The organism is Paenibacillus solani (assembly GCF_050475945.1).
Lineage (GTDB): Bacteria > Bacillota > Bacilli > Paenibacillales > Paenibacillaceae > Paenibacillus_AQ > Paenibacillus_AQ solani_A.
The window spans coordinates 173,015-218,094 of record NZ_JBCMXJ010000006.1 but is presented as its reverse complement, the minus strand read 5'-3'; the positions used below and the strand labels follow the sequence as shown (position 1 = coordinate 218,094).

Annotated in this window: 39 protein-coding genes (1 of these 39 cut by a window edge); 9 read left to right on the top strand and 30 right to left on the bottom strand. The window is 49.3% G+C overall.

Features of this window, described 5'->3' with window-relative positions:
* Window positions 1-81: 81 nt before the first annotated feature.
* Complete coding sequence (locus ABEQ74_RS08170; protein ID WP_430121306.1) at window positions 82-1,401, bottom strand: sulfatase-like hydrolase/transferase; 1,320 nt, start codon at window positions 1,399-1,401, stop codon at window positions 82-84.
* A gap of 154 nt (window positions 1,402-1,555) precedes the next feature.
* On the opposite strand from ABEQ74_RS08170, the gene ABEQ74_RS08165 reads away from it, so the two are divergent.
* Entirely contained in the window at window positions 1,556-2,425 is an 870-nt protein-coding gene (locus ABEQ74_RS08165) for a helix-turn-helix domain-containing protein (RefSeq protein ID WP_430121304.1), read from the top strand.
* 205 nt (window positions 2,426-2,630) lie between these two features.
* On the opposite strand, the gene ABEQ74_RS08160 is transcribed toward ABEQ74_RS08165, so the two are convergent.
* From ABEQ74_RS08160 to ABEQ74_RS08075, 18 genes are all read right to left on the bottom strand, one after another.
* Window positions 2,631-3,614: a hypothetical protein gene (locus tag ABEQ74_RS08160; RefSeq protein WP_430121302.1), complete on the bottom strand. Its 984-nt coding sequence runs from the start codon at window positions 3,612-3,614 to the stop codon at window positions 2,631-2,633.
* Window positions 3,614-4,102, bottom strand: a complete 489-nt coding sequence (locus ABEQ74_RS08155; RefSeq protein WP_430121300.1) for an RNA polymerase sigma factor — start codon at window positions 4,100-4,102, stop codon at window positions 3,614-3,616. Before ABEQ74_RS08155 ends, ABEQ74_RS08160 begins: the two co-directional genes overlap by 1 nt.
* Window positions 4,103-4,380: 278 nt before the next feature.
* On the bottom strand, window positions 4,381-5,331 hold the full coding sequence (locus ABEQ74_RS08150; RefSeq protein WP_430121298.1) for an ABC transporter permease: 951 nt from the start codon (window positions 5,329-5,331) through the stop codon (window positions 4,381-4,383).
* Between the two features lie 6 nt (window positions 5,332-5,337).
* Window positions 5,338-6,393: an ABC transporter permease gene (locus ABEQ74_RS08145; RefSeq protein ID WP_430121296.1), complete on the bottom strand. Its 1,056-nt coding sequence runs from the start codon at window positions 6,391-6,393 to the stop codon at window positions 5,338-5,340.
* Window positions 6,386-7,918: an ABC transporter ATP-binding protein gene (locus ABEQ74_RS08140; protein WP_430121294.1), complete on the bottom strand. Its 1,533-nt coding sequence runs from the start codon at window positions 7,916-7,918 to the stop codon at window positions 6,386-6,388. Before ABEQ74_RS08140 ends, ABEQ74_RS08145 begins: the two co-directional genes overlap by 8 nt.
* Before the next feature lie 257 nt (window positions 7,919-8,175).
* Window positions 8,176-9,291, bottom strand: a complete 1,116-nt coding sequence (locus ABEQ74_RS08135; protein ID WP_430121292.1) for a BMP family lipoprotein — start codon at window positions 9,289-9,291, stop codon at window positions 8,176-8,178.
* A 248-nt stretch (window positions 9,292-9,539) separates the two neighbouring features.
* Window positions 9,540-9,728: a hypothetical protein gene (locus tag ABEQ74_RS08130; RefSeq protein WP_053490358.1), complete on the bottom strand. Its 189-nt coding sequence runs from the start codon at window positions 9,726-9,728 to the stop codon at window positions 9,540-9,542.
* 392 nt (window positions 9,729-10,120) lie between these two features.
* The gene (locus tag ABEQ74_RS08125; RefSeq protein ID WP_430121289.1) at window positions 10,121-13,021 is read right to left on the bottom strand and encodes a DUF4855 domain-containing protein; all 2,901 of its coding nucleotides are present in this window, start codon (window positions 13,019-13,021) and stop codon (window positions 10,121-10,123) included.
* A gap of 305 nt (window positions 13,022-13,326) precedes the next feature.
* On the bottom strand, window positions 13,327-14,871 hold the full coding sequence (locus ABEQ74_RS08120; RefSeq protein ID WP_430121287.1) for an extracellular solute-binding protein: 1,545 nt from the start codon (window positions 14,869-14,871) through the stop codon (window positions 13,327-13,329).
* Between the two features lie 107 nt (window positions 14,872-14,978).
* Complete coding sequence (locus ABEQ74_RS08115; protein ID WP_430121284.1) at window positions 14,979-15,845, bottom strand: carbohydrate ABC transporter permease; 867 nt, start codon at window positions 15,843-15,845, stop codon at window positions 14,979-14,981.
* Window positions 15,846-15,917: 72 nt separating this feature from the next.
* Window positions 15,918-16,853, bottom strand: coding sequence for an ABC transporter permease (locus tag ABEQ74_RS08110; protein WP_430121281.1), 936 nt, complete (start codon window positions 16,851-16,853; stop codon window positions 15,918-15,920).
* Between the two features lie 177 nt (window positions 16,854-17,030).
* Window positions 17,031-19,253 (bottom strand): AraC family transcriptional regulator, encoded by a 2,223-nt coding sequence (locus ABEQ74_RS08105; protein WP_430121279.1) that lies wholly within the window; start codon window positions 19,251-19,253, stop codon window positions 17,031-17,033.
* 173 nt (window positions 19,254-19,426) lie between these two features.
* Window positions 19,427-19,630 (bottom strand): hypothetical protein, encoded by a 204-nt coding sequence (locus ABEQ74_RS08100; protein ID WP_430121277.1) that lies wholly within the window; start codon window positions 19,628-19,630, stop codon window positions 19,427-19,429.
* A gap of 217 nt (window positions 19,631-19,847) precedes the next feature.
* Window positions 19,848-20,873: an SPFH domain-containing protein gene (locus ABEQ74_RS08095; protein ID WP_430121275.1), complete on the bottom strand. Its 1,026-nt coding sequence runs from the start codon at window positions 20,871-20,873 to the stop codon at window positions 19,848-19,850.
* 20 nt (window positions 20,874-20,893) lie between these two features.
* A complete protein-coding gene (locus ABEQ74_RS08090) occupies window positions 20,894-21,694 on the bottom strand; it encodes a TPM domain-containing protein (RefSeq protein WP_430121273.1) in 801 nt (266 codons plus the stop codon).
* The gene (locus ABEQ74_RS08085; RefSeq protein ID WP_430121271.1) at window positions 21,691-22,722 is read right to left on the bottom strand and encodes a TFIIB-type zinc ribbon-containing protein; all 1,032 of its coding nucleotides are present in this window, start codon (window positions 22,720-22,722) and stop codon (window positions 21,691-21,693) included. Before ABEQ74_RS08085 ends, ABEQ74_RS08090 begins: the two co-directional genes overlap by 4 nt.
* A 36-nt stretch (window positions 22,723-22,758) precedes the next feature.
* A complete protein-coding gene (locus ABEQ74_RS08080; RefSeq protein ID WP_430121322.1) occupies window positions 22,759-23,463 on the bottom strand; it encodes a PspA/IM30 family protein in 705 nt (234 codons plus the stop codon).
* 161 nt (window positions 23,464-23,624) lie between these two features.
* Window positions 23,625-24,071 carry an Hsp20/alpha crystallin family protein gene (locus ABEQ74_RS08075; RefSeq protein WP_430121269.1) on the bottom strand — a complete coding sequence of 149 codons (447 nt, stop codon included), beginning with the start codon at window positions 24,069-24,071 and terminating at the stop codon, window positions 23,625-23,627.
* Window positions 24,072-24,576: 505 nt separating this feature from the next.
* Between ABEQ74_RS08075 and ABEQ74_RS08070 the strand changes: the two genes are divergently transcribed.
* The 8 genes from ABEQ74_RS08070 (at window position 24,577) to ABEQ74_RS08035 (ending at window position 35,490) form a co-directional block, all read left to right on the top strand.
* On the top strand, window positions 24,577-25,458 hold the full coding sequence (locus ABEQ74_RS08070) for an ABC transporter permease (protein WP_430121320.1): 882 nt from the start codon (window positions 24,577-24,579) through the stop codon (window positions 25,456-25,458).
* Between the two features lie 43 nt (window positions 25,459-25,501).
* Window positions 25,502-26,380, top strand: a complete 879-nt coding sequence (locus ABEQ74_RS08065; protein ID WP_430121267.1) for a carbohydrate ABC transporter permease — start codon at window positions 25,502-25,504, stop codon at window positions 26,378-26,380.
* 63 nt (window positions 26,381-26,443) lie between these two features.
* A complete protein-coding gene (locus ABEQ74_RS08060; RefSeq protein ID WP_430121265.1) occupies window positions 26,444-28,045 on the top strand; it encodes an extracellular solute-binding protein in 1,602 nt (533 codons plus the stop codon).
* An 87-nt stretch (window positions 28,046-28,132) separates the two neighbouring features.
* Complete coding sequence (locus ABEQ74_RS08055) at window positions 28,133-29,824, top strand: hypothetical protein (RefSeq protein ID WP_430121263.1); 1,692 nt, start codon at window positions 28,133-28,135, stop codon at window positions 29,822-29,824.
* 27 nt (window positions 29,825-29,851) lie between these two features.
* Complete coding sequence (locus ABEQ74_RS08050) at window positions 29,852-31,090, top strand: DegT/DnrJ/EryC1/StrS family aminotransferase (protein WP_430121261.1); 1,239 nt, start codon at window positions 29,852-29,854, stop codon at window positions 31,088-31,090.
* 28 nt (window positions 31,091-31,118) lie between these two features.
* The gene (locus ABEQ74_RS08045; RefSeq protein WP_430121259.1) at window positions 31,119-32,960 is read left to right on the top strand and encodes a hypothetical protein; all 1,842 of its coding nucleotides are present in this window, start codon (window positions 31,119-31,121) and stop codon (window positions 32,958-32,960) included.
* Window positions 32,961-32,967: 7 nt separating this feature from the next.
* Complete coding sequence (locus ABEQ74_RS08040) at window positions 32,968-34,011, top strand: alpha/beta hydrolase family protein (RefSeq protein ID WP_430121257.1); 1,044 nt, start codon at window positions 32,968-32,970, stop codon at window positions 34,009-34,011.
* Window positions 34,012-34,068: 57 nt separating this feature from the next.
* Window positions 34,069-35,490, top strand: coding sequence for an extracellular solute-binding protein (locus ABEQ74_RS08035; RefSeq protein ID WP_430121255.1), 1,422 nt, complete (start codon window positions 34,069-34,071; stop codon window positions 35,488-35,490).
* A gap of 200 nt (window positions 35,491-35,690) precedes the next feature.
* Here the strand turns inward: ABEQ74_RS08035 and ABEQ74_RS08030 are convergent, their stop codons facing one another.
* From ABEQ74_RS08030 to ABEQ74_RS07980, 11 genes are all read right to left on the bottom strand, one after another.
* The gene (locus tag ABEQ74_RS08030) at window positions 35,691-35,918 is read right to left on the bottom strand and encodes a DNA-binding protein (RefSeq protein ID WP_430121253.1); all 228 of its coding nucleotides are present in this window, start codon (window positions 35,916-35,918) and stop codon (window positions 35,691-35,693) included.
* A 68-nt stretch (window positions 35,919-35,986) separates the two neighbouring features.
* Window positions 35,987-36,229, bottom strand: coding sequence for a cold-shock protein (locus ABEQ74_RS08025; protein WP_430121251.1), 243 nt, complete (start codon window positions 36,227-36,229; stop codon window positions 35,987-35,989).
* A 228-nt stretch (window positions 36,230-36,457) separates the two neighbouring features.
* Window positions 36,458-36,658, bottom strand: coding sequence for a cold-shock protein (locus ABEQ74_RS08020; RefSeq protein ID WP_006207692.1), 201 nt, complete (start codon window positions 36,656-36,658; stop codon window positions 36,458-36,460).
* Between the two features lie 252 nt (window positions 36,659-36,910).
* Complete coding sequence (locus ABEQ74_RS08015) at window positions 36,911-38,716, bottom strand: ABC transporter ATP-binding protein (protein WP_430121249.1); 1,806 nt, start codon at window positions 38,714-38,716, stop codon at window positions 36,911-36,913.
* A 27-nt stretch (window positions 38,717-38,743) separates the two neighbouring features.
* Window positions 38,744-39,217, bottom strand: a complete 474-nt coding sequence (locus ABEQ74_RS08010) for a lasso peptide biosynthesis B2 protein (protein ID WP_430121247.1) — start codon at window positions 39,215-39,217, stop codon at window positions 38,744-38,746.
* A complete protein-coding gene (locus tag ABEQ74_RS08005; protein WP_430121245.1) occupies window positions 39,217-39,510 on the bottom strand; it encodes a lasso peptide biosynthesis PqqD family chaperone in 294 nt (97 codons plus the stop codon). The genes ABEQ74_RS08010 and ABEQ74_RS08005 overlap by 1 nt, the downstream gene beginning before the upstream one ends.
* Window positions 39,511-39,543: 33 nt before the next feature.
* A complete protein-coding gene (gene rfbB, locus ABEQ74_RS08000) occupies window positions 39,544-40,548 on the bottom strand; it encodes a dTDP-glucose 4,6-dehydratase (protein WP_430121243.1) in 1,005 nt (334 codons plus the stop codon).
* Between the two features lie 37 nt (window positions 40,549-40,585).
* A complete protein-coding gene (locus ABEQ74_RS07995; RefSeq protein WP_430121241.1) occupies window positions 40,586-41,755 on the bottom strand; it encodes a nucleotidyltransferase domain-containing protein in 1,170 nt (389 codons plus the stop codon).
* Between the two features lie 30 nt (window positions 41,756-41,785).
* A complete protein-coding gene (locus ABEQ74_RS07990) occupies window positions 41,786-43,123 on the bottom strand; it encodes a UDP-glucose dehydrogenase family protein (protein ID WP_430121239.1) in 1,338 nt (445 codons plus the stop codon).
* A 46-nt stretch (window positions 43,124-43,169) separates the two neighbouring features.
* Window positions 43,170-44,546 carry a sugar phosphate nucleotidyltransferase gene (locus ABEQ74_RS07985; RefSeq protein WP_430121237.1) on the bottom strand — a complete coding sequence of 459 codons (1,377 nt, stop codon included), beginning with the start codon at window positions 44,544-44,546 and terminating at the stop codon, window positions 43,170-43,172.
* Between the two features lie 2 nt (window positions 44,547-44,548).
* Window positions 44,549-45,080, bottom strand: the 3' end of a protein-coding gene (locus ABEQ74_RS07980; protein WP_430121235.1) for a glycosyltransferase. The gene runs 608 nt beyond the window's last position; only the last 532 of its 1,140 coding nucleotides appear in the window; its start codon lies off the right edge, out of view — the gene reads right to left on this strand; it ends in the stop codon at window positions 44,549-44,551.

Here is a 45,080-nt window from a genome sequence, read left to right as displayed (position 1 = left end):
TACTTGACAGGGGTATGACCAGTATCGGGGCTTTTCTTAATATAACTACAAAAGCTTAACTTGATATGCTCTGATCCACACTCAGTATCCATGATGTTGCACTTCTTCGTACCAGTCTCGCACATCCCGGCTAAGCCGCTCCACGATTTCGGGGTAATGTTCCGCCAGGTTGGTCCGTTCTCCCGGATCCATCAACAGATCGGACAGATGTACTTCATCGGGAACTATGCGTTCAAAATCGAGTTTCCCGTTCAGTACCAGCTTCCAATTTCCTTCCCGGACAGCCAATTGGCCGTGATACTCCCAGAACAATTGCTTATGCGGTGACGGCTCGCCCATGATGAGCATCTCCTTCAAGCTGCTTCCATCGATCGCTACATCTTGAAGCGGACCCGCTGCCGGGTCAACACCTGCCAGATCGAGAAAAGTTGGTACGATATCCATCATAGCTGCCACCTCATCGCGTACTTGTCCGCCTTCAAATCCTTTCGGCCAGCTCAGTATAGCAGGTTCACGGATTCCACCTTCAAACAGACTTGCTTTATGCCCACGGAAGATGCCTGCACTCCCGCCGTAATATATGTCCTCCGTCCCGTCCAGCCAGTTTCGGCTCTCGGAAGACGGCCCGTTATCGCTGGAGAAGAAGATGACCGTATCCTCGTAACAGTCGGCTTCCTTCAGTGCCTTCACGATCTCACCGACGCCGTCATCCACCGCCGCAATCATGGCCGCCATGACCTGCCGATCCCAGGGCAAATGCGCAAACCGGTCCATATATTCCTTCGGTGCATGCATCGGGTAGTGCGGCGCGTTATACGATGCAAATAAGAAGAACGGAGCGTCCTGCTCCCGGGATCGTTTAATGAAATCAACCGATCGTTCCGTGATCAGCTCGGTCATATACCGTCCGTTCTCCCAAACCTCCGTCTCATTTTCCCACAGATCATGCAGCGGATTGACGCCATGGCCTTGCCCCCAGTAAAAAATATGCGAGTAAAAATCGACGCAGCCTGCCTTAAATCCGAAAAACTCGTCGAATCCATGTGCATTTGGACTGGTCTCTTCGGATATGCCCAGATGCCATTTTCCATACAACGCCGTTCTGTACCCGGCAGGCTTGAGCGCCTTCGCCAACGTCACCTCGTCAGCAGGCAGTCCATGCGAACCGCGCTTTGCCCCCAGAATCTCACTGACTCCCGCTCGGGCCGGATACTTGCCAGTTAATAATGAAGCACGCGAAGGAGAGCAGACCGGGGAATTGGAATACCAATTCGTAAAACGAATACCTTTCTCAGCCAGCTCGTCCAGATGCGGGGTTTTCACGGTGTCCGAACCGTAACAACCAAGGTCTCCATAGCCCAGGTCATCACAATAAATCACGATGAAATTCGGTTGTTTCATAACTTTTTTCACCTCTCCCTGCTCGACTTGTTCCATCCTCATCGTAACCCTTAGATGGACGAATATGGAATGCTCAATTCTTGCAATCATTAAACAATATGTTGCATGATGTCCATAGCAGGAAAAATGCCAGGTATAGCTAGGAGGAGGAAGTATGACAGTACATCAAAAGCTATCCAGAGAAGAGCACTTTAACAACCCAGCTATATTTGAGACTCAACTGGGATTGTGGATATTCAAATCTGGTACACACCCCTTCTTCACCGAAAAAGTAGGCCCCCGGTCCGTCGAATTTTATAGTATACATTTCGTTGCTAGCGGCAAGGTGCGATTTGAATGGGATGGCAGCAGTACCACTCTCTCGGAAGGCGATCTGTTCTGTCTTTTTCCCGGCTCGGTCTATACCTATGTCAAGGACGGCGACCAAACGTTTACTACGATTACCTGGACGGCCTTAATGGGGGAGCAAGTGCCCTCCATATTGAAGCATGTCGGTTTATGTCCGGAGCGTCCCTATCGGCAGCATGCCTTTGGAGAAGATACCCTTGCTGTTATTAAGCACATTCAGAGATTACTCCAGCAGCCACAGTTGGACTCTAGCCTTCAGCTGATGTCACTGGGATTCCAGTTGATTCACAGCATCGATCCGAATCGGGATCAGCACCTCCCCGCTGTTTCGGCTGCTTCCGACTGGCTCGAATCTGTTCTAGGGTATATGAAGCTTCATTGCACGGAGAACCTGTCTGTGGAGGAGCTTGCCTCCTGGGCTGGCGTGCATCGCAGCCACTTCACCCGCGTGTTTACCCGCCGATACGGCATCTCTCCGTCCCGCTACATGCAGCAGTTAATTATGGAGAAGGCGACCCGTCTGTTATCCACTGAAGGAACCAGCATCACGCAGGCTGCTTTATCCCTGGGCTATTCGGATTTGTTTACTTTTTCCCGCGCCTTTACCCGGTATTTCGGCATGACGCCTAGTGCATATGTGAGAGCGAACCGCTCATCATCGATGGGGAGCGAGTAACAGGGAACCACTAAACGATAAACGATATAGGGATCGCCATGAGTTGGCCGACCAGCCATCCAAGCATGACCCGAACCACGCATCGTAGGCACGGGAGCAGTGCGCACGATTTACAGATCCTGCATTAATAATAGAGGCCATCCGATTAGGAATGGCCTCTTGTCTTTTTTGCATTATCTTTTTTCGTTGCTATAAAGAGGACGACCTACTCCACCATCAGATCCCACAGAGTGGTGAACGCGTCCGCTTCCAATTGGAAGAATACAGGCGCATTCGCATATCGCACATATTGACCGCCTTTAAACAATCTTAACTGGACTTCCGTACCATCCTGCAGCTGGATGTACAGAAACCTCTGCTCGCCCGATCCGGTCTCGTAGATCCCTTGATCAAGCAAAACATCCTCAGCAACCGGCTTCGCCTCATATAACGCCTCAACGAAGGATTGCACCGCCGCATCGTCAGCAAGCTCGCGCAGCTTGTTCTCGCCCATATTCCAGCTGTCGAAATCCTGCCATTTGACCGAAGTCATGTTCCCCATCAGATTCAGCTTGCCGATGATATCCTCGCCCTTGGTAACCGTAATCCCGTTCAAATGCTCATACAATTCGGCATAGACCTCACCCTCATGTTCCATATAGGACATGATTCTAAAATCGGCGTCATACCCTTTAACCGAGAAAATGTCCATTTCGCCGATCGTCGAAGCAAGCTCTGTATAATCATCAGCGGTGCTCCATTCGGTAATCCCCGATTTCGATCGTCCGAGCTTGTCACCCCGCAGCTGCTTGGCGATTTCCGGCTTGATTTGTGTACCGGTTTGGGTGTAGATATTGCCTTGATATACAACTAAACCGATCATTTTTGCTTGGACGCCGCTTTCTTTAGGAAGCTCGACCTTTGGAATGATTACCGGATCATGCTCGACCTTGGCTGTCGGTGGCGTATTTTCCTCAATCCCTTGCATTTGCGGATTATAGGTGACAACGGGAGTCTCATCACGGTCCAATATGATCGAAATGACCAAGGCTAGCCCTAGCATGACCGCCATACTCACGCCAACCATCCCCCATCGATTCTTTCTCTTCGTCTGACGCTGATGTTGTTTCATTCCTCTCATGATCCGCTCCCCCAGTCCTTTGTCAGGTTCTATTCGATCTATCAATGATTTATAGTCCTTCCGATTCATCAATCGTCCTCTCCTTCCAAGTCCATACGCAGCAGCTTCCTGCCGCGCTGAAGACGCATCTTGACCGCAGACTCGTTAATCTGCAAAATCCCGGCGATTTCTTTAACGGAATAATCCTCGTAATAAAATAAATGGATGACTGACTTATATTTGAATGGCAGCCGCATGACGTTTTCTATCAGCATCTGTTCAGACGGCTCGTCAAAATAATCATTCATATGCTCCATCTTGGTTACCCGCTTGCACCATAGGCTCCCTCGCATGTTCTTGCACTGGTTCGTAATCACCCGAATGAGCCAAGCCTTCTTATGCTCCTGATCGCTGAATTCAGGCGCTTTATATATCAGCTTCATGAACGTCTCCTGAATGGCTTCTTCGACATCCTGTTTATTTCCAAGGTACACCATCGCTATTTTAAAAAGCATATCGCCATATAATTCATAGGTTTCCGTAATATCTCCGCCCGGCCGGAGCGAATCAATCTGCATCGGTTGTGACCTCCTTTTACCCTTAACACAGTTATGGACGTGGATCGGTCACATTTTGTTTACGGATTTTTTCAAACAACCATAGGTGGCCGCTCCCTCTTGTGATTTGAAGACGCTCCGTGTACGAATCGTTCCTCCCATCGCTGTTGTTCCCAAATTTCTTGGAATGATATAAAGTTTATCGTACGATAAACCAAAAAAACCTCCAATACGCCTATCCTAAAGCTGGATAAACATATCAGAGGTTCTATGTGTACTGCATGAATTGGCAAGTTACATCATCGTTTGCCTGAATCGAACGGCTCCCCTACGGCCTTCGGCGCATTCGAGGATTTGGAGAAAATCACGAGTGCGATCAGCGTAACAATATAAGGGAAGATCTTAAGAACGACGGGCGGGATCACCGCCAGCGACGGGATGACCTGCGACACGTTAGCTACGGTCGTAGCAAACCCGAAGAACAAAGTAGCCAGCAGAATACCGAGCGGCTTCCATTGTCCGAAGATCAAGGAGGCCAGCGCAAGGAAACCGAGACCTGCGACGTTACCCGTAAATTCTCCAGAATATGTCAACAGAATAATCGCTCCCCCAAGCCCGGAAAAAGCACCTGAGATCATGACACCGACATACCGCATGGATTGTACTTTGATACCGGCTGCTTCCGCCGCATGGGGATGCTCACCGCAGGAGCGGAGACGTAAACCAAACGGTGTACGGTACAATATAAAACCACTAGCCAAGAGCAAGAGCAGTACAAGCCATGTGGTGATATACGTTTTGGTGAAGAATAAATCCCCAATAACCGGAATGTCCGACAGCCACGGAATATTAAACGGTCTAAATCCGTTGATGCTGATTTTGCCACTACCCGTAATATTGCGGGCAAGGAAAATCGTCAGCGCTCCTGCGATCATATTAATCGCCGTACCGCTTATAATCTGGTTTGCACTGAGGTTAATGCTCGCAAAGGCATGAAGTAACGAGAATAACGCACTCGCCACAGCTGCAGCCAGCAGACCTACCCATAATACCCACGTTTGGTCGGGATAATGCGCTCGCATCGTGAAGATAACAAAAGCACCGATGAAAGAACCGACAATCATTAAGCCGTCAAGGCCGATATTCACGACCCCGCTTCGTTCACTAAATAACGCACCTAACGCAGTAATCAAAAGCGGGATCGTGTAGGCGATGGCATACGGAAAAATCTGTTCAATCGTTGTCCACATATGTCCTTACTCCCCCTGCTTTTTATTCGCCGCGCGGCGCAGCTTTAATTTTTGGTAGAGACGTTCAATCAAGATGCTCGTTGCCGCGAAATAGATAATAATCGCGATAATCGAATCGGCAATTTCCGGTGGAATCTCTGTCATGGCATTCATAAATCCTCTGCCGGAATAGAGAATCCCGAAGAACAAGGCCGATACGAATACGCCGACAGGGGCATTGATGCCAAGCAAGGCGACGGCAATCCCGTCAAACCCCTGGGTTGGCAGAATGCCAATCTGTATGCTGGAGGCATTCCCCGTATACTGCGCCACACCTGCAAGGCCCGCAAGACCACCCGAGATGAACATCGACAGCACAATGCTGCGGTTAACGGCAATGCCTGCATACTCGGAGGCATGCCGGTTGAAGCCCACGGCCTTCAGCTCATATCCCAGAGTCGTTTTATTAATCAGGAAAGCTACAACCAGAACAGCGATGACCGCAATGAAAAAGCCTAAATTGATATAAGAGCCTTGGAACATATCGCTGAGCCATTGCTGATGCAGCATCGCATTCTCTGGCAGCTGGCGTGATTCGGTCTCCAGGCTGGTCCCTTTGAAATATGCCGGAACGACATAATAAACGGTCCAATAGGCTGTCCAGTTCATCATAATCGTAGACACGACCTCGTGCACATTGTACTTGGCTTTCAAGAAGCCTGGAACCACCGCCCAGAGTGCACCACCGATAAATCCGATAAGGATCATGACCAACAGGAGCAGCGGGCGCGGCAATTCCAGTGACAGGCCGATGGCCGTTGCACAGAAGCCGCCAAACAGCATCTGACCGGCTGCACCGATATTAAACAGGCCGGTACGGAAGGCAAAAGCTACCGACAAGCCGGTAAGAATCAGTGGAGTAGCCGTAGCCAGCGTATTTCCGATCCGCTCCGGGTTCTTAAGCCCACCCTGAATGAGATACTTATACCCTTCTATCGGATTGTGACCGGTCACGGCCATAAGCAAAGCCCCCGCAATGAGTCCAAACAGGACCGCAAGCAACGATTTTACGCTGTTATTCATGTGGAGCCTCCTCCTTCTGATACCCGGCCATCATTAAACCAAGCTCTCTTTCGTTCGTTTCGGAGGTGTTTACAATTCCCACCAATTCGCCATTATTAATAACAGCGATGCGGTCTGACAGGTTCAGCACTTCATCAAGCTCCAGAGAAATTAGCAGCACAGCTTTTCCCTTGTCGCGCTGTTCAATCAGCCGGCGGTGAATGTATTCAATTGAGCCGACATCAAGACCCCGCGTCGGCTGGACAGCGATAAGAAGATCCGGATCGCGTTCAACCTCGCGACCGATAATCGCCTTCTGCTGATTACCGCCCGACATGGAACGCACGATCGACCGGGCGCCTGTGCCGGACCGCACATCAAAGCTCTGGATGATATGCTCTGCGTGCTTGCGGATCGCCTCGGGCTGAAGCAGCCCGTTCTTCGAATAAGGAGGGCGATTATACACCTCAAGAATCAAATTCTCCTCGATAGTATAATCCAGAACCAGTCCTCTTTTTTGGCGGTCTTCAGGAATATGACTGATGCCGCTCTCATTTCGCTTCCGCACAGACAAACCATTTAGCGCCTTACCATTCAGGCTCACGGTTCCACTCTCTATAGGACGAAGACCCGTAATAGCTTCCACCAATTCGGATTGCCCATTTCCGTCGACACCCGCAATGCCCACAATCTCGCCGGCATGCAGATTCAGATTGAACGATTTGACCGCGTCGACTTTTTTACTGTTCTTGACTGTAAGAGACTGGATCTCAAGCACAGCTTTGCCCGGACGGCTCTCCTGCTTATCTACCTTAAAGGAGACGCTGCGGCCTACCATCATTTCGGCCATGGCCTCGCGACTCGTGTCAGCTACCTCTACGGTACCGATCGTCTTTCCGCGGCGGATCACGGTGCAGCGGTTCGCAACCGCTTTAATTTCTTTCAATTTATGGGTGATTAGAATGATGGATTTGCCTTCGTTAACCAGATTCCTCATAATACCCTGCAAATCTTCAATTTCCTGCGGTGTCAGTACCGCGGTGGGCTCGTCAAATATGAGAACTTCCGCATCGCGGTATAACATTTTGAGAATTTCCACCCGCTGCTGCATGCCTACCGAAATATCTTCGATTTTGGCATAGGGATCCACATTCAGGCCGTATTGTTTAGACAACTCCTCGACCCGTTTGGCAGCCGATTTTACATCTATACCAAAGTAAAATTTGCGCGTCTCACTGCCAAGAATAATATTTTCGGTCACGGTAAACGGTTCCACCAATTTAAAGTGCTGGTGCACCATTCCGATGCCGAGCTTATTCGCTACATTCGGATTCGTGATGCGTACTTCCTTGCCGTGAACCTTGATCACGCCACGGTCGGGCTGGTACATGCCGAACAGGATGCTCATCAGGGTGGACTTGCCTGCCCCGTTCTCGCCGAGCAGCGCGTGAATCTCGCCTTTTTTCAGCTTGATTGTAATATCATCATTGGCCACAATCCCCGGAAATTCTTTGCGGATGCCCACCATCTCGACAACATAGTCCATGGTTTAGGGTCCTCTCCTTCTTTTTTGTTGAATATCTACCCTTATTGCATAAATCGAAACCAATATTTGTATAAAGTAACATGAGTGCAATCGCTTGCGCCTATGATACCGTTCAGTACCCGCAGCTTTTTAGCGAAATGCATCCTCACCTTAAAAAAAAGACGGAGGAAATCCGTCTTTTTCTTATTGGTATCGCCGCTTGTCAAAAGCAGGTCTGTTCACGTTATTGCTATCACTCTTTAGAGCGCCAGCTGCTATTACTTGATCAAGTCCTCGCCTTGCTCTGCGGCTACTTTGATTTCGCCACCTTTGATCTTGTTAAACACTTCATCCACTTGCTTAAGAACGTCATCACTCAGATTCGGGTTGTTCTCAGGCAAGCCAACACCGTCATTCGTTGCATCCAGCGTGAGTGTCTGTCCGCCTGGGAATTTGCCTTCAGTTTCAGCTTTGATCATATCGTAAGCTGCATGGTCAATCTTCTTAACGGCCGAAGTCAGAATTACAGATTTATCGCCTTCATAAACGCCATCCTGGTATTGGTCAACGTCTACGCCGACGATCCAAACCTCGGATCCGTTCTGTACACGAGTCTTCGCTTCGTTAATCGCACCAACACCAACACCGCCTGCTGCCGCGAAAATAACATTTACACCGCGGTCATACATTTGAGCCGCCAGTTGGCTTCCTGCTGCAACATCATCAAAAGATCCCTGGTATACAACGTTCTCTTTGTTGATAACCAGCTTCGTGCCAAGATTCTCATTAGCGTAAGCTACGCCCTGCTGGAAGCCCCAGTTGAACTTCTGTACAGGTGGAATTTCCATACCGCCGATGAAACCCGCTTGCCCATCCTTCACATGAAGCGCTGTAGCAACGCCTGCCAGGAAACCGGATTCCTGCTCAGCAAAGTAAATGGAAACGGTATTCTCCTTAACTACCGGAGGTGCATCTGGCTCGCCAGAGTTAGGTGTTCCATCAATAATAACGAACTTAGCATCTGTATATTTGTCCTGGGCCTTAAACACAGCTGTTTCAAACTTAAAGCCTGGTGTTACGATGAACTTAAATCCGGCATCGTACAGGTTTGTGATTTCTTTTGAATAATCTGCCTCTGTCGTTCCGGCTGGCTTCAGGTATTTATATTCCATTTTGAAGTCCTCATTGGCCTTAACGATACCTTCATAAGTCCCTTGGTTAAACGACTTGTCATCGATCGTTCCTGCGTCTGTAACCATCCCTACCTTAAAGTTTGCTTTAGGTGCGTCTCCGCCTGCACCACCGCTTGGTTCTGAAGCAGGTTTAGCACCGCAGCCCGCCAGCATAGTGACAGATAATGCCAGACTGATTAAAGATATGACCCCTTTTTTCATTAAGGATAACCCTCCTAGGTATATATGCCCGAATACTAGATTCGCGCTATATTTACAATATATTAATAAAGTAGGCCCTTTTCAACAAAAATTTGGATGATTCTGTCAAACTGCATCTTCGCCGCGGTGAACCGTGTAAGACAGGCCCCTTCTCTTCTAAGAAGATCTCGTATCCTCTTTGCATCATAAAAGATACTAACCCCGCAGCACGTTATGCATGCGTTATCATCCGTACGATGAATAATTATTCACTTGCGGTTAGGTTTCCTCATGCGATTAAACATAATCAATGCGGCAATAACCATCGCGATATACCCCAAACTGCTTGCCGCATCAGGCGACATGCCAAACAAGGTAGCCAGCGTCGTAACCAAATTATTCGTAAGCATGGCCACCGCTACCAATAGAATCGGACGCCAAATATTATACCTTCTCATTCTTGCAACACCTCCAAGTCGGTTTACAATAGCCAGATTATAATCTCATGCGTTCATTAACGATCAGGTGAATTATACCATGAATAAGTATGCGTTTACATTAATCTCAACTTTCACAGTATGAAATTTCCAGATAATCCTTGATGTGGTTTGGGAGACCTGCAATCCTTTGCTGAAGTTGACTCATACGGTCATCAAGACCGATTCGAAAGCAAAAGCCATGGGCCACAGCGTGGAAATCACGTTGCGTCCATGGCTTTATTTTTACGAAACATAAATTATCATGCATTATGCCGCGACAGAATTTATCACGGAATGCCCTCATCCTAAATCAACAGCATGGAAGTCAGGCCGCATGCCATCGGAATCTGAGCTCGTGCCGGAATAACTCATCACTCCTTTTTATTGTATTCGAATGAAATCTTAACGGGATCCGACATTCCATTCATAGACAGATAGGCGTCGCAGGTTCCCTTTAAATTGCCGGTAAGCTTGATCGTGAATTGGAAACTTCCCGTTTCCGTACTGGTCGTCCAGCCTTCGTACCGAACTTTCCCTTTCGAATCGACTATTTTCAAATTCACTTGGGACCGACTACCGTTCACGACCAGACCGTCGATCGTTAATTTCTTCGCAGCGGCATCCACCACGGCTCTTGCGCCGTCGATTGTAGTGCCACCCCCCGCATGGCCGTCAATGCCGAGAACTTCGATTTCATCAAGGAAGACCCAGACGTTGACCGGGAATTCGACTTTAACGTAGCGGGCAGACACTTTATCGGCTCCCGCTTTCCCCGACACACCATCTGTTATTCCGCTCCACCCCACGAACTCGGCCGAGGCAGCATCCTGTGCCGGTGGCGGAGTAACGGTTGCCAGCGTGCTCCAGGACTCGCCGTCAGATGAAACGGAAAAAGTGACGTTCTGAGGAAAATAGATGCCGGGTCCTTTATCCTGAAGAAAATGGGCTCTAATGGCCCCGATCGATTGGTTGCCGCCCAAATCAAATGTGATGGTGCGGCTTCGTTCGTCAGGGTAATCGCTTCCCGCATGGGCCTGCCACTGCTCGGTGCGGTAATCCGTCCCGCCGAATCGGCCGTCCGTAAGTTCGTTCCCGGAATCGGGATAGTTGCTGTTAGGAGGCAGTGAAACCGTGTAATTTTGGCCAAGAACCAGATTGCTGAGTCCCCCTCCGTCAGACCAGGTTTGAATGAGAACTTGGGCGTAGGAATCAAGCACCGTTGCGGCCGGGACCGAAATCAACCCTTGCGCTTGGACGGCCGGGTCGTGAATGTGCGCGAGAAAATCCTGCATATACTTCACGGCTTCCTTCGGCTTGTTATCGTCCAAAAGAAGCTTGATGGTCTGCAATCGATACAACAACTCATTGCCAAAAGCCGAATTGATTTCGTTCGACGCGACATAACGCTGTACAAGCTCCATCATCGTCTCCGGCGCCGGGCTGCTGTCAATGGCGTACGTTCCGTTCAAATACTGATACAGCCAGTCATACATTAAACGCAAACTTGGATCCTTGCTTACCCCTAAGTTGTAGACTGCATTATTGCCTTGATAGTGAGCTCTGAAGCCATTTTGCATCAGACCGGATCTGACGCCGCTGTCCAAGTATTCGATAAAACGCTGGCGAAGTACGGGATCTGTCAGCATTCCGTCATCAAATTCAACTTCGTTCCCCATTCCGTACCGCTTTGCAGTATTCGTAGCATCGTCCAGACGGTCGGAATCCATTCCGCCGAAGAAATAGTTAGGCTGAAGCGCAGCGGCATCGAACCCTACGTCTTTCCACATAAACATTTTGTAAGCATAGGAGTGTGGAATCCAGAAAACCTTCATGTTCATGGCGTGCACTTTATCCGACACCATGCGAGCGATGTCCGGTCCCGATTCGGATATGTCGATTTGTTCCGGCATCCAGTACATGCCGACAAGCTCAAGATTAGAGTAATTAGCTGCCTGCCATCTTTGCCGGGTCTGGTCAAGCCACCACTGCACCGCTTTTCCTCTGTTTTCAGACGCTTTTTCTTTGCCTACGACAGAGTCGTTGAAATTTAAGGAACCGCTACCGTCAATGTCGCCAAAATTGGTTAAGGATTCCCCTGGATTCGGAATCATTAACACAACCTTGATTTGATGATCGGGCTGTTTCAGCTTGGCCCCAACTTCTTTGGCAGCCTCATTCAACTGCTGCATATCGCCCGTGGCTGCAAATGTTTTATCCAAATACCATTTCCAATCGTCCAGGTTCGTTTGTCCCAGACCGAAATCGCGGCCGGCAGGCGAAGCAATCCCGAGATATAGAACGCCGTCATAAAGCCAATCGACCGGCTCGCCGTCTTTATTTACATAGCTGATATTAGGGATAATCCGTTCCTTCTTCCAATCGCCCAAACCATTCGCGTATTGTCCGTTATACAGCAGATTCAGATTCCGGATCCCGGCCGTAGCTTCCCCCGGCTCCAAAAAACGAGGCTGCTCGGCAGGAACCTTTACCGCACCGTCAACCTTGCCGTCCATACCCATAATTTCGATTTCGTCAATGTATTCCCACTGTGTAGGATGCATAAAAAAGGTCACCTTCACATAACGGGCATAAGCCAGCTCGCCATCCGAATTCCCGCCTTTGATTCCATCCCTGCTGCCATCCCATTCAAAAGTCTCATGTCTGGGCGGTCCTTCTCCCCACAGCAGCTGCGTAGCGTTATGGGAAAGCAGCCCCCAATTTTCCTTATCGTCGGAGACATACATCGATACTGACAGCGGCACGAGAATCGAATTCGCAGGAAAATCCTGAAAGAAATTAGCCGTGATCTTTCCAATTGACTTTTCCTCACCGAGATCGAACACGACTTCGCGAGTCTTTCCGCGCAGATGTCCTACCCATGCCGGGTCGTTCATATCCAATGCGCCGTATGTTCCGTCCGTAAGCTTGTATCCGTCATCGGGATGCGAAGCTTCCGGAGCTTCAGACCATTCATACGGAAGGCCCGCCGCGAGATTGCGGAATTGCCTCTCCTGCACAGCCGAAGATTCTGCCGCTTGATTTTCGTCTTTTGCTTGTGGTGCCTGTTCCGCTGCCTTTTCACCAGCATCCGTCAGTTGATCTAGATCGACCAGTGGATTACCTGAATCATTCCCTGCTCCCATCTGGTCTGCACCTGCCGCCTGCAGGACAGTCACATCCGGAACAAGCGATTTCGCCTGAACCGCAGAGAGCGGAGTCAGTAGTAAAACGGCCGCCATTAAACCGGATAACCATTTTTTATTCAAATTCATCAAGGTCAGCTCCTTTTCTTTATTCTCGAGTACAGAAATATCAAAAACTTTAAACCCTTATTTCTGTTCCGGGTGAACGCTAGATTTTAATCCCCCTTTCGCGAATTCCGCCATAAGCAAGCAGCAAAGCGTATAAGATAGGCTTCCTCCGGAAGAGGAAGCCGTCACCGCCGCATCCAGTGCCGCGGCACAAGTTTCCAGTGGGCAACGGCAGGAGTACAGCGCAGCCAAACACTCCGCACTTCGAGCGATTCTTAGGCATGGATAAGCAAACTTCGGTTTATCAGATTTCTAGTGATTCTGTTCTATTTCGCCTTTGCTGCCAGGAACTCGTCAATTTGCTCTTGCAGTTCCTGCTGAATTTTTTTGAGGGCAGGGCCAGCTTCCGCTTCAAATTTCTTCAATGTATCGTCCGGATCGATAACCCCGTTGAACAGCGCCGTGTAGTATTGCCCATCGACTGTATTGTACTGGCTGACCTCGTTCTGCACCGGGGTACTGTCGAATTCAAAGCCGGCCAAAATATCGGTTGTGAACATGTCGGCATCCTTAAGCACAGCGTTCAACTCCTCATTCTCGCCCTTCACATCGCTCCGCTCATCAACGGGATTCCACAGCCAGACATAGCCGAAAGCAGAGTAGCCAGCTGTATCCAGGGTTTTCATTTTGTCGTCGCCTACCGCTTCCCAATGCTTCCCTTCGATTCCGTAAGAAAGCAGGTCATAGTTTTCCTTCTCATTCGCCCAGTTCAGGAACATAATCGCCCGCTCCTTATTCTTGCTTACCTTCGGAACGGCCAGAAAGTTCCACTGTTTGAAGTCGGTGAAGTTCGCGCCCTTCTCCGGATTAAAGAAAGTGACCGTCTCCAGCTCGCTGTCCGGCACATTGTTCTTTAACGTGTTCTTGAGGGAATCGCCGATGCCGAACGCGCCGTTCGTGACGATTGCCACTTTGCCTGCCGAAATTGGCTGGTGAAAATCTTTCGTCGTCAAAATGTCCTTGAAAATCAGGCCGTCAGTAAACCATTTGCGTGTGTTCGCCAGCCACGTTCCGATCGGCTCCCGATCCTCCAGCAAATTGTAAACTTTGCCGTCATTGTTCTTGTAATAGAGCATCAGGCTGTTGCCCAGGGCGTGGGTCGGTCTGACATGGGTTTCGTAATCGTTCAGCGCATGGTGAGCGACAAATGAATAAGTGCCGGAGCCTGCGGTCATCGGGATGATGCCTTTCTCCTGCTCTTTCACCTTGTAGGCGAAAGCGATCAATTCTTCATATGTCTTGATTGGCGGTACGCCCAGCTTCTCGCGAATGTCTTTGCGCACCATGTAGGAATTGCCGGACATGTAGCTGACGCCAAGCGGAACGGCCATAATTTTGCCGCCGTACTTGTTGTAATCCCACATTTGCTGCGGCCGTTTCTCCAGCACCGTTTGGCCGTACTGGGCCAACAGGTCATCCAGTGGTTCATAGAATCCGTTTGCAATCATCTGATTGATGTGCAGCCATGGCGCATCGAAGATAAGATCGATGTTTTCGCCGGAAGCAAGCGTTACCTGTGTCTTTTGCGCCAGATCGGACCAGGGTACGAAGACGACGTCAAGCTTGACGTTGATCGTATCCTTCATTCGCTTTTCTGCTTCGGCGATGACCAAATCCATATCCGACGGCCGATCGCCGGGAATCATGATTTTCAGGGTCACCTCTTCAAGTTTGGCGTCACCGCCGGCGCTGTCTCCGGTTTGACCCGATGGCCCAGGCGCCTTCCCTTCCCCTTCGTTCTTGCCCGAACAACCGGCAATCGCGACGAGCGCGATCAATAACACAAGCGCGATGGACAATAATCTTTTCATGGTTCCTTCCCCCTGAATCAATAATAGAGAAAACAGACGGATGAGCCGGTTCATAAACAACAGCGGTTGAAAGCTCTAACCGGCCAAACGCCTTCACGCTTGCCGCTCTACCCTTTTACCGAACCAAGCGTCAAACCTTTAATAAAGAAGCGCTGTATGAACGGATAGACGAACACGATCGGGCCGATGGTAACGCAGACGATCGCCAGCTGCATGCCATAGGTCGGCACGACCACGTTGTACTGCGTTTGGCTCCCGCTCACATAAGCCATAACATTCAAGTTGGACATAAGCTGGCGGATCATCATCTGCAGCGGCAGCATTTTGTGATTGTCGATAAACAGCAATGACAAGTACCAGTCGTTCCAATATTGAAGCGCGTAAAACAGGCTCACCGTGGCGATAACAGGCAGCGCAATCGGCCAGATGATGCGAAAGAAAATATAGATATCATTGGCGCCGTCCACAGTCGCAGCTTCATTCAATTCATACGGCAGCGTCCGGTAGTAAGAGACAAGAATGAAGGCATAGAACGGATTAAGCAGATAGGGCAAAATGAGCGCCCACACCGAGTCCTTCAGCTGCAGCCAGTTGGCGATCAGCATGTAAAAGCCGACCAGTCCTGCGCCGAACAGCATCGTCAGGAAGGTTAGAAATGATAAAATATTGCGGTATTTCACTTTCCGGTGGCTCAGCGTGTACGCATAGGCAGCTGTCAAGAGTACGCCCAGCGCCGTGCCGGCGATCGTCACGATAATCGTAATGCCGTAGCTTAGAAACACCTGCTTGCCGGAAAGCAAAAATTTGTACGCATGGAGGCTGAATTTGCTCGGCAGCAACTGGTACCCCGCCGTCTGCAGAAGCGATTCATCGGCGAACGAGTTGATGAACACAATCCAGAACGGAATGAAGCAAAACAGCGCAAAAGCGCCCAGCACTGCGTACATCAAAACAAGAAACAACCGTTCTCTCATAGCGATCACACCTTACATTGTCCGGCGAAAAGGCCTTATGGGGCCGGGTCATTGCCGTTTCGTCGAACCTTTTTAGAATAGTCTTGAATCCGCGTCCACCTTACGCGCGATCGCATTGAAGATCAGAATCGTGACAAGCCCCATGCAGGACTGGTACACGACAACGGCAGCGGACATGCTGAAATTCCCCAGCTGCCTAAGCGCACGAAACGCATACGTATCGATGACATCTGTCGTTGGAAAGAGTATGCCGTTATCTCCAATGATCGCGTAAATCATGCCGAAATCGCCGTAGAAAATACGGCCAATGCCAAGCAGCGCCAATATCATCACGGTCGGCCGCATCAACGGCAGCGTTATGTAGCGCATCTGCTGCATCCGGCTCGCGCCTTCGATTCGGGCGCTCTCGTAATATTCCGAGGAGATGCCCGTAATGACGGCCAAAAAAATAATGGAATTATAACCGGCAATCTTCCAGGCGCTAATGACGGTTAAGATATACGGCCATACGCCAGGCGTCAAATACCAGTCCACTCCTTCGTAGCCAAGGGCGGAAAGCGCGCGGTTAATGAGCCCCTCGGATGTGCTGAATAGCGTCAACGTCATCATGCTGACAACAAGCCAAGAAATGAAATACGGTAAAAAAATAAAAGATTGCGTGATTCGCTTGAACAGCCTGTTACGAATTTCGTTCAGAAAGATAGCCAGCACGACCGCGCTGCCGAGACCGGTTACGAGAAACAGTGCATTCAGGAAAACGGTATTCAGCGTCACCCGCAGCCAGTCTTTCCCATTGAAGAAAAACTCAAAGTTTTTAAATCCGACCCATTCGCTCCCCCATATTCCATCGGATAGCCGGTAATCCTGGAAGGCGAGCAGATGCCCAGCCATGGGCATATACGCAAATACGACCAGAAACGCAATGCCGGGCAGCGCCAGCAAGTATAAATACCGGTTCCGCGACAGCTCGCGTACAAACGACCCGCCGAACCTTCTACGTCGCTCCAAAGAGCGTCCCTCCTTTCTTGTGCGGCTTGCAGGATTCGAACGGAGCCATCGTAGCATTCACGGCTGCGGCTTGCCTAGTTCTCATTGGCCGGATTCGGTTCTCGTGCGGCCGATTCGCGAGCGTTCGGCCGGTTGTTATTGGTCTGGTGAGTTCTCTATCGCCGCCCGCCCCGCCTGCTAATTCGCAGAGTTCCCGGCTATCTGCCGCGTCCGCTCCATCCGCTCGCTCGCCTTACTATCGCGGTATTGGCTTGGCGTCATACCGGTCGCTTTTTTAAATGCAGTGAAAAAGTGGCTTTTCGTCTGAAAACCGGACTGCTCTGCAATTTCGGTGATCTGCATGCTGGTCTGCTCCAGCAACTCCTTAACCTTCCCGAGCCGCTCGTTCAAGATGAAATTCGATAGAGGCATGCCATAATGTTCGTGAAACAGCTGCCGGACGTATTTGGCCGACAAAGCGATATGGTCAGCGATATCGTCTACCGACAGCATCGGGTCATGGGTATGGTAGCGGACGTACTCGATGATTTCCCTAATCAGCTTTTCCTTGCGATTGAATCCTTTTTGATCACTAAGCTGCCGGATCATCCGCCCGATCTCTTCCTTCAACCATCCATGAACATCAGTAAGCGTAGCGAACTGCCTCAAGTGACGCTCAATCCCTTCAACACTCTGGATAGACATCACTTTGCTGAACGACTTGACGATCGCAAACAGAAGCAGTTTCAGTTGGAATTGGCACTCGGTATATTTCATCGTCTGCAGGCGCGTAAACACCTCGTCCAGCATGGCCAGCACCTTCTCCTCTTTGCCGCTGCGAATCGTCTGGATCAAGCTTTCATGCACGGCGGAGTCGATCGGCGCTTGTAAATCGGCATACCGTTCAAAGTCTTGTTCGACGTAGATTTTGTCATCACCGCTGACAAACTTGAATAATGTCAGCTCGTTCATATCGTCGTATACTTTGCGCAAATCGTCATGCACGTGCCGCGCTGCGCTTTCGGCGATCGTCACGTCCAGCTTTACGTAACGCGTGACTTGACGGCTAAGCTCGTTCAGCTTTTTGGTCAACTCAGGATCAGGGGAGGAGCTTGCGGCGCCAACCAGCACGACCAGATGGTCGGTGCCAAAATCGACCACCTCGATCGGCCGTTCAGGTGTCCCAAGTAGTTCCTCTGCGATATTGCCGATGGCATACTTGAGCAGCTTGCGAGAGACGAAATCGTACCGCTCGGATATCTCGTAATAAGAATCGATCTTGATGACAGCCAATCGAAGCCAATCATAGTCAAGCAGGCACGATTCGCGGGCAAGCGCCGCTCTGCCGCTGTCGGTCAGCCGGCCCTGCAGCAGCCATTGCCGCAAATATTCGGTCTTGATCAGCGGATAATGATCGCGAAGCATCACGACGCCCTGCTCGATGACGCCGTAATCGTTCTCCCCCTTTACGCCCAGCTTCCGCTGCAGTTGATCCGCCAGACGGCGAAATGGCCCGACGAAAAGGCGCGAATTCCAATAGGCGACCAGAAGCAGCGCCGCGAGCAGCAAGAGCGAGCAGGCGATGATGACTGTTTTGAATGCCCCGGCCTTTTCACGGAATTGCTTCATTTCAGTGACAGATATAATGGTCCACTCCGGCGATTCCATCCGCGCATAATTGACGAATGCTTTCCCTCCCGTACGGCTTAGCTCAAATGAACCACCCTTCCGTCCCGGCTGAATGTTATCGATGGTCTCCTCGAGACCCTCAGCCCGTTCTCCCAGAATCAAGCTTCCTCGATCATCCACGATCGAGAGCAGTGTATCCGCCCTTCCGTCGCCTATCAAATGCTTCTGCAGCTCCTTCTTGTCAAACAGGACGACAAGATACCCGTCGCGGTTTTTCTGCACAGGAGTCGAAGGAAGCTGAAGCGCCAAATACGAGTTGTTTCCTATCTGGTGATCAAAATAGCGGAGGAAGGTCCCGGGAGTGCGCTCAATTCGCTGCAGCATAGGCTGATCGGCAAATTCCTCAAACGAAAGCAATCCGACTTTGGAGTCGATCACCTCATGTTTGCGAAAGCTAAATAAGTAAGCGGTTTCAATATAAGGTTCATTAGATAGATATTTCGTCAACACCCCCATCGTGCTGGCGTTTTGCAGCAGATTGTCGGCGGAAGCATACATCCAATTTTGCACGGTTTGGTCTTCGTACATGGTCAGGCTGTACCATTTTAACTTAGCCAGGATGTACTCGACCCGCTCTGCCATTTCGTCGATGCGGTCCTGATTGAACGTCCCCACCTGGGAGTATGCGAAATGAGAAAATCGGTTGGCCAGAAACAACGAGAGCGGTATGATGGTAATTGCAAAAAAGATACCGCTTATCACAAAAATGCGCCAGGATGTCGATCTGAACATAGTATCCCCCTGTCCCCCTTCGTCTTTAGGAGTTCTCTTACGACCAATATGTCCTATCATAATGCACCCCTTTTCCGTTTGCCTAGTTCTCATTTGTCCGTCAAGTTCTATTTCTCCGGATTCGCGCTGCAGCACCTACTTTTCTGCCCAAAGAATAAGGGATCTGATGTCCGTCAACCCGCATAACGGCACTCACGAACTGAGCTTTGAAGTATGGTCCATTCATCTGCCTGATGGACCGAAATGGAGGCGTCCCATACAGACGCCGAAGAACGAGAAGCAGCAGTTGCCAGCAGTTTCCAGACATTCGCAGACGCTGCGTCATGCTGCAAGGAGGAATATTCATAATGCTGTTCTTCATTCCAGTTGTGAGCCACTTCCCTCTGCGGAAAGGTAAATACATATCTAGATAACGGATACAGCGTACATAGAAGAACAGCACCCTCCGCTTTATGAGCGAGGGGTGCTGTCTCGATGGTCTTTCACATTCAATAGAAGAAACCGACCATTTGCATCATTTTAACCGTGACAATCAAATTTCATGTCAAATTCCAAAGTTGTGCGCATCTATCTATTCATGCTGTTGGACTCCATTCAACTCAGCTTCTGCCCACAGTTCGGACAGAAGTTCGCCCCTTCATTCTTCGCACCGCAATTCGGGCAGAAATTAGGCTTCTTGCTTCCTTCGGAAGAGGATGAAGACGCTGGTGCTGAAGTCTGCTGTCCAGCCGCTGGATTAGGGTTTGGACTCTGATTCTGATTGTTCTGATTCTGGTTCTGGTTCATATTCTTCATCATTTCATTGGCCATGTTCATTCCCATCATCATGCCGGCCATATCCGAAGCCGCTCCGCCGCCCTTCACTTTGCCGGAAGCGATGCCGTCCGTCATGCTCACCTGCTGGTACTTCTGCAGATTGCCGATCATTTCATGGGAAGCTGTCTTCGTGATCATGTCCTGGATCTCTTGCGGATAATTAAAGCTCATGACCTGGAAGCCGGTAATCGTCATTCCGTTGTCCATGACCTGCATATCCAGATCCTCCTGAATACCCTTCGCAATATCCGAGGCATTCGCCTGCAGATTGAACATATCCTTGCCTTCGCGGCTAATCCACTTCATGAGCAGTTGATCGAGAACCGAAGTAATCCGAATCTTCACGTCCTCAACCAGGTAGCTCTCCTTCATCCCGGCAATCTTATCAATCAGCGTCATATAGTCGGTCACTTTAAAATTGAACGTACCGTTGGCGCGGATCGGCATGCCGCCTGGAAGCTGAGGTGTTGGAATCAGGATCGGACTCTGCGTACCCCAGCGCACAGTGAATTCCTTGGTGTTGACAAACAAAACCTCAACGCGCATGCCGCTGTTAAAACCAAACTTGAAGCCCTTAAGCGTCGACAGGAACGGAATAATATCTGAATCGATATTATAGACCCCTTCCTTCTCAAAAACCCCTTCAATCTTGCCGTTGTTCACAAAGATTGCATCTTGCCCGGAGCGGATGATTAATTTACTGCCTTTCTTAATCTCCCGGTTGCTCCACTTCCAAAAAATCATATCATCTCTAAATTCTTCCCATTCCACTACATTGGAGAATTGATTCTTAAAAAATCCCATCTATTCCATCATCCTTTCAGTTAGAATTTACCGCTGCTGCTGCTGTGCGAATGACCGCCTCTAGTGACTCCGCCACCGCTGCCACCGCCCGAGCCGCTGCCCGTATTGCGCTCAATCTTCCGCTTGGTTACCGTTGTACGAATGTAACGGTCCTGCTGATCCAGTATTCCCGAGGTGCTATTATCCGCATAGGTCCGACTGTTGACCGTCACCCGGCCGCCGGAACGGTAAGCCATAATCCCTACGGCAACAGCGCCGATGGCTACGGCAGTACCCAGTTGAAACCAAATATTAAACAGAATATTATCGGGGTTCTTGCCAGGTTCAAAGCCCATATAGCGATGTGCGGTTTTGATGTATTTTTCAAAAGCCTGTTTATAATCGCCTCTCGACAAAGCTGGCGTAATCTTGCTGCGTATTTTAGTCAGTCTATCGGAATCGAGATACTTCTTCGCTTTGTAATAGCCTTCTAGATGTACGAAACGATCACCGTCACTAGAATCCATTACAATGGTCAAAATAACGGTATTGCCATGCGGCTTATCATACCCGGGGGCATACTCGTCATAGAAGTCTTCCGTCCATTGCTCATAGTCGTCATTTTCGACACGATCAACCGTCAGGATCATAAAGTCCATTTCGCGCTCCGCACCATACTTATTGGCCATGGCATTCAATTCATTGCGTTCTTCCGAACTAAGCAAATTCGCATCATCAAAAATCAATTGCTTGTCGCCATCAGCATTTACGATCCCGATGGGCATGATCCAGCATACAGTTAATAAGAATAAGACCATCCATAATGCATATCGTCTTTTCACAGGAATCCTCCCCCCATCATCCAGGAGATCAGCTTCAATGACAGCAAGGAGACGCCCGAAATGCCTGCAAACCATGCAGCTACCTTCGCTTTGCTGATCGGCGGCTTGCCGACCACCTTCCCTGTCTGACCATTCATCGCAAAGGTATGCTCCATTTTATTGTAATCATAGTGGACCATCCAGACCGGGAGCAAGACATAATCCGCTTGTTTTAATGTAGTATCGATCTGTTTATTCGTGAAATTTACGGTCGTATACCCTGACACCGCAGAGGAGATATAGGAATCAATGTAAGATTGAATCTTATCCTTCGCCCGTGGATATAGCTGTTCGTCATTGTAACTGTATTTCTCCGCAATATAACCAGCCAGATACGGCGTCTTAAAATCCTTCAACTGCTGGTAGGGAAACGGCTCCAGTTTATCCATCACTTCGTCATTCATCTTCTCCGAAGCATCGATCGGTACCTTCACATAATTCAAACGAATCTTTCGGTAGATATCGAAGTGCTGTGTCTCCGTATATTCATAATCGCCCCGAGTATAGGTTCTGACCTTGGTGCCATGACCATGAACCTCCACCCGATTATGTAAATCATAGAGCCAGAAGGGCACATACATCCCGGTAATTCCCTTGATCCGGTCTGCTGTCATGAAGTCGCTTGGCGTCAAAAGGCCGTTTCTGCACCATTTCTTGAAAGCCTGTATGGCTTCTTCCTTGGTAATTGAAAAGGGGATAACCATCGCGGGAGCTAGTTCTCCGCTTAGCCGATCACTCAGTACAACAGCAGATCCGCAGAAGCTGCAAGTCGTAGCGCTCGTCTCCGGATCGGTCACGAGAACGGCCCCGCAGCTGGTGCAATGATACTCCTTCACTTCGTCTTCTATAAACACCTGCTGCTTCAGCGGGTCTGGAATTTCCTCGATATTATCGGTTCTGCCGCAGCTTGGGCAAGACAGTTTTCCTGTATTGCCGTCAAAAACCATGCTGCTGCCGCAGTTTGGACATTTATATTCAATAACCGGCATTCAATCACCTCGATAACAATGAATGGACTGCTCTATTTACTCATTCTGCTTCAGCTTTTCTTTTATGGCGGCTAATTCATCGTCCGCACGAGTAGCCTCGGGCTTGGCAGATCCGCCCTTCTCCATGCTTTTCTCCAACTCTGCCATCAGATCATCCAGATCGTCTTCCTTCGCTCCTGCACGTAGTTCAGCCAATGCCTCGGCTTCATACAAAGCGCGGCTCGCCTTCTCCTCGAGCGTGTTGAAAGCCGCACTGGTACCACTTAACGCGGAACCACCCGAGTTTAATTCCTGCTGGGTTTTGGCGGCGGCCATTTTCCCTTTGATCTCGGTGTATCGCGCCTCTAACTTGTTCATATCCGATTCCAGCTTATCCTGCATCTGCTTCATCTTATCGGCATTGGCGGAAGCTGCTTCATATTCAGTCTGGAGATCGGTGAGCTTTTCGGCCTGCACCGCTTTTTTCTCCAGAAACTTCCGAGCGGCATCCTCGTCTCCTGCTTCCACCGATTTCTCGGCGTATCGCTGCAGTTTCTTAATCTCGGCTTGGCACTCATCCAGCGCCCGCTTTGATCTTCGTTCATCCGCTTGCACGGAGGCCGTCTCTGCCTTCACTTTACCCAGGTCGCTGTTCAAGCTCCGCATATAAGCATCGATAGTCTTCTCCGGATCTTCCGTCCGTTCCAGTAATGCGTTTATGTTCACCTTCATCACATCTTTAAACCTCGATAAGATTCCCATCATGAGTTTCCCCCTCGAAAAGTTTACATTTAATCTATAATACCCTATAAATCGCCAAAAGGTTTCATTTGCACAGATCCAATGGAATATATGTAAATAAATAACTATCAATTCCAAAAAAATAACCCTCCGACCTAGTTGATCGGAGGGTTGCGTCTATATTAGTTATCATCCCGTATTTGGATGCGTTTCTTACCGTTATCAGGCAGTTTAGGGATTTCAAGCTTGAGGATCCCGTCTTTCAGCGAAGCGGTGATTTGGTCTTCCGCTATGTTCTGCACATGAAATTTGCGTACATACTCGCCATAATGGCGTTCCTTCCGGACAATATGCTGGTCCGCATCCTCCACATTGCTTGATTCCTTGCGCACGGCCTTGATCGTTAAGTAAGGGCCTTCGTAGCTGATTTCGATGTCGTCTTTTTGAAAACCAGGCAGCTCTGCTTCAACGAGGTATGCACTCTCTGTCTCTTTCACATCCGTTTTAAAAGACATCATCGAGCTCTTGAACGGCGCAAACAGTTCCTCATTAAACGTATCTTGGAAAGTTCTCATCAGCTGTCCAAAAGCATCCTCTCTTCGCTTCCCGAATGGCATCAATTCAAACATCATACATTCCCCTTTCTCATTTGACCTTGTTTGACCTTACGCTTTAATTATATGCCTGACAGCCGTAAATGCCAAAAGCGATTCCGAAGGAAATACGGGCAAAAAGACGGATTTGACGCTGTTTTTCAAAGGAAAATGTGATGGATCTTTTAGTTTGACCTTTTTCGACCTTTATTCTGTTTCTCTTCCATTTACACTGCAATATCGATATTTAATGGGCAAAAGGTGACTATGGGGATTGAAATGCATCACTCCCAGCTACCTCAAAAATCAAGCATACAATCATTTTAGATGAATACATGTATATCACATGTATATATGATTGCAGGACATTGGCTCCAAGTAATGTTTCATGACATTATCGGATTTGGAAAGCGATTACATTTAAATTCGGAAAAATTAATGTTAGAGTTATTGACACATTTCAGTTTTTAATATAATTTTATATACAGGTAAAATACAGGTATAAAGAGGTGGGGCTATTGTGGGAAAATTGCTAACAAGAATGAATCGTGAGAAGTATATCTATTTATTGCTTCTTCCAGGTGTACTGTATTTCATTATATACCGGTATGTGCCAATGGCCGGACTGGTTATCGCATTTAAAGATTTCAATCCCTTCACGGGATTTTGGAATAGCGACTGGGTTGGTATTAAGCATTTTGCCCGCATGTTTGAGAGCAGCGAAGTCATTCAGGTGCTGGTCAACACCATCCAAATTTCACTACTCCAAATATTCGTGGCCTTCCCTGTCTCTATTATATTGGCGTTAATGCTGAACGAGCTTCGCCATGCCACGCTTAAGCGTTTCATCCAATCCTTGATCTACCTGCCCCACTTTCTGTCATGGGTCGTTGTCGTCGGCATCTTCGTCGTATTTCTTCGCGGTGAAGGGTTAGTAAACTCGGTCTTGGCAAACTTCGGATTGGAAGCGATTCCATTCCTTACGGATCCGGCCTACTTTAAGCCCATCATTATTCTCCAGGTGATCTGGAAGGAAGCCGGCTGGGGCACCATCATATTTTTGGCAGCGCTTGCAGGGGTTAATCCTTCGCTTTATGAAGCCGCTGTCATTGATGGAGCTAATCGCTGGAGACAGCTTTGGCATGTCACGTTGCCAGCCATTCGCGGCGTCATTATTATTCTGTTCATTCTTCGGCTCGGCAGCGTTCTGGACACTGGCTTTGAGCAAATCTTCTTGATGCTGAATCCATTCAATATGGATTCCGGCAATGTCCTTGATACGTATGTCTACTTCAAAGGTATCCAGCAAGGCAATATCGGCTTTGCCACTGCTGTCGGCATGTTCAAAGGCGTGATCGGCCTCGTGCTGGTGCTTTCAGCCAATCGCTTGGCAAAGCGGTTTGGCGAGGACGGATTATATTGATGCTTCTAACGACTCCTGATTAGGAAGAAGGCGATTGTAACTTATGTTGAAACGTTCACTAGGCGAGCGAGCGATAGACGGGCTGAATCTTGCCATTTTAATCATTATTGCATGTCTTATGCTGCTGCCGTTCATTCACATTCTCTCGGTATCTTTCTCGTCGTTACAGGATGTTCTCCAGAAAGACTTCATCCTGTGGCCTACGAACTGGGCTATCGATGCATATCTAGCCATCTTTGCTTCTGATTCTTTCATTCGTTCCATCTTCGTTACCATCTATATCACCGTTGTCGGAACGGCTGTAAGCCTGATTCTCACGGCCACAATGGCTTATGGACTAACGCGGAAAGTTCTGGGGCAGCGCGTCATTCTGCTGATGGTCATCTTCACCATCCTGTTCAACGCAGGCATGATTCCGATTTATCTTGTTGTGAAGGAAACCGGCCTCATGAACACCCTGTGGGCATTAATCATTCCAAGTGCCATCAGCTCCTTCAACCTCATCGTCATTCGGCAATTCTTCCTTAGCATACCGAATGAATTGTCAGAAGCTGCATTGATCGATGGAGCAAGCGAGATTCGTACCTTCTGGTCGATTATCATCCCGCTCTCCAAACCCGCTTTAGCTACATTCGGCTTATTTTACGCCGTGGGGCATTGGAACAAATATTTTGAAGGGATCCTCTATCTCAACGATGCGGCAAAATGGCCCATCCAGGTCGTTCTTAGGCAGATCGTCATTATGAATGAGGCTACCTCTACCCTAGGCTCTGATGTTATGGCGCAGCTGGAAAACCAGCCGCCGCCTGTAACGATTCAGATGGCAGCAATCCTTGTAGCCACGTTGCCGATTCTACTGGTGTATCCATTCCTGCAAAAACATTTTGCCAAGGGGGTGATGATCGGCTCTGTGAAAGGGTAATATGCCGGGAATTCCGGAATGCAGCTATACGATTGGCAACTCATAATGGAGGGGATCAGCTCAATGAATATCCGAAAATCAATGATGCTATGGGTAGTATTGATTCTTATGTTCACAGCAGCTTGTTCAAACAGCAATGGTACGACCACACCGAAGGAAGGCGTGGACAGCGGCACCAATCAACCATCAGATGCAAAGAAACCGGAAGAAACCTATAAAATTACGGGGGCAACTTACATATTCGGCAATCCGCCTCCGAAAGACGGGCGTGGCCAAAAAATGTTGAACGAGAAGTTCAATGTCGATTATTTTGCTGAAAAAATACCGAATGACAACTTCGTAGAGAAAATAACAGCGATGGTTGCTGGCGGGAGCATGCCTGATCAAATCAGCTTCCGTTCCACCAATATGGACTTATTCAATCGCTGGGCCGAACAAAACGCTTTCCTCCCGCTAAACGACTACATCGAGGAATTTGATTATTTGAAGGCGATACCTGATGAGCTGTGGCTGCCCTTCACCGTTAACGGTAAAATCTACGGAATTCCGACCTGGTCTCCGGTCGAATCCCAATCGTTCATGGTACGCAAGGATTGGCTCGACAATTTGGGTCTTCCTGTACCTACAAGTTACGAAGAGCTGAAGAAAGTCGCCATTGCGTTCACGAAGGATGATCCGGACCAGAATAACAAGCAGGATACGTACGGTCTTGCCATTGGCCAGGATATCAATCCGACCTTCGCCATGGGTCCTTACTGGCAGCATGACACCTGGTATCACCAGGATGCAGAAGGTAATTACATTCCAGGCCTGATCTCCGAAGGAAGAAAAGAGCTCATATCGTTCTTCCATGACTTATACAAGGAAAAGGCGTTGACCAGTGACTTCGCCGTTGTGAACTGGGCAGATACGAACAACGAATTTTATTCCGGCAAAGCAGGCGTATTCCTAATAGCACCTCGCGGCATGTCCCAGGATTACATGGAGGCTCTGCTTGCCATCGATCCGAAGGCCGAATTCGTTGTACTGGAGCCGTTCGCTGCACCTGATGGCTCGCAAGGCTTCACAGCTGGTGCCGGTTTCTCCAGATTTCTCACACTTAACGCCAAACTGGCCAATCAGCCGGACAAAGTGCGTAAAATGCTGGAGATCCATGAGTTCTCGCGTCAGTATTATCAAGCATCGAAAGTGACTCCAGACAATAAGGACTTCGACTGGTTCTATGGCAATGAAGGCGTGGGCTACAATTTGGACGAGAATAACGTACGCGTTCCTATTAACGAGCCGGCCAGCGGCACAGAGCCATTCCTGTATTTCATTGATAGTACGGCTTGGATTGGTCCTGAAGACGATGCAGAGTACCCCCGCGCCTACTCTGAACCGAAGCTGATCGATGCAACGCAGCAGCTTGTCGATATTAACAAAAAGTATAAGCTTTATTATCCGCCGCATGTAGGCATCATCTCACCGAAAGAGACCGAGGTCGGCGCTGAATTGACGCAGCTGCTGATGAATGAGCAGACCAAAATGATTACGGGCAATCGTCCGGTTTCCGATTGGGATGCGATGGTCCAGGAATATATGAACCGCGGAGGCGCGAAGATTATCGAGGAATACAACGCAGAAATTAAAGCTCGCGGCTATACCGAGCGTCTGTGGAAATAACTTTATTGGTTTAATTGATACCATGTTGGGCTTCACGAAGGCCCAACATCTTTTTTCTCATTACTTCATTTAAAGGTTGTGACAACGATGCCAATGGCTCGAATAGGAGTATGGCTGGATCAAGAAGCCGTAAATCATAGACACCGATATGGCGTCAACGTTTTTCAGCGATATATCTATGAAATCCTGGATCATGCAGGATTCACATATCAGCGGTTGGATCGGGCGGAGCTTATCCATCCGGACAACGTCGACATCGTCATTGCAGCTGTAGTAAGCGAACGCCCGGAAGATATGGAAGCTCTGTGGTCGTTCATGATGCAGGGCGGGATTGTCATCTCGTATGCTGGTTTGGGACCTCTCGCTGCCAGACTGGGCTTAAGGCCGTCCCGAGAGGAAGCCGTCAGCTATGCCGATTTTCAATCCGCGTGGTACAGCGACGTACCTATCCGCTGCTTCGATGCTCATCCATGGGAATGGGCAGCTGATGTCCCTGAGTTTGACTGCACGTTTCACGGCTCACTCCGCCAGAACCGCCCGGAAGGGGCGGAATGCGGCACGCTGCTTCACAGCTTCCAGATCGGGCAAGGCCGGCTGGAGCGTTGGTCCGTCGATATCCCGGCTACCATCGTCAGACTCCAGCAAGGTAAAACTCCCATCGTAACTGATGGCCTGCCCGCTCCGGACGGTACCGCTTCAGTTGATGACTGGATATTAAAAGCAGACGACGACATTCAGCAGGACTGGGAATATGACCGGACACAAACAGAGACAGGGATGGATTACTTCGCCCACCCTTATGCTGATCTCTGGAAGCAGGTTCTCGCAGGGCATCTATTACATGCTGCAGCCGGGCAAGGCTTGACGCTTCCCTTCGTGGATTATTGGCCGGACGGAGTTCAGCACGTCGCCATGATCTCCCATGACAGCGACTTGAACATTGACAAGGCAGCTGAAATTACGCTGCAAGTCCTGCGGGAGCAAAATGTGCAAAGCACCTGGTGCATGATTGAGCCAGGATATTCTCCCCATCTGTATGACCAGATCAAAGCGGACGGCCATGAGCTTGCGCTTCATTATAATGCACTCGAAATGGACGGTGGCTTCTGGTCGGAGGATGAGTTTGTACGGCAGTTAAGCTGGTTCAAATCTGCTACTGACTCTACCAATGTCATCTCCAATAAGAATCATTACACCCGCTTTGAGGGCTGGGGGGAACTCTTCGACTGGTGCGCGAAATATGATATCGCCTCCGACCAATCCCGGGGTCCAAGCAAAAAAGGGAATATCGGCTTTATTTTCGGAACCTGCCACCCTTATTTCCCAATCGCATGGTCCGATCAGCAAAACCGGATGTACCCAGTACTGGAAATTGGCTTTTTGACACAGGATCTTGATCATCACGCACTCGCCGACCAAAGCGTTATCGGCCCCTTTTTGGAAAGGGTCCAGCATGTAGGTGGGGTGGCACATTTCCTGTTTCATCAAACGCATATTCTGCAGCAGCCCAAAGTGAGGGAAGCGATTGTGGCGGTCATTCAGGAAGCCAGAAATGCCGGCTTTGAATTCTGGACCGGGAGCCAGATCAATGAATGGGTACGTGCGAAGCGTCAAATTCGGTTAGAAGGCATTGATTCCTCCGGAGAACCTGTCGTTAACAATCCAGGGCAAGCCAGAGCGGCCGTCGTTTGGACCCCCCTGCTCTCCGATGAGCCGAGCGAGGCCGAGGAATTGCAGATTCAGTATGGCATTCGATGCAAAAAAACGATACTGGCATGATGATATTTTAGCGGGGTGAGTCTATCCATGAATCAGATGCACAAGCTCGCCATACATGGCGGCGATAAAACCAAAACAACGCCTTTTGGCACTGGCAAACGATTTGGGCTGGAAGAGGCGAAGGAATTGCTTGAGGCGCTGGAACAAAACACACTGTTCTATCACTTCGGCCATAAAGTAAATAAGTTTCTGTCCGATTTCAATGATATGTACCAGGTCCCTTACAGTGTAGCCACATCGTCGGGAACGGCCGCGCTCCATGTAGCCCTCGGCGCTGCTGGCATCACAGTCGGTGACGAAGTCATCACAAGTCCCATTACGGATCAAGGTACCGTCATCGGCATCCTGTATCAGAATGCAATTCCGGTATTCGCCGATCTGGACCCTCATTCATATAATCTGGATCCGGCCTCCATTGAATCACGCATAACACCAAGAACGAAAGCAATTCTGGTCGTCCATTTGGCAGGCAATCCTTGCGATATGGATCCCATTATGGAGATCGCCAAAAAGCATAATCTGAAGGTTATTGAGGATTGTGCCCAAGCTTATCTGACGAAATATAAAAGCAGACTGGTCGGCACGATCGGTGATTATGGATGCTTTAGCACCAATGACTTCAAGCATATCTCGACCGGGGACGGTGGCATCGTCACCGTGAATTCCGGTCTGGAAGAGGACTATCATCGTACCCATGCCTTCTCTGATAAGAACTACCGCCGGATGGGGACCGACGTGGGACGAACGCCGGAAAGTCTGGCACCGAACTATCGAATGACCGAACTCCAGGGCGCTGTCGGCATAGCCCAGCTGCAAAAGCTGGAGTGGATATGTGAGCAAAGAAGCCGGATCGGTATGACGCTGGACGCTGGGCTGCAAGAGCTGCCCTCCCTGTCTATTATGAAAATACCCGAAGCGAGCACCTGTACTTATTGGTTCTATATGTTCCGGCTCGTTATGGAGAATTTGACGTGCAGCCGGGAGGATTTCTGCGCTGCACTGAGTGCCGAGGGCATCACAAACAGAATGGGCTATATTCCCGATGTCATCTATATGCAGCCCATGTTCCAGCAGAAACATGCCTATCCCGGCAGCACATTCCCGTTTGAGCTCTCTGATGTACACTATCAGCGGGGCGATTGTCCTCATGCTGAAGCCATTCTGCAGACGGCTGTGCAAGTGCCCCTGAGCGAATTCTACACCCATCAGGATGTCCTGGACATCGTTACGGCCATTCGCAAGGTTGCTCTATACTATCAAAAATAAATGGCATGAGAAATGGGAGGAAACCACGATGAGTTTTTCGGATTTGGGCATACCGGTCGATGCCGTCGAGTCCCGAACTGCAGCTGTCTGCACCAACGATTCAGGAGAGAGTCGGGTCGTTATCGCAGCCAAAGGCTTCCTGATCGTTGTTGATCCGGCAACCGGCGATTGCCAACAAGTGAATTTCCCGAATCGGGACGTCGAATACCCCTACGATACGTTCAGCAGCAAGGATGGCATGTTCTATATAGGAGCGGGCGTTATGTTCTATGCGTTTGATCCGTTTCGGCTTGAGTTCATGGATGCCCTGCGGGTGGGAGAGCAGGATGAGCTATGCGGATTCAGTTATGCCGAAGATGAACAGGGCGATATATATATGGCTTCATATCCGCAATGCCGCCTCTACCGCTATCGTAAATCCGAGCGTGATATCTCCCCCTTGGGCTCTGTGGATATAGAACAGAAGTATCCTTTCCATATGGCGGTTGACAGCCATGGCTGGGTCTATATTGGAACGGGAACATCCAAAAAGAATATCATCGCCTATGATACCCGCAGTGGGGAGAAACACTCCCTGCTGCCGGATCATCTGCGGACGACCGGTGTGGGACTGGTAAGACAAGGATACGATGATCAGCGGGATATTCGCGAACAGGATTATCTTGCTTACGCCCAAATCGGCAGCGATTGGGTCCGACTTGAACGCGGAGAAATCATCGAAAATATGCCAAGGGAACAGCCCCCCCGCTCATGGTATAGCGGTGAGAGCTTCGGAAAATTACATCGCCAGCTCCCAGGGAACTGGCAGGTAATCCGGCACAGCCTGTCCGAACGCGTGCTGATCCTTCAGCATCGTCTGACAGGGCAGCTTACGTCGATTCCCCTATCCTATAGCTCGGAAGGTGCATCGCTCTCGCCCCTCTTCCTCGGGCCGGACCGGAATATTTACGGAACATCAAACCACCCCTTGCACTTCTACATATATGAACCCGATCAAACAAGATTACATAATTGGGGGCCTCATATTATCGAGAACGGCGCTGGCGGCAATCTGGCTGCTTATGCGACCCAAGGCAATTGGATTGCCGGAGCCGCCTATCCAGGCGGTGGTCTTCATCTCTACGACATTTCGAAGCCGATTCATATAGATAAAACAACAGGAGAGCTGCGCAACCCGATCTGCGTAACGGAACATCCGATCGATATTCATCGGCCCCGATGTGCCATCGCGCTAAGTGGAGGCGAGCATATCGCTTACGGCGGTTTTCCGGGCTATGGGAGGGTAGGCGGAGGTTTATGTTTCTATCATCTTCCCTCAGGTGAGGATATGCTCATTCCCCATACGGAACTCATTCCGGATCAAAGCACCATGGCATTGGCTGAGACGATGAATGGGCATCTGATTGGGGGTACAAGCATTGAAACTCCAGGAGGCGCGGATCCGATAAGCAAAACGGCCTGTATCTATAAGCTGGACTGGCGAACCCGTACCCTACTGAACAGCTGGCAGCCCCGGGCGGATATTCGCGAATATTCCTTGCTCCTTGTGGACTCCAGAGACTGGATTCATGCGCTAACATCCAGTTCGGAATATATCGTTTTTGATCCGATAACCGAATCGCTTATCCACCAGGAAAGCCTCCAGGATTGGGGCGCAATCGTGCGACAAGGCTGGGAACTGGATGAAGCCGAAGGCTGCATTTACGGGGTACTCAGCAAAGCCGTATTCCGCATTCCCCTTGGCACCTTAACGCCTGAGCTGTTAGCTACTCCGCCAGCTCCGATTACCTCGGGCTTCGTCAAGCGGGACCGTACGTTGTATTTTGCAATCTCCACGCATCTGTGGAGCTACTCCTTATCAGAGAGGTGAATGATGAATGACTTATCCCTTATCGCGGTTAACAGAGACATCCTTTCCCAGTTTACTGGAAGATGTCGCAGATCACCAGGATTGGGTATTGAAAAGGGACCGAATCACATCAGTGTGGCAACAATATATCGGCTGGATGCCTGATTCCATCCCTTGCCGGTATGAGATTCACTCTGAAGACCAAGAGGCAGATCACACTCGCATTCATCTAACCTATGCAACTGGTTACGGCGATCATGTAACAGCTTATTTACTCATTCCAAGCCAACCGGCAGCCTCGGAGGATGGCAACAAGCGTTATCCGGCCATGCTGGCACTGCATCCCACCGATCCGCACGGAAAGGATGACATAGCAACGAGTGCCGGGCGGGCAGGCCGCAGATATGCACTGGAGCTTGTCACCAGAGGATATGTCGTGCTTGCTCCGGATACGATTACAGCTGGAGAGCGTATTTATGAAGGGACAGAGCCTTTCCAGACCGCTCCGTTCTATGCGGCTCATCCGTCCTCTACCGCCGTCGGCAAGATGATTCATGATCATCAACAAGGCATCTCACTGCTGCAATCGCTCCCCTATGTAGACCCTGATCGGATCGGGGCTATCGGCCATTCGCTGGGCGGTTATAATGCCTACTTCCTCGCAGCTGTAGATGACCGGATTAAAGCTGTCGTGTCAAGCTGCGGCTTCTGCCCTTTTATGCAGGACCCTACTCCGGAGCGCTGGGGACAGCGGGAATGGTTCTCACATATACCGAAGCTGACGGATGATTTGAACGAGGGCTTTGTTCCCTTTGAATTCCATGAAATTATGGCTCTCATGGCACCAAGGCCAATCTTTAACTGGTTCGCACAGAATGATGCCATCTTTCCGAATTGGCAGGCTGCATCATTTGCCTCCCTGGATATTCACCGCTTGTATCAATGGCTGGGCTATGAAGAGAACTACATATCCTTAATGGGTAATGAAGGTCATAACTTCCCGGATCCGATTCGCAATATGAGCTATCAGTTTCTGGATCGTTGGTTGAAAGTGGAATCTAGTATAAAATAGAAATACGCTAGTATATAATAGAAAGAAGCTGATATAACGTTATAGGAGCGGATTGTTGTGTTACGTAGAAGAGATGATTTCACGAAACGGTATCAAAAATTCAAGGATGACCTCCGCGGTGAAATACTAAGCGGACGTATTAAACCGGATGAATTTATACTACCTGAGAATACATTGAGCGAACAATATCAGCTTAGTCGCGTGTCCATACGTAAAGTTCTTGCCGAGCTTGTCGAAGAAGGTCTCATTGAAAAAATATCGGGCAAAGGAAACCGGGTTCTCGCTCCGATTAACGGTCTTGCCGTCAGAGAAACGATTAAACTTGCATGGTTTTCGACTTCTTATGAAATCGATATTGTACGCGAGATTGTTGATCGATATCAAGCGTCGCAGCCCTTTGCCAATGTTGAGCTTACGATTATACCGGAATCCGGCTATATGGAGACCATCGTCCAAATGATTGAGAGCGGTGAGGGGCCGGATCTGTTCATGGTGTCCGATAGTCAGTTCCGTCACTTGCTGGACATGAACAAGGCTCATCTAGTAGAGCCATATATCTCGCCGGAGCTGCAGCCCGAAGCTGACAGCTATCCGAAGATTTATGAGTTATTCCAATTGGCAGGCGAATCGATCATCACACCTTTCCTGTTCTCGCCCGTCGTCATATGCTATAACGAGAGCTTGTTTGACCAAGAAGGGATCAGCAGAGAACACACCATTCATAATTGGGACGCGTTGGTCCAGACCGCGAAGAAACTCACGGCCGATCTGGATGAAGATGAACGAATCGATCACTATGGCTTCTGCTTCTCCTCTTCTCCCCATCGCTGGCCGGTGTTTATGCTGCAAAATGAGGGGAGTTTGGCGTCATCCAATCGAACCTGCAATCTAGACAATGCCAACACGATCGAGGCTTTACAATTTTGCCTGGACTTAATGTATAAAGAAAAGGTCTCTCCCATCTATTCGCATGGCAGCGAGTACTTGGCAGAGTCGTTATTTGTAAAAGAACGGGTAGCCATGATCCTGAGTACGTACTATTTCATGAATGAATTCCGGGGAAGCTCGCTGCGCTGGAATGTCCGTCCTGTTCCGAAGGAGAAATCCGAGGGAACGCTGCTGCTTGGCGGAGGACTGGCAATCAACAAGAACAGCCAGCGGCTGAAGCTGACCCAGAGCTTCGTTGATTATATGGTCGGGGCAGAAGCGCAGTCACTGCTCAAAAAACTGGGATGCACCATTCCGGCACGCCGGGAAATTGCGGAGGACGATTCCTTACTGGATCCGCAGATCCACCCCAAAGATTACAATATCTTCAAGGATATTTTGCCTTATGCCAAAACGCTCTTGGAGCTAAACTTGTCGGACAGCGAACTCAATCTGCTGCGTGATGAAATGCAGCTGATGTGGATGAATATGGAGGGTCCTCAAGATGCTTGCAGCCGCATCGAAGATCTCATTAATCAGAGCCGAAAATAAGCTGGAGGCATCGCTAATTCCCGCTCCAATTATTACGATGATATTCACATAAACCGCCCTCCTGTAAATATGGAGGGCGGTTTTTTAGGGTATTCGTTAGATGGTCGAGAAAACCAAAAAAAGGAGCGCATGAACTACGCTCCTCCTGTCTGTTATTTATAGCCACCGTTTCGCGGGCGGCTCAAAAATGATCATGGTAGTTACTGTTCTTTCACAATAAGATCGATTTCACTCTTCAATAAAAGGTATCGATGCACGCTTCTCACGATCGGAACTTTGGTCAGCTTATTCTTATCGACATAGCTTCTCATTTGATCTTTGGATAAACCTAACAAATGACCTGCCTCAGAAACGGTTAATACCTCTTTTCTGCTGGTTGCATTAAACGTTTTTTTCACCTTTAAATTCCAATCTTCGAATACCTGCATGTCATCCTCAACCTTTCTTGTACGCAACGAATGAAACAAAATACTTAAGGAGCCGCGAAATTTGTCTCCTACGATTTCGTATCCTTACGCTGATTTTTTCGGTAAAGCTTGATTTGCTGATCCGACGAAACAAGGATCGGCAAGACTTTATTGCTGCTAACCATGGACGATTGACATTGTGAGCAAATGGGAACTTCCTTGAACGAGAAGTTATCTCGAATCCAACCGTTACACCCTTCCTTCGTACAAGACCAAATGGCAGTCATCTCTTCCGGCAGATTCTCCAGCGGTTTATTCCAAGAATAAGACAATGAATTTCCCCCTTAGCTACATTTTTTAACGTCTTCATGCCTTTCAAGCTTACCTAAATATAAGAAAACGTCCATCGACGTATTTTCTCTACTGACAGGCCGCCGTATAAGGAGGCTGTTCTTGCCCTTCTTCATTTCTGTACTACCCAGCTTCGCAGGAAGCTTATGCATTCCGTCAATTTAAAAAAAGACCCCAAACGAAAGGTTTGGGGATCTTTTTTCGAAGTTTTACAGTTTTACAACGTTCTCGGCTTGCTGTCCGCGGTTACCCTGGACGACATTAAATTCAACACGTTGTCCTTCATCAAGCGACTTGAAGCCGTCACCTGTGATCGCGCTGAAGTGTACGAATACGTCTTCTCCACCTTCAACCTCGATAAAACCAAATCCTTTTTCTGCGTTAAACCATTTAACTGTTCCTGTTTGCATAGAAACACCTCCTAAATTTATATGACTTTCTCATTTTTTGGTTAAAAAATAAAAAATTCACATATTGCACAAGGTTCATTATCAAAATAATAACCCTCTGCAATATGTGAATCCAGGTCAGAATCTCAATATATTCAGTATACCCTAGTGGATCTGAAATAGCAAACGGTTCCCGGCATGATCTGCAACCTATACAAAAAAAAGCGGCCGTCTCCCGGTAAACTACCGAGAAACGGCCGCAGTTGCCAATTGCTACATCTGGGTACCCGTCTGATAACTGAGCAGCTGCCGGAAGGTGCCTTTGTGATCCTGGGAGAGCTGCTGATAGCCGCCTTGCTGGATCACCCGGCCCTGATCCATCACAATGACCTGATCCGCATGGCGGATCGTAGACAGTCGATGGGCGATCACGATGATGGTCATACTTCCTTTCAGCTGCTCTAACGCTTCCTGAATCCGCTGTTCATTCTCGCTGTCGAGCGCGCTTGTGGCTTCATCCAGCACAAGAATGGACGGCCGCTTCAGAATGGCTCTGGCCAGTACGATTCGCTGGCGCTCGCCCCCCGACAGGCGAATCCCTCGGTCACCGATAACGGTATCAAGACCTTGGGGGAGTCTGTGAACGAATTCATCAGATGCGGAGAACCTCAGCGCCTCCCACAGTTCATCATCCGATGCCTCGGGAGCGGCCAGCTTCAGGTTATCGCGAATACTCTCATTGAAGAGAAACGGATCCTGCGCCACATATCCGATACTTCCCCGGAGCGACAGAAGCCGGTGTTCATCCTGGATGGACAAACCGTCCACAAGAACTTCCCCGTTCTCCGGCTGGATTAGCCCCATGAGCAGATCGATCAGCGTGCTCTTGCCTGCACCCGATTTACCGACGATGGCGGTCATACGATTAACCGGAATAAACAGGTTGATGTCTCGCAAGGCATAGATGGGGGAAGAGGAGTCATATCGGTAGTTCACATCACTGCAAGTGATTCCTTCCTGCAGTTGAAGCGCCTCCCCCTCCTTCATCGCAATTGAACCGGCCAGCTCCCGGTCCGCCTCATATTCCGCTTGCAGCTCGCGCATCGCCCGGAAGGCCGGGAGATTCGATACGAGCTGTTCCGTGCTTGATTGAATGCTGATAAATCTTGGCCATAAACGCGAAAAGATAAGTACGATCATAAGCAGCTGTTCAGCGGGTGTGTGCAGCACCCCCAGCGCCAAATATACAAACCCGGCCACCAGCAATACTGATGAAAGCCGATATATCATCTGGGACAGAGAATTGATTTTGTTGAATTGGATAAAGTTGTGTTCCATTCTTCGTGTCAGCCTGTCGAACCAGCCCATATGGGACGGCTCCAGCCGGTTACTCTTGATATCCTTGATGCCACTGAAGTGCTCGCTGATGCCGGCAAAATAATATTTTGACAGCTCCGTCGTCTGCTCACCGATCCGCTTGGATCGACGAATAAATCGGCGTCCGAATAAAGCGATGGCACCACCGCTCATCAGCACGATGAGGGTTAACATCGGGGCCAGCCATAGGGCGAGGCCAATCTGAATGAGCGTAAATACAAAGGACGAGATCATCTGCAGGCATAGATAGGTGCCCTGATTCACGCGTCCAAGCTCATTCATCATGATATGATTGAAATCCGATTTGCGATGCCGCAGGAAAAACTCCCATTTGGCATGCAGCAGTCCCTGGTAAGTTTCCATCCGCAGCTTGCGGATAAATCGCTGTAATATAGAGGCATTCAGCAGGTTCTGACTTCGCTGAAGGAAAGCCTGCCCGCCTACCATAGCGATATAGAAGGCCAGCACCATCGGCAGATTGAGTTGCAGCGACCAGGATTCGGCAAAGTTCATCAGTGTTGAAACCAGCGGCACCCCGCTCATATCCATCTGAAGGAGGCCAATCACACCGAGGAGAGGAACGATTAGATAGATGCCAATACCGTCCAGAATGCTGATGATCAGAATCATGCATAAATTAAGATAGAGCTTGAATCCGGCCATTCTATGCATTTTACGAATAAAATAAATGAGATCCTTCAATGTAATTACTCCTTATCGGATGGCTGCTTAAAGTCCGGCTCTTCGGCTCGCATATCCTTCCTTGCCGAATATTCCAACGACCGCATAGCGCTCATGCCCTTCTCTTCCCGTGATGATATAGGGACCGCTGCGAAGCCAGGCATGGGCTGCCATTCGTCCCTGATCATCCCGCCCGCTTCCCAAATACAGGGTACATGCGATGTTTCTTCGCTCCAGCATCTTCATCGCGGCTACCGCCTTCACCAAGCATTGGCTTTCCCACCATGTGACACGACTCATCGCATGCACAGCCCTTGAAATTTGGCGGAGCTGCCCAAGTTCCTGCTCCGAACAGGTAAGCGGAGTTTCCTTCATATGCTCCCCTAAAGAAGGGGCCACCTTCGCAAAAGGGAACAGCTTGAACAATCTTCCCCACGCAAGATAAATATAGGCTTCAATGAAGATAAGCTTTATGGCCACAGGAAACGCCATGTATGCTCTTGCTTTCCGGTACAGGCTCATTATGCCTCCTTCACCTGAACAAGCCCTTCACTGGCAAGCTGCTGCAGGAACTGCTGCACCTGTTGTTCGCATGTTTCAGGCTCAATATCATATTCCGCCACCAGCTGGTCCACCATACGATGAATTGCAATGGGGGACGATGCAAGTTCCCAGATTCGCCCACCGATCTTGCCCAGGTTATAATACTTTCCATTGTCGATACTGAGCATTACTTTCTCGCCATCCATATCGCTGACCAGAAAGCCTTCAGATTGCATTATCGTCACTTCGGACGTCTTCCATTCCGTATTCATGACCACAAGCCTCCTTAATATAGGTTTGCATAGCTATGCTTTCATCTGGAGAGGTTGCCACCAATCCATATTCTCCGTATACCATTGAACGGTATGTTTCAGCCCGTCCACAAAGTCGTATTGAGGCCTCCAACCGAGTTCATTCATGATTTTGTCAGGGCGATTTGCATACCGATAATCCTGTCCGGGTCGATCCTCGACATATTCGATCAGATGTTTGGGCTTATCCAACATGTCCAATAGTAAATGAACGACCTCAATGGTTCTCTTTTCTTGTTTGGAGCCAATGTTATACACCTCTCCGCGGCGGCCATGATGCAGAACCTTGTCGATTGCCATGTTGTTGTCACGAACAAAGACCCAGTCGCGGATGCTGTGGCCTTCGCCATGTATCGGGATACGCTGATTATGAAGCGCGTTCAATATGACCATGGGGATGAGCTTCTCGGGATATTGCGCAGGACCGTAAGTATTTCCAAACCGGACGATATTAAATGGCAGGCCGTACGTGTTGCCATAGGCTGAAACCAGCATATCCGCGCTTGCCTTACTGGCGGAATAGGGGTTACTGGGGGCAATCTGGGACTCTTCCGTAAAGGAGCCTGTGTCACCCAGCGACCCGTATACTTCATCCGTGGATATTTGCAAGAACAACTTGATGTTATTCTTGATTGCAGCATCCAGTAGAGATTGAGTGCCATTAATGTTCGATGTTACAAAAACCAGAGGATCCCTAATACTCCGATCAACATGCGACTCTGCAGCAAAATGGATGATGATATCAACCTCATAGCCTCTAATCAGAGAGTCCGTGCGGTCTCTATCACAAATATCACCGTGAATGAAGGTATAGTTAGGATGTTTGATAAAATCCGCAATATTATTCATATTGCCTGAGTACGTCAATTTATCCATATTTATAAAACGATAGGAAGGATATTGGTGAAGCATCAGGCGCAAGAAATTACTCCCGACAAATCCGGCTCCGCCTGTAATTAATATCGTTGGACTGACTGGCAAAAGGTTGCTATCAGACATGGTTATCCTCCTTCGCATCTCACGGCTATGTTCATCGCTATACGGATTGCTGCTTAATTTGCCTCCAAAACCATAAAAAGGGCCGCAACGGGACATATAAAAAATATAGCGGTTTAGGCAAAGGCAGCTGCAGGGCATCCCGAGAGCTGGGAAGCAGCTTATTGAAGATATATAGGACTCTCTGTTTGCCGGACATTAACGAAAAGAGATAGCGGTTATAATGCCAGGCTACGCTTTTTTCCGGTACAGGATTCAATTGCACGATTCTTTTGATGTAATAAAGGGACTTCTCCGCCAATCGAAGCGACCTGGCGTTAATCGTCGACATTTCCAAATCATGCGGGACCTTTACCGACAATAAAAGCGACGATAGGATAAAGGCCTGCCCTGCATACATCTCGCCTCCGTTACGTGCAAAATGCTGCTTCATCCGACTACTGTCGAGTAGAGGCAGCAAACGGGCGATATCCATTAACCAACGCAGCCGAAACCAGCCATGCCTCGCTCCATGATCCGTCAGATAACACAACAAATCTTCATGACCGAGACAGAAATAGGTTTGATGAGACATCACCGCCTCACCCCGCCGCTGCCATAACGATTCAAACGAGTAAGATTTGCTGTAATGCGGGTTTAACCGCCAATGAATTTCAACCTGAACCGAATGCTCCCGGTGCTCGTAGGATCGATGATGGCTTTTCTTCTTCCAATTACCCAGAACGATCTCTTCTTCAGATTCATATCCAAGCTGTGACAGGATAGTTTCCGCCTTCTCCACATCTTCGGCATCAACGAGAATATCCAGATCCTTCGATGTTCTGTGCGCCACGTCTCCATACAGATTCAGCGCCAGAAGCGGCCCCTTGAGCCAAAGATTCCGAATCCCTTGGCTGGCAAATGATTCACATATTCGGCTCATCTCTCTGCTGAGATGGAGCATCTTGATAGTGTTATCATGATAATGCCGTTGAAGGGATTGCATGACATGAACCGGAACAAGGGAAGTATTCTTCTTCAAGGCCAAGTAAACCAGCGGATATACACGATGATGCAAGGCAAGCTTCATGAACAGATTCCAATCCATCTCAGATGCTTCCTGCAGTGCAATTCCTTCCTCACAGTCCGGGTTCCGTAAAATCGATAGCAGAAACGACAGTTCCCTCGGCATATCGCTCAAGTCCAGCTCTAATGCATCCTCCAAGATCATCACAACAACCACCTCAAAAAATTTTGTTAGTTATAGCATAATGAATGGCGCGGTTTCTTTAACGCCCCGATTCATGCCCGGACGGCCCACAGAATAATACATAAGCTGTGTATCAGCCAGTTGTTCTTCCTCATAAATATTGCGGCCATCGATCAAATACGGCGATTTCAGCCACCTTTCGATATCAGATAACGGAATCTGCCGGAATTCTTCCCATTCCGTTAGAATGCATAATGCATCTGATTGCCAGGCGGCCTCGCGTGCATTCTCGCAGTAGATCAGTCCGCTGACATCGCAGTGATATCTGAAATTATCTGCTGCAATCGGATCGTAAGCCTTCACTACGGCTCCCATATCCGATAAAGCGGCAATAATTTCAAAGGCAGGAGAATCGCGTACATCATCCGTCTCCGGCTTAAACGCCAATCCCCATATACCGATCGTCTTCCCGGAAAGCTGGCCCAATAAGGATGCGAGCTTGCGAATGACGTTAAAACGCTGCTGCCGGTTCACCTCGACGACCGATTTTAACAGCTTAAAATCATAATCCATCTGTCCGGCGATTTGAATCAAAGCCTGTGTATCTTTCGGGAAGCAAGAACCGCCGTAGCCAATGCCCGCCTTCAAAAATGAAGCACCGATGCGTTGATCAAATCCCATCCCATACGCCACCTTCGTCACATCCGCACCTACCTTTTCACAGATGTTCGCAATCTCGTTGATAAACGAAATTTTGGTTGCAAGAAATGCATTGGAGGCATATTTGATCATCTCCGCGCTGCGAATGTCCGTTACGATAATGTTCGAGGTCAGGCTCTGATGGAGCGTGGTCAGATGCTGCCCTACACTTGGGCTGTCAGTACCGATCACGATACGGTCCGGATTCATGGTGTCTTGAACCGCAGTCCCCTCCCGCAGAAACTCCGGTACAGAAGCGATATCGAACGGCACGCTCGTGCACTTGGCCACGATATCCCGAATCCGCTCGTTTGTCCCAACCGGCACCGTACTCTTAGTGACAATGATTTTATAGCCGTTTATCGCTTGGCCGATCTCCTGCGCAGCTTGCTCAATAAAGCTTAAGTTAGCCTGCCCGGTCGGCAGCGACGGCGTTCCTACAGCGATGATAATGACTTCGGAAGGCTGAATTGACGCTCTTAAATCCGTCGAGAAGCGCAATCGGCCCCTTTCCCGGTTCGCTTTAATTAATGCCTGCAGCCCTGGCTCATAGATCGGAACTTCGCCGCGATTCAGCATATCCACCTTGGCTTCGATATGATCCACGCATATGACTTCATGGCCAAGCTCGGAGAAGCACACACCGGATACCAATCCGACGTAACCTGCGCCGATTACTGTTATTTTCATTCTCTACACCTCACCGTTTGTTTGTTCCCCAAGGTCTCTTCCATTCTTAAGTCAAGACGCTAATCTTGATTTCCTCCCAGTCCATGGCCAATCTGACGATATCATCCTCAATCAGCTCGCTGCCCGTCTGGACCTCGATGATTTCGATATCTGTAATCGCCCGCAGGCTGTGCCTTGCTTCCGCCGATATGATGACAACATCACCCTTGCCGATCATACGAACGCTGCCATCCAAGATCATCTCGCCTTGTCCAGAGACCACGGTCCATACTTCGCTGCGCAGCAGATGATATTGATAGCTCAAATTCTTCCCTTGGAGTACGCATATCCGCTTCGTTAATACTTCGTTGCCGTTTGGGTATTTGACGTAATCCAATACGCGATAGCGTCCCCAGCGGCGCTCTTCGTACATGGGGCGCTGATCACCGAACTGGAGCACTTCCTTAATCCGCATGCTGGCACTCTTCTCCGATACCAAGATGCCGTCGGGACTAGCTGCTACGATCAGATTGGGTGCCGCAATCACCGTAATGGGAATGTCCAACTCGTTGATGACGTGCGTGTTGGAAGAGTCCTCCGTCAGCGTTCCCTTTCCAATCAGCTGTGTATGAACCTCTTCGGTTAAGGCGTCCCAGGTACCAAGATCCTTCCATAACCCTTGGTAGGGCAGCGCAACGATACGCTTCGCCTGCTCGACGACTGCATAATCAAAGCTTGTTTTCTCAACTTGGCTGTATTGCCTCAGCAGCTCGTCATACTGAATCGGCAGAGATCGCTCCAAGAGATAATCAAGGATATATTCCAGGCGAAAGGCGAATACGCCGCAGTTCCATAAGGCAGACTGCTCGATAAGTCCCCTTGCAACCTCTTCTTTCGGCTTCTCAACAAAATGGCTTACTTCGCAGTACTCCGTGCCGTTCTCCAGCTTGGCTATCGCTTTGGGCACGATATAACCGAACTTTGAGGAAGGATGATCCGGTGAAACACCGATTAATCCCACGTCCGCCCCCGTTTCCTGCATGAGCTCCTCCAGCTCCTGCACTTTACTGAAGAAGTGAGCGTCCACATAGGGATCTACCGGGAGGACGATCGCGATATCCTGAGGGCTGGCGCTTTTTACGGAATACAGATAGCACACCGATAAGGCAATGGCCGGGAATGTGTCCCGCCGCTCGGGCTCAACAATGATCTCCACTTCATAACCGAGCTGATTCTGCAGCAGCTCCACCTGCGATTTGCCAGTAGCCACCACGGCCGATTGTTGTAAATTCATAAGCCCCAGCTGACTCCATACCCGCTGTACCATCGATTCCCGCTTACCTGTTGCATCATTTAGTATTTTCAGGAACTGTTTGGATCTGGTTTCATTCGATAATGGCCATAGCCGGTTCCCGCTTCCCCCAGATAACAGTACGATCTGCATGGTTAATAGCTCCCTTCCATTTGCGCAACCTTGGCGCCTCTCTCTTTGGCGTTCATCGCTCCTTCAATGCTGGATTGCAATCGTTCCATGAATATATCCTCGCTGAAAGCCTCTGCGTGCAGCCTTATCCGAGTCGCATCCCAGTCATATGTTTCAAAATGCTTGATCGTTTCCATCAAGGATTCCACCGTCTGTTCTTCGAAGAACAGGCCAGTCTGTTCAGCTACAACGGTGTCCAGAGCCCCGCCTCCGCGATAAGCGATGATCGGTCGGCCGCAGGCGTTCACCTCGAGCGGCGTGATCCCGAAGTCCTCGAGCCCTGGAAAGATCAGTGCTTTGCAGTGCTGCATATAGCGGACGACTTCCTCGTCGCTTCTTCTGCCAAGGAAGGTAACCGTATCACCTGCCAGCTGTTCCAGCCGCTGCCGGTCAGTGCCGTCTCCAACAATGAGCAGTTTTTGGCCCAGCCGGGTGCAAGCCTGAACGGCAAGATCCATGCGTTTGTAGGACACCAGCCTTGAGACCACAAGGAAA

Excerpts from the sequence above, each read along its gene's own strand:
- ABEQ74_RS08130 (WP_053490358.1), bottom strand. The coding sequence starts at position 9,728 with ATGAGAAGGTATAATATTTGGCGTCCGATTCTATTGGTAGCGGTGGCC.
- ABEQ74_RS08115 (WP_430121284.1), bottom strand. The coding sequence starts at position 15,845 with ATGAGAGAACGGTTGTTTCTTGTTTTGATGTACGCAGTGCTGGGCGCT.
- ABEQ74_RS08060 (WP_430121265.1), top strand. The coding sequence starts at position 26,444 with ATGAATATCCGAAAATCAATGATGCTATGGGTAGTATTGATTCTTATG.
- ABEQ74_RS08085 (WP_430121271.1), bottom strand. The coding sequence starts at position 22,722 with ATGCCGGTTATTGAATATAAATGTCCAAACTGCGGCAGCAGCATGGTT.
- ABEQ74_RS08150 (WP_430121298.1), bottom strand. The coding sequence starts at position 5,331 with ATGTGGACAACGATTGAACAGATTTTTCCGTATGCCATCGCCTACACG.
- ABEQ74_RS08070 (WP_430121320.1), top strand. The coding sequence starts at position 24,577 with ATGAATCGTGAGAAGTATATCTATTTATTGCTTCTTCCAGGTGTACTG.
- ABEQ74_RS07985 (WP_430121237.1), bottom strand. The coding sequence starts at position 44,546 with ATGCAGATCGTACTGTTATCTGGGGGAAGCGGGAACCGGCTATGGCCA.
- ABEQ74_RS08050 (WP_430121261.1), top strand. The coding sequence starts at position 29,852 with ATGAATCAGATGCACAAGCTCGCCATACATGGCGGCGATAAAACCAAA.
- ABEQ74_RS08010 (WP_430121247.1), bottom strand. The coding sequence starts at position 39,217 with ATGAGCCTGTACCGGAAAGCAAGAGCATACATGGCGTTTCCTGTGGCC.
- ABEQ74_RS08065 (WP_430121267.1), top strand. The coding sequence starts at position 25,502 with ATGTTGAAACGTTCACTAGGCGAGCGAGCGATAGACGGGCTGAATCTT.
- ABEQ74_RS08045 (WP_430121259.1), top strand. The coding sequence starts at position 31,119 with ATGAGTTTTTCGGATTTGGGCATACCGGTCGATGCCGTCGAGTCCCGA.
- ABEQ74_RS08020 (WP_006207692.1), bottom strand. The coding sequence starts at position 36,658 with ATGCAAACAGGAACAGTTAAATGGTTTAACGCAGAAAAAGGATTTGGT.
- ABEQ74_RS08140 (WP_430121294.1), bottom strand. The coding sequence starts at position 7,918 with ATGGACTATGTTGTCGAGATGGTGGGCATCCGCAAAGAATTTCCGGGG.
- ABEQ74_RS08170 (WP_430121306.1), bottom strand. The coding sequence starts at position 1,401 with ATGAAACAACCGAATTTCATCGTGATTTATTGTGATGACCTGGGCTAT.
- ABEQ74_RS08160 (WP_430121302.1), bottom strand. The coding sequence starts at position 3,614 with ATGAATCGGAAGGACTATAAATCATTGATAGATCGAATAGAACCTGAC.
- ABEQ74_RS08055 (WP_430121263.1), top strand. The coding sequence starts at position 28,133 with ATGCCAATGGCTCGAATAGGAGTATGGCTGGATCAAGAAGCCGTAAAT.
- ABEQ74_RS08030 (WP_430121253.1), bottom strand. The coding sequence starts at position 35,918 with ATGCAGGTATTCGAAGATTGGAATTTAAAGGTGAAAAAAACGTTTAAT.
- ABEQ74_RS08165 (WP_430121304.1), top strand. The coding sequence starts at position 1,556 with ATGACAGTACATCAAAAGCTATCCAGAGAAGAGCACTTTAACAACCCA.
- ABEQ74_RS08040 (WP_430121257.1), top strand. The coding sequence starts at position 32,968 with ATGACTTATCCCTTATCGCGGTTAACAGAGACATCCTTTCCCAGTTTA.
- ABEQ74_RS08135 (WP_430121292.1), bottom strand. The coding sequence starts at position 9,291 with ATGAAAAAAGGGGTCATATCTTTAATCAGTCTGGCATTATCTGTCACT.
- ABEQ74_RS08095 (WP_430121275.1), bottom strand. The coding sequence starts at position 20,873 with ATGGGATTTTTTAAGAATCAATTCTCCAATGTAGTGGAATGGGAAGAA.
- rfbB (WP_430121243.1), bottom strand. The coding sequence starts at position 40,548 with ATGTCTGATAGCAACCTTTTGCCAGTCAGTCCAACGATATTAATTACA.
- ABEQ74_RS08145 (WP_430121296.1), bottom strand. The coding sequence starts at position 6,393 with ATGAATAACAGCGTAAAATCGTTGCTTGCGGTCCTGTTTGGACTCATT.
- ABEQ74_RS07990 (WP_430121239.1), bottom strand. The coding sequence starts at position 43,123 with ATGAAAATAACAGTAATCGGCGCAGGTTACGTCGGATTGGTATCCGGT.
- ABEQ74_RS08120 (WP_430121287.1), bottom strand. The coding sequence starts at position 14,871 with ATGAAAAGATTATTGTCCATCGCGCTTGTGTTATTGATCGCGCTCGTC.
- ABEQ74_RS08075 (WP_430121269.1), bottom strand. The coding sequence starts at position 24,071 with ATGTTTGAATTGATGCCATTCGGGAAGCGAAGAGAGGATGCTTTTGGA.
- ABEQ74_RS08005 (WP_430121245.1), bottom strand. The coding sequence starts at position 39,510 with ATGAATACGGAATGGAAGACGTCCGAAGTGACGATAATGCAATCTGAA.
- ABEQ74_RS07995 (WP_430121241.1), bottom strand. The coding sequence starts at position 41,755 with ATGATCTTGGAGGATGCATTAGAGCTGGACTTGAGCGATATGCCGAGG.
- ABEQ74_RS08155 (WP_430121300.1), bottom strand. The coding sequence starts at position 4,102 with ATGCAGATTGATTCGCTCCGGCCGGGCGGAGATATTACGGAAACCTAT.
- ABEQ74_RS08105 (WP_430121279.1), bottom strand. The coding sequence starts at position 19,253 with ATGTTCAGATCGACATCCTGGCGCATTTTTGTGATAAGCGGTATCTTT.
- ABEQ74_RS08080 (WP_430121322.1), bottom strand. The coding sequence starts at position 23,463 with ATGGGAATCTTATCGAGGTTTAAAGATGTGATGAAGGTGAACATAAAC.
- ABEQ74_RS08125 (WP_430121289.1), bottom strand. The coding sequence starts at position 13,021 with ATGAATTTGAATAAAAAATGGTTATCCGGTTTAATGGCGGCCGTTTTA.